Genomic DNA, 57671 nt, shown 5'->3' on the forward strand with positions numbered 1-57671 from the left:
CATCGTCCGAGCCACCGGCGAGAACATCTTCGTCAACAGCACTTACGACATCCCATCGACGCCGACCTGGTACACCCCGTCCATGGTGCTCGTCGGTGATGCCGCTCATGCCGCGTCACCCGCCGCGGGTCAGGGAGCTTCGATGGCGTTGGAAGACAGCGTGGTGCTCGCCAAGTGCCTGCGTGACATCCCGGATCGGGCCCAGGCGTTCGCCACCTACGAGAAGCTTCGTCGCGGCCGGGTCGAACGCCTTGTGGCGGCCAGCGCAGAGCAAGCGGCGACAGCTACACGTGACGGCGTCAAGCGCATCTTGAGTGATGTTGGTCAGCGCACCAAGCAAGGCAAGCCTTCCGAGAAACGCTCCTGGCTCTATGACCACCAAATCGACTGGGACACGCCTGTCACGCCAGAGCCGTAGCGGTCGTTGAACTGGCTTGTGGGCAAGGGAAATCTCGGATCTTCTGTGATGCGGCTGCTCGTCCTGATCACAATGGTGCTGGTGGGACTCCGGTGCAAAGCCCCACCAGCACCATCCAGGAGAGAGTGGCGCTCTCCTGCCTCGGTGCCAGCCAGCTCTACGTGATCTTCCTCGGTGCGGCTACGGCCGCCTCAGCATCGACGATGCCCCGTCCGTACAGCAGCGTGGGGACGCCGCGGAGCCCGAGAAGGAGAGGATTGCGTGCGGTCGTCAGCAACGCGTTCTCCACGTCGGCCAGGTCACGTCCCTGGGCGTACAGGAGTGCGGCCACGCCGGCGACGTGCGGCGCGGCCATCGAGGTCCCGGCGAAGGCGTCGTAGTCGGCCTGGCCGCAGGAGTCCGACCCGGTGCCCTGTGGCACGGTCGACCACACGTTGTCGTTGCAGTTGCGCAGCCCTGCCCCGCCCGGGGCGGCGACAACCTTGTTGTCCAGCTTGAAAGCCAGGTTGGAGTACCAGGCCTTGAGCTCGTTCCGGTCGGTTGCCGCGACGCACAACGCTCCCCTGTCGAAGGAAGGTGTGTCGCAGAGCGGCGCAGCCTCGTTGCCCGCAGCCGCAACAATGGCAACGCCCCTGTCGGAGGCATACGAGATCGCCTCCTGCACATCGGACAACACCCCGGTGAGAACGAGTGCCTGCACGCCGGGGAGCGCTCCGAGGCTCAGGTTGATGATCTCGGCACCGTGGTCGACGGACCAGCGGATGCCCTTGGCGATGTCGTCGAAGCTGCCGGTTCCGTCTTCGAGCACCTTCACCGGCATGACCTTGGCGTCGGGGGCCACGCCCGCAACACCCGTCCGGTTGTTCGTCCTTGCCGCCGCGATCCCGGCGACGTGTGTGCCGTGCACGTCCGACGGCTGGCCGACACCGTCCACGCCCTTCCAGTCACCGTCCCCGCACGGCGCGGGACGCTTGCCGCACCCGACGAAGGTGGCGCCGGCAACGAGCTTCGTGCGCAGGTCGGGGTGCGTGAGGTCCACCCCCGTGTCGACGACGGCGATGACCACACCGGCCCCGGTGCTGGTTTCCCAGGCACGCTCGGCACGAATCTGGTCGAGGCCCCATTGGCGGTCGGACAGCGGGTCACTGGTGCTGGCCGCGGCGGCGGGGGTGATCAGGAGCAGGGCGGCGAGAGCCGCTCCGAAGGGTAGGGCGTGTCGCATAGGTCCTCCCGAAGGGCGAGGCAGCCGGCGGCCCCACAGCTGTTCGGCGCGGGCCGGCGGGCGTTACCGGTCGCAACGACGACGGTGGCGGAAAGTTGTCGCGACAGCACTACGGAGCGTCCATAAAGCCCTACTGATAGGACTATATGGACCAACATAATCTAGTCCGTACAGGTCAATATGATGACTTGCCGCAAGCAAGATGCAGCAATGGATACCTCGAACAGGGACCTCCTGTTCAGGCGCATTCACGCCCGAAGCGCACCGCCCGAACGCCTCCACACGTTGGCCGCGGGGAGGAGCTGCGCAAGGAGCCGCCGCGGCGACCTGGAACGCGGGGACGGAGCAGGCTCGAGGCAACCAGGTGGCGTCGGTCGTCCGGTCGCCCTCAACGCGAACGGTCGCGGCGGCCCTGCGGCCGCGACCACCTGTGCGAGAAGCAGCCCCCGCACGATTGGCGATCACCTCCACGCGTGCGTGAGCGATGGGATGCCGATGTCGCCGCCGGGTTGGCCAGGCCACGAGTCGTGAACGGCCCGGTGGTGCCGGTCCCTGACCGTGGCCTGGCCGTTCCCGCCGCCGCGTCGATCGTGGCACTGATCCTCACCCGAATACGGCAGATCTTCTTCGCCCCCATCATTCTGTCCGTAATTGTGGGCGGCCGTTCGCGACGAAACCAGTCACCGCCGGACCGACGCTGAGAAGCTCCTTACGCAGCGCACCGACGAGTCGACGACATTTTTGGTGAGCTTGTCCGCCGGCCGAATGCAAAACGAGAGCCGCAGGTTGTTCTACCCCGCCGGTGACGGAGCAAGCGGCGCCGGGCACATGGGCGACTTCGTGTCTCGCGACGTGAGGCAGTAGCACCCTGGTCCGCGGAGTCCGGCACTGTGCCCCGAGCCGAAGAACCCCTCGGGCCGGATCCCGTGGTATCCAACGCTCATCCGCGGTCCCATCGCCGGACCCACGCCCGACCGATACGCGGCCTCAGCGCGACAATCTTCGAGAACGCCCCCGGACAGACCACGTTCTTGTCGAGCGAGCGCAGCGCCGGACAGATCCCGCGCCGAACCTAGCGGCTCATGAGGGGCATCCGAAGACAATCAAGCTGGTGGGCACCTTGTTGCGAGGTGATGACGTTCGCACGGACGCTAAAACCGGCCGCCGGTGTCGGTCATGCGGAGGATCTCGTTGACGATCAGCTCGGGCTCGCTGTGGTTGATGAGGTGACCCGAGCGCCGCGCTTCGACCAGCCGTCCGTTCGGAAGGGTGGCAGCGGTCTGCTGATGGGCGGCGTACACCGCCGCCCGGATGCCTCTGCCCAGTCGGATTGGTTTCGTGCCGGTAATGACGCTGACCTCGAGGTCACCGAGTGCGGGTGGTCGCTCCCGCAGGCGGCGCAGCTCGTCGGTGCAGGGTGCCAGCTCGGCGAGCAGGGTTCGTGCTCCCCGCACTGTGAAGTCCTCCCGGCGGAGGTCAGCGGCCACGTCGGCGGGCTGCGCACGGCCCGCCGGACCGCCCAGCAGCCGGTAGAGCCCGAGCCGGGCCAGCACCGGCAGGAGCATCCGGATCGCTACGTGCCTCCTCTCCGTTGCGGGAGTGAAGAACCGGTCGCAGTGCTCGTCGCTCTGGTCCACGAGCACCAGGCCCCGGATGCGCGCGGGGTCGGCCGCTGCGGCGACGCGAACGATGGGCCCGCCCCAGCTCTGCCCGACGAGGATGAACGGACCCGGTCCCAGCGCCCCCAGCAGCGCGTTGAGGTCACCGGCGAGCCGGTCGAGCGTGCGCGGCTGCGGATCCTCGTCGCTGCGCCCGGTCCCGGCCCGGTCATACACGACGGCCCGCACCCGCTCGGCGACAAGCGGCTGAACGAGCCCCCAGGTCGATCGTGAGAACCCCATCCCAGACTCGAACACCACGGTCGGCTCACCGGTTCCGCGCTCCATGTGGTGCAGCCGCCGACCGTCCTCGGTCGTGGCGAACGCGCTCGACCCGAACGAGTGCGCACCACCCTGACCATTCGCCGCTGTCCGCCCGATCAATGCGCCCGACCTTCCTTTCAGTACCCGCGGAACATGCGGTTCTCCTTCGGTACGCCCGCCTCGGCCCAACGCCGGAGCCCCACGGGCAGCGTTGATTCGCCGACCGCCCAGCCGGGAAACAGCTCGGATGGCAACGGCAGTCCTGGGCTTCCACCAACGCGGCGCGGCACCGGGAAGAAGCAAAACGGTGAGAAAACCACGCCTACGCCGTCAATGCGCCACGCTGTGCGCCTGGCAGGCGGGGTGGCTGCTGGATATGCGCGGTTGAGGAGCTGAACCCAACAGCGGCGCGGGACCATTGTGGACGATCGCGGACATGGTTGCCCGATCCGAGGTCGACACGGCGTTGGGATCCCGTTCGGCACTTCCGTCTCCCAGGCGGGTCAGGCGGCGCAGCAGGAGAGTTTGGTGACGTCGCTGGTGTAGGTCTGGGCGGCCAGTTTGAGTCCTTCGGCCATGGTCAGGTAGGGGGCCCAGGTGTGGGCGAGCTGGTCGACGGTGAGGCCGGCGGCCAGCGCGTAGCCGGCGGCGGTGATGATGTCCCCGGCGCCCTCGGCGATGGTGTGGACGCCCAGCAGTGTGCCGGTTCCGGCCTCGGCGACGATCTTGATCAGGCCGTGGGTGTCCCGGTTGACCAGGGCTCGGGGCACGTAGGCCAGGGGTAGGGTGCGGCAGTCACAGCGGATGCCGGCGGCAACGACTTGGGCGTCGGTCATCCCCACGGACGCGATCGCGGGTGTGGTGAAGGTGACCCGGGGCAGCGCGGTGTAGTCCAGGGTGCGCGTCGCGCCGTCGAGTGCGTTGGCGGCGACCAGGGTGCCGTGTGCGGCGGCCACATAGACGTACTGCGGGTGTCCGGTGACGTCGCCGGCGGCCCAGATGTGGGGGTGGGTGGTGCGGAGGTACTCATCGACCACGACCTCGCCTCGGGGTCCTGTCTTCACGCCCACGCTGTCGAGGTTGAGGCCAGCGGTGGTGGGGCGGCGTCCGGTGGCCACCAGCAGCTGTTCTCCCCGCAGGTCGAGGGGCTGGCCGCAGCGGGTGGCGGTCAGGGTGTAGCCGGTTTCGTCCCGGCGGACCCCGGTGACGGTGGTGGCGGTGTGCACGGCGATGCCCTCGTCGGCGAAGACCTGCTCGATCACCTCACTGATCTCGGGTTCCTCGAGCGGCGCCAGCCGGTCGAGCACCTCGACCATCCTCACCTGGACGCCGAGCCGGGCGAAGAGTTGGGCCTGTTCCAGGCCGATGGCGTTGCCGCCGAGCACGATCATCGACCCCGGGAGGGAGTCGAGCTCCATCGCGGTGGTCGACGTCAGGTAGCCGGCCTCGGCCAACCCCTCGATCGGTGGCGCCCACGGGGTCGAGCCGGTCGCGATCAGGTAGTGCTCGGCCTCCACCCGGACGGTCCCCTCACCAGGAGTGTCCACCTCCAGCAGCGGGCTCCCGCAGTGGGCGACGAAGTGCGCGGTGCCGGGCAGGACCTGCCAGCCGTACTCGACGGCCAGGTCCACGTATTTCTCCGCCCGCAACGTCGTCACCAGGTCATCCTTGCCGGCCAGCAGTGCCGCCGCATCCACCCCGTCGGCGCTCGTGGTGACCCCCGGGAACTGGGCCGGGCCGACGGCGGCCACATGCCGGGCCTCGGCCGCGGCCAGCAGCGCCTTACTGGGCACGCACCCGGTGTTCACGCAGGTCCCGCCCACAGTGCCGCGCTCGATCATGATCACGGTCCTGCCCCTGCGACGGGCGGCGATGGCCGCCGCGAACGCCGCGCCGCCGGAACCGATGACCGCCAGGTCGTACCGCATGACACGCCTCCCCGTCCCCTTTGTATCCGCTTATGCGAATGTACCTATGCTATACAGGTCACATCCGCCTAGGCAGATGACTCGAAAGGGTGAGAGGAGACCCCCGGTGGACACGACCTCCCGCACGGGTGGCAAGGACTGTTGCGCCCTCCCGGTCGCGCTGCTGCCCACCGACCCCGAGGGCGTCGCGGTGCTGGCCAGGTTCTTCCGCGCGCTGGGGGATCCGGCCCGGCTGCGGCTGCTGGAGTTCCTGCTGGCCGGCGAGTGCTCGGTGAGCGAGTGCGTGCGACACCTCGGCCTGGCACAGAGCCGAGTGTCCTCCCACCTGGCCTGCCTGGCCGACTGCGGCTACGTGCAGGCCCGCCGCGAGGGCCGATTCTCCTACTACCGGGTAACTGACCCGCGGGTCGCCGAACTGGTGCACCTGGCCCGCGCCTTGGCCGCCGACAACGCCGCCGCCCTGGCGGCGTGCATGCGCATCGACACCCCCGCCGGGGAGGTGTCGACGTGAGTGCCCGACCGCCAGATCGGCGTTCGGTCACCGTGGGCCTGGTCGTCGCGGGCCTGATGGTGGCCTGCTGCGCACTCCCCGCGTTGATCGCGGCCGGGGCACTCGGCGCCCTCGGTGCGGTCGTGGGCAACCCGTTCCTCGTGGGTGCCGCTGTGGTGCTGGCCGCGCTGGCCGTGGGCCGGGCGTTGTGGCGCCACCACCGCCAGGATCGCGGCAACACCTGCGGCCCGCCCGCTGACCGCCGGCCCTGGTAACCCCGACACACAGCGCTCTGACAGGGACGGCACCCCCTCGCAGACACGAGCGGACTGTTGCACCCCGTCGACTGCACCCTCCGAGACTGCCGACAGCCGGTGATGAACCACACAAACCACTGCCCCACAAGGAAACGATGTCATGACGGAGATGCACGACCTCGCCGCACTCTCGGGTGGCGGCACTGCCGACCGTCAGGCCACCCTCCCTGCACCGCTCCGAGAACTCCACCAGCGAGTACTCCGCCACTTCCTTGTCACCGGTGCCGCTCCCACGATGGCATGCCTGCGCGAGGCCGCCGGATTCCTCGGCCTCGATGTCGGCGATGCGGTCACGACACTCGCCAACGCGGATTTGGTGCACACCGACGATCACCAAATCACGGTGGCCTACCCGTTCTCCGGCACCCCCACGCCCCACGTCGTTGCCGTGAACGGATGCTCGACAGTGCACGCCATGTGCGCCATCGACGCCCTTGGCGTGCCACCGATGACCGGCCGGGACGGGACGATCACCTCAGCCGACGTATACACCGGCGCCCGGGTCCACGTCGAACACCATGCGGGACAGTGGTACTTCACGCCCGAGGACGTCGCGATCCTCATGGCCCAGACCGGCCAGGACGGGCCGAGCTCATGCTGCACCTGCCCACACATCAACTTCCACATCAGCCCCCTCACTGCCACCGCCTACCTCGCCGCCCGACCAGATCTCCACGGCGTCGCCCTCGACCAACGGCGGGCAATCGCGCTCGCCACACACCTGTTTGGCCCGCTCCTGCGGCAGTGACGAGCCGAAGTAGACGACAGACATCGGGAGAGAAACGGGAGCCGACGCGACGCTACCGTCCCGTCCTGGCGATGACCTCGCCCTGATCGTCCAAATAGGACTGCGCGCCACAGATCATGGGATCGCAGCCGATCTCGAACTGGGCGACCATGTCGCAGTCCCCGCAGACCAGCAGCGCGGTCCGCGCGAGGTCATCCGGCGCGCTCGCCGGGAGCAGCGCGCTGATCTACCGGATATGGCTGCCTCGTCGGCGGCCTGGTCCACCCGGAGCTGGAAGCAGGACAGTTCAGCCAACGCATACCCGATGCCGTAGGTGATGACACTGCGGAGCAATGCAACCGCCCACGGCTCGGCAACCCCACCGTCGCGCATCACAACCTCCTCAGAGATCAACGGATCCCGGCCTCGATCGCTCACGCAGGTTGTTCGTGCCTGTCGTTCTCGCTGTGCTCATCCGCTGCTGACGGGGGTCGTCGGCCCGCTTCCCGCTCCGGCCCGGGCGGGCAACGCGAAGAGCATCGCGACCGCGCAGGCGAGGAGGGCCAGCCCGCCAATCTGGAAAGCCAACGCATAGCCGGTCACCAGTGCCGGCGCGTTCTCGCTCCCCGCGCTGCGCGAAGCGGCCGCCGTCGAGAGCACGGCCAGTCCCAGCGCTCCGCCCATGGTCCGTGAGGTGTTGATCAGTCCCGAGACCAGCCCTGTTTCACCGGGGGCCGCGCCCGCCGTAGCCACCGCGGCCAGCGGTGTGAGAGCCAGGCCCGAGCCGAACGCCATCAGGACTCCCGGGCCCAGAACCGTGGCGAGGTAGCCGCCAGCGGTATGCATGCCACCACTCTCCCAGAGAAAGCCGACACCGCTGACGGCGGTCCCGGCCATCGTGAGGTACCTGGCGCCCACCGCATGCATCAGCCGGGGGGCAAGCTTGGAGCCGAGAATGATGCTCATCGACTGCGAGAGGAAACCCAGGCCCGCCTCGAGTGGGGTGTAGCGAAGGACGTTCTGCATGTACAGGGACATGAAATACCACATGGCCACCATCGCGCCGCCGCAGACGAGCATCGCGACGTTCGCCACCGAAACCAACCGCCGCCTGAACAGCCGCAGCGGAACCAGCGGTGCCGCCGTGCGGGCCTCTACCGCCACGAAGACGCCGAGCAGTGCGAGCCCGCCCAGCAACGGCAGTAGCGAGCCCACAGCCGCCCATCCCAGCGACTCGGTCCGTACGATCCCGTAAGCCAGCGTCCCCAACCCAACCGTGACCAGCAGCGCGCCCGGCACGTCCAACCGCCCACGCGCCGCCCGGTCGCTTTCCCCGCTTTCAGCAACCCACACCACGGTGGCGATCAGCACGAGCACACCGATGGGCACGTTGATGAGCAGCACCCAGCGCCAGGACAGCAGATCGGTCAGTACCCCACCGAAGAGTCCGCCGGCCGCTCCTCCTCCCGCGCCCACCGCCGTCCAAGTGCCAACTGCGCGGGTACGGGCCGCGCCGTGGGGAAAGGAAGTCGTCAACATCGTCAGCGTGGCCGGGGCGAGCACCGCGGCCCCGATCCCCTGGACCGCACGCGCCCCCAACAGCTGCCAGGGCTCCTGCGCGAGCCCACCCGCCAGGCTGGCGGCAGCGAACAGGCCCAGACCGACCAGGAACATCCGCCTACGCCCGAACAGATCGGCGGTCCGGCCTCCCAACAGCAGGAAGCCCGCGAAGGTCAGGGCGTAGAGGTTCGCCACCCATTGCAGCCCCACCTCACTCAGCCCCAGGTCCGTCCGCATCGACGGCAGCGCCACATTGACCACCGAGACGTCGAGTACGACCAGGAACTGTCCCCCGCACGCCGCGAGCGCCACCGCCCACAGATGCGGTGTGCCCCACCTGCTACCAGGCATGTCGGATTCAACAGAGGAAGTGGTCATACAACTGCCAATCTTCATTCGGGACCTCAGTGGGCCAGATGACGGGAGGACGTCTTCTTGGACCCATGGCTGGCCGTTCGGTACCCATGAGGTCACAGGGCTTCGTGTAGCGCTGTTCGCCGCAACAGCCGCAGTCGGCTGTGCAGGACAGGTCAGCCGGCGGTAAGGGTGCTGGCAAACAAAGACAACAGGTGGTCCCAATGCCGTTCGAGCCGGGAGGGACTGAACGCTGCCGTGTCGGACATGGTGAAGCCGTGCGCTGTGCCCGGGTAGGACTCTGACGTATAGCGGACACCGGCCGCGTCCAAGTCCTCGTTCGGCCCGCCAATGCCTCGGAAGTCATGGAGTCATCGTGTTCAGCGTGTCCGAAGTAGAACTCGGCAGCCAGGTACGGGGCGAGCCGGTGCGGGCTGGCGCGCGTCTCGGTGACGAGCGGGCCGGGGTGGAAGCAGGCGGTTGCGGCCACCTGGTCGAAGCGGGCTGCCGCCGTACGCACAGCCAGGACACCGCCCACGCAGTAGCCGGTCACCCCGACCGGGCCGGGGCGAGCCTCGGACTTCGCGGCGAGGAAATCCAGACAGGCACCGGCATCGCGGACCACGCGCTCCACGGCAAAGGCGTAGTGCTGCGTAACGACCTCACCTTCGACTTGCACGAAGTCGAGTGTGTCGCCGTTGTCCTTCCACACAACCGAGAACGCCCCGGAGGGTACCGGATCTACGAGATTGAAGATCCTCGCCGGAAAACGGCCGGCCGTCGTCGACCACGGGAACGACTATGGTGTGGTCCATTTGCACTGACATGACCCGACCGTAAAACCTCCAGCATGCTAGAGGTCAAGCCTCATGGTTCGGTCTCATACGGTCGGTCAGGCGAGTTGAGTGTCTGCCAACCACCGACAACCGACGCAGCGCCCCCGCCAGGACCACACCCGCGGGTGTAAGCGATGAACGAGCCAAACGAAGGGCGCTCGAGGGTTGACGACTCAAGGAGTCTGCTCCGTCACGTCAGGTGGAAGGATCAGCAAGTCGGGAAGGACTGTCACTCGAGTTGGTCCCCCGAGAACGAGGTCATCCAGATCTCGCTCGAGTGGATCTCCCCTCCGGTCGGCGAGTAGACCTATCGCTGAGGGACCGGTGCCGCGGAGTTTCTCAAGCACGAGTCGTTGGCGCTGGTCGCGCCGTCGCTTGCCGATCGTGGAGCTGAACCACGCCGTGACGTCGCGGCAGGTCAGTTCACCCGAAACCGGCAAATCGACCGATGTTCCAGCAGTTTTGGGTGATCAACTAAACATTCCTCAAAGCCTCGGATAAGCCGGCTTGCGTGCGATGCTGAGGACATCGTTGGATGACGTTGGGTACGCAACTGGGGAAGGGAACCTCCATGGCGCACGCCTGCGGCGGGTCGCTCGCCGACTACGCACCACGGGACGTGCTGCGCACCGCCTCCGGACCCGGCGCGTTGACCGGGGTGCAGGCGCTGGTCCGGCTCCTGGTCGAGCAACGCCGCGCGGACCGGGACCGGGGCTGGCGGACCGCGGGACTGGTCTCCGGGTACCGCGGCTCTCCCCTGGGCGGGCTCGACCTGTTGCTGGAGCGGAACAGCGACCTGTTGGCCGAGCACAACATTCGTTTCGTCCCCGGCGTCAACGAGGAGCTGGGCGCGACCGTTGTCTCCGGCTCCCAGCTGGCTACCCAGCTCCCCGACCCGCGGTACGAGGGCGTCTTCGGCTTGTGGTACGGCAAGGCACCGGGCGTGGATCGTTCAATGGACGCGTTCAAGCACGGCAACTGGATGGGCACCACCGAGCGGGGTGGAGTACTCGTGGTCGCCGGTGACGACCCGGCGTGCAAGTCGTCCACGCTGCCGTCGAACTCGACCATGGCGCTCGCCGAGGCGGCCATGCCGGTACTCGCCCCTGTGGATGTCGCCGATGTCCTGCGCTTGGGCCGGTTCGGTTTCGAGATGTCCCGGTTCAGCGGGGCCTGGGTCGGTTTCCCGGTGGTCACCAACATCGCCGACGCCTACGAGATCGTCGGTCTCGGCACCCCGGTGGACGTCATGACCCCGGAGTTCGAGTGGGGCGGCACGCTTTGGAAGCCGACGAACCACCCCGGGGTCACCATCGCCGAGGCGGTCGCCCTGGAGCCGGAGGTGCTGGAAGGCCGGCTGGCGGCTGCGGCCGCCTTCACCCGCGCCAATCGGTTGGACTTGGTCGAAGGGGCGAAGGCCGACGCGCGGCTCGGCCTGGTCGCCGCGGGCCACACCTACGCGCAGCTGCGCGCCGCGCTCGACCGGGTCGGCCTCACCGAGGAGGTCCTGCACCGACGGGGAGTCCGGTTGTTACGGCTAAGTCTGGTGTATCCGGTCGACCGCGCGGTGGTGCGCGAGTTCGCGGCCGGTCTTTCGGAGCTGGTGGTCGTCGAGGACAAGCGCTCCTTCGTGGAGAGCCAGTTCAAGGACGTGCTGTACGACCTTTCCGACCGCCCCCGGGTCTACGGCAAGCACGGACCGGATGGTGCGGCACTCGTCCCGGTGCACGGTGGGCTCGATGCCGACCGACTCGCCGCCGTGCTCGGCCCCTTCCTTGCGGAGCGGCTGGGTTGTGAGCACGTCGACCTGCGCTCATCCGGTCCGGGGCCACGACGCATCTCGCTCTCCCTGACTCCGGTCAACCGCACCCCCTACTTCTGTTCCGGCTGTCCCCACAACCGGTCGACCAGCGTTCCGGAGGGTTCACTTGCGGGGGCGGGCATCGGGTGCCACATCATGACCACGTTCATGGGCCGCAGCCTCGGTGTGACGCAAATGGGCGGTGAGGGTGCCAATTGGGTCGGTGCAGCTTCCTTTACCGACGTCGACCATTTCTTCCAGAACCTCGGCGACGGCACCTTCTTCCACTCCGGCCAGCTGGCCATCCGCCAGGCTATCGCCGCGAAAACCAACATCACGTTCAAGCTGCTCTACAACAGCGCGGTGGCGATGACCGGCGGGCAGCACGCTGACGGGTCAGTCGACCCAGTGGCCATTTCCTGGATGCTGCACGCGGAGGGGGTCGCGCGCACCGTCGTCGTCACCGAGGATCCGGCAAAGTACCCCCGGACGACGACCCGGTGGGCACCCGGTGTCCGGGTCCGGCACCGGGACGATCTTGACGACGTACAGCGGGAGCTGCGCGGCGTTCCCGGTGTGACGATGTTGCTCTACGACCAAGCGTGCGCCGCCGAGAATCGCCGCAAGCGCAAGCGGGGCCAGGCACCGGAACCCAGACAGTGGGTGTTTATCAACGAGTCCGTCTGCGAGGGCTGCGGTGACTGCGGCCAGAAGTCGAACTGTCTGAGCGTGGAACCGGTCGCGACCGAGTTCGGACGGAAGACGCAGATCGATCAGACCTCCTGTAACAAGGACTTCTCCTGTCTGCTGGGCGACTGCCCGTCCTTTCTCACCGTCGTCCCCGGTTCCGGAGCCGAGCGGAACGTGCGGCGCGAGGAGCTGCCCGGCGACCTTCCGGAGCCGATGGCAACGCCGGCCCAGGCAAACGTGGTGATGGTTGGCATCGGTGGGACCGGTGTCGTCACCACGAACCAGATCCTGGCTACCGCAGCCCTGCTCGACGGGTTGGACGCCCGCGCGCTGGACCAGACCGGTCTGAGCCAGAAGGCCGGCGCTGTCGTGTCCCATCTCAGGATCAGCCCCGAGCCGGACCACCGACCCGGCTTGGTGGATGCCGGTGGTGCCGATGTCTACCTCGCATTCGACGCGGTGGCCGCGACGACCGAAGCCAACCTGTCCCGCTGCGCCGGTAATCGCACCATTGCCGTGGTGTCCACCAGCGAGGTGCCCACCGGACGGATGATTGTCGACCCCACCGCGACGTATCCCAAGCGGAACGACCTGCTGGCGTCGGTACACGAGCGCACGCGCGACCTGGTGGCGGTGGACGCCCTCGCACTGTCCGAACGACTGTTTGGTGCCACCACGGCGGCGAACTTCCTCGTCGTCGGTGCCGCATACCAGAAGGGGCTCCTTCCCCTGCGAGCAGCGACGATCGAACGTGCCATCGAGCTGAACGGCGTCGGCGTCGTTACTACCATCCAGGCGTTTCGCGCGGGGCGGAAGGCCGTCCTGGAGCCAGGCTGGCCGGTCGAGACGCGGCGGCCTGCGCCCATACCGACCGGCCGGGTGACCCGGTCCGCCGCCGCGCTCGTCAAGGCGACCGGAGTCACCGGGGAGTTGCGCCGCCTGCTGGAGATTCGGGTCGCCGATCTGGCCGCGTACCAGGACCTCGCCTACGCCCGCCGGTACCTGGACGTGGTGACCCGCGTCCTGGCCGCCGAACGCGACCTCGGTGGGCACATCCTTACCGAGACCGTGGCGCGCAACCTCCATAGGCTCATGGCCTACAAGGACGAGTACGAGGTGGCCAGGCTCCACCTCAGCCCCGAGCTCGGCCGACAGGTGCAAGATCGGTTCGGCACCGGTGCCCGCATCCGGTATCTCCTACATCCTCCGGTTCTTCGTGCGTTTGGAATACGACGCAAGATCGCCCTCGGTCGAACCGCGCGTCCGGTCTTCGCCGTCTTGCGTGCCCTGCGACGGCTCCGCGGCACGCCGTTCGACCCCTTCGGCTACGCGCGGCTCCGGCGGATCGAACGCGAGCTGGTCACCGACTACCTCGGCGTCATCGACCGTCTGGTGGCCATAGTGTCCAAGGAGAACCGCGATCTGGCGGTCGAGATCGCCGGTCTGCCCGACCTCGTGCGCGGCTACGAGGACATCAAGCTCGTCTCGGTGGAGACCTACCGGACCAGGATGCGCGACCTCCTGACCCGGCTGGATTCCGTCCAGCCCACGCCCACGTAATTCGGTCTCCCCACCGGAGGAACGAGCACGATCCAAAAGAATAGAAAGTGGATGGAAGGGGTCGACCTCCCACCTTTTCCACACACCGGACCTGCTAACCCCGATTCAGGTTCGGGTCCGCACAACCGAGAACACGGAAACCGCAGTGTCAGCGAACTCTCCCGAATTCTCCGTCGATTTCAGCAGGGCGCAGCATTGCCGCGCCCCGAAATTGACCCCCGGACCGGGAAGACATTCGCTGGGAAGTACCGGACGGACCGCGCCGAGCGCGGTGTCCGCTGGTACGGACCACATTGCCAGAACCAGGCGAAGGTGGATTCGTCAATGGAAGCCGTCCTGACCGCGTCGGAGACCGACCTTGCCCCGTTCGCCCGTATCTCCACCGAGGTGCGCCACGCGAACCGGGTCAGCGACAACGACCTCGTCGACCTCGCCGCCGGCCGGGTCCTCGCCATCGTCGTCGAGGATTACTGTCCGCCGGAGCTGTGCCGGGAGGCGGCCCGGAAGTTGATCAACGACCACCGGTACGGCGAGTACGACAACGTGCCCGGGGTCCACAAGTGGGGCCTCAACACGTACGAGGGCCTGTCCAGTGCCGAGCGCGAGCAGCGCTACTTCGCCGAAGCGGTGCCCGCCATCCAGGCACTTCGCGACAGCTGGTCCCCGCACCTCTCCCCGATCGACCGACTGCGTCTGGAGCTGCAGGAGGCGTGGCCGGCCGGCGCCAACATGGGCTTTTTCAAGGGCCACAAGCTATTTGTCGGCCAAGCTCGGGTGTTCCCGAGCGGCGGCAACGGCGCGATCCCGCACCAGGACTTCCTCCCCTGGGAACTGCAGGACCTCAACGGTGTCACCGACGTGGGCGAGGTGCCCACGCTCGTCGGGCAGTTGACCGTCAACCTCTACCTCCAGACCCCGGCGAGCGGGGGCGAGCTGGAGCTATGGGCCCACGGCTACGACCACGACGAGTACGACGCACTACGGGCGAGTGCGGACAGTTACGGCCTGAACCGCGAGCTGGTGCCCGCCCCTGACGCGGTCCTGCGGCCGATCGCCGGCATGCTGATCATGTTCCACGCCTCCCGGGTGCACGCCGTCCGCCCCGCACAGGGCGTCGACCGCGTGGCGCTGAGCAGCTTCATCGGGGTCCACGCCCTGGACCAGCCACTCACCTACTGGAGCTGAGTGCCCGCCGACGCGCGGCGGCAGCGGAGGCAGAGCAAGAGAAGGTGACAACAAAGGTGAGCTCTCCCATCACGTCCCAGGCCACCACACGGACCCGGCTGGCGAACACTGGCGCCTGGCAACCGGGCGATCCCGTCGGCCATCGTCGTCTCGCGGAGGTGTTCACCGAACAGTCTCCGCTCCAGCTGGTGTCCGGGGAGCTGTTCGCCCCGGTCACCGTCGCCTACGAGGCGTGGGGCGCGCTCAACGCGGACGCCTCCAACGCGATCCTCGTGCTGCCCCCGCTGACGATGGGCACCGACGCCGCGAGTCATCCGGACGACCCGACGTCCTCCCCGGGGTGGTGGGAATACCTGATCGGACCGGGCCGGGCCCTGGACACCGACCGGTTCTTCGTGGTCTGCCCCAACACCTTCGGCAGCTGCCAGGGTACGACCGGCCCGGCCAGCCTCGACCCGAGCGGCCGGCCGTGGGGATCGCGCTTTCCCCGAATCGATGTGATCGACCAGGTCACCGTGGAAGCCGCGCTCGCCGACGCGCTCGGCATCCGGCGCTGGGTCTCGGTGATCGGCATGTCTATCGGAGGGGCACGGGCCCTGGAATGGGCCGTGTCCCGCCCGGACCGGATGGGCAGCGTCGTCCTCATCGCCTCGACCGCCGCCACCCGACTCCAGCAGTGGGGTCTGCTCACCCTCCAGATCGAACTGATCCGGGAGCACCCGGGATTCCACGGGGGCGACTACTACGAGCTTCCCGAGGGGAACGGGCCGCGGGCCAGCATCGCGATGGCGCGCGCATTCGGGCACCTCGGTTATGCGACGGAACGGTACTTCCAGGACCGTTTCGCCGAGACGGCCTGGGACGCCGACCCCGAGCAGGCACGGACGGAGTTCGAGGGCTACCTCTTCGCCCAAGGCCAGAAGGTCGCGGAACGCTTCGACGCCAACAGCTACGCAGTCCTGTGTGACGCCGCCCGCACCCACAACGTGGGTCGCGGCCGGAGCGGGATCTCCGCCGCCCTGAAGCGGGTGACCTGCCCCGCCCACGTCGTCGGCTTCGACACCGACACCGCCATGCCGCTGGAGGCCCAGCGCGAGCTGGTGACCACGATCCCAAAGGCCGAACTCACCGTCGTCGAGACCACCAACGGTCACTACTCGGTCTTCTACGAGCAGCAGCGACTGGACCCGGTACTCCGCAGGGCCGCTCGGGATGCCGAGTCGGGGGAGTGAGGCATGCGGCAGACCGCCGACAACGGGACGCTGCTGGTCGTCCTCACCGGTGCCTTCATGGGCATCCTCGACTTCTTCATCGTCAACGTCACAATTCCCTCCATCGAGGGTGATCTCGGTGCCACCACCGGCCAAATCCAGCTCGTCGTCGCCGGCTACGCCCTCGCCTACGCGCTCGGCCTGGTCACCGGCGGGAGGCTGGGCGACCTGCAGGGCCACCGCCGCGTGTTCGTCATCGGACTGACCGCCTTCACCGTGACCTCGCTGGCCTGCGGTCTGGCCACCTCAGCCTGGCTGCTGGTGGCCTTCCGCGTCCTGCAGGGCGCGTCCGCGGCCCTACTGACCCCCCAGGTCCTGTCCATCCTCAACATCAACTTCACCGGGCCGGCCCGCGCCCGCGCCTTCGCCGCCTACGGCGCCACCCTCGGTCTGGCCGCGGCGTGCGGCCAGCTCATAGGTGGGTTGTTGGTGGCCTGGAACCCTTGGGGGTGGGGCTGGCGCACCTGCTTCCTGATCAACCTGCCGATCGGCCTAGCCGCTCTGGTGGCCGTCCGGTTCCTGGTACCGAAGTCCCGGTCAAGCCTCGTCCGCCGGCTGGACCTACCCGGTGTCGCGCTGGCCACCCTGAGTCTGGGTGCCCTCATCGTCCCACTGGTACTGGGCCGGGAAACTCACTGGCCGACATGGGCATGGATGTGCCTGGCGCTCTCGCTTCCCGCGCTCACCGTGTTTGTGCGTTACGAACAGGGCCTTGCCCGCCGCGGCGGCTCCCCGCTGATCGAGACCTCCCTCTTCACCGATCGCAACTTCGTTACCGGGCTGGTCATCGTGCTGGCCTTCTACGCCAGTCTCGCCTCGTTCTTCCTGGTCCTGTCTGTCTTCCTGCAAAACGGCGCGCACCTGACCGCCCTCGCCGCGGGCACCGCGTTCACCCCGCTCGGCGTGGGTTTCGTCGCCACCTCCAGCCTCAGCGCCCGCATCGGCGCCGCCCTCGGCCGCCAGGCCCTGACCCTGGGCGCCGCCATCATGGCCGTCAGCTACGCAGTCCTATGGTCAGCAACCACGGACCCCAACCAGCTCAACTGGCTCCTGCTCGGTACGGGCCTGTTCCTCAACGGCCTCGGCGAGGGGGTCGTGATGACTCTCCTCATCTCCACCGTCCTCACCGGTGTCCGGCCCGACCACGCCGGCAGCGGCTCCGGCATTCTCACCACCACCCAACAGTTCTCCAGCGCCCTAGGCGTCGCCCTCATCGGTCTCATCTTCTACGGCGTCCTCGGCCCATCCAACTACCCCGCCGACCATGCCAACGCCTTCCACGCCAGTCTCCTCTACACCACCGGTCTCCTCCTCCTAGTGACGCTTCTGGTCCAACTCCTCCCCACACGCCGCAGCGCCCACCACATGACCTCCACTCCCGAAAAGGCATCAACGTAGACGAACCGACGGGCGGAGTCTCCTCGGTGGTGGGAGTGGTCTTCCCCGCAGACCGAGGGCTTGGTGCGGCGGGTTGAGTGCGGCGGTGGTGTGGTCGGGGGTCTGTCAAATCAACGGCTCTGTCTTACTTTCGGCTCTGTCTCACCGAAAGTGAGACAGAGCCGTTCATCCAAGCGGCACAAGTTGAGGGGGTACATCGAGTGCGTTCGCTGTCCGGATGATTCCTTCCTGCTGCTACGGCAATGGTCGCGACTGCCGCGGTGTTCGACGGCACCGCCTCGGGAGCCGACGGGACGACCAGCAGCGGGGCGATCGCGGACTTCGAGAAAAAGAAGATCAACCTTGCGCAGGGGTGGAGTGAGACGCAGGCGTGCGTGGTGTTCTCGCCGAATGATGTGCGCTGCTATGCGGATCCAGGTTCGCACCCAGCGCTGCGGTCCGCGCGCGTCCAATCAGGCCCGGGTATCGGTGGCTTTGCTGGTGAGCCAGCAACTCCTCATACACGGGCGCTTCCAACGTTCCCGAAGTCAGCGCGTGACACGCTCCCCACAGCAAGACCCCGATCACGAAGTTCGGGTACGACGGCGCGACCGACCACAGCACCACGTGCCGCACCGCAGCAACGCGCCAAGCGCGAGCAGTTGTCGCCGCGAGGCCATGTCGGCCCACGCGCCCGCCGGGACTTCCAGTACCAGCGCTGCGGCGGTCAACAGCAGGAACAACGAGGAGACAGCGCCGGCGCCCAGGCCGGTGTCGGCGAACAGTAACGTCGCTACCGGCACCAGCGGAATGAAGTCATTGAGCACGACGAAGGCGTACAGCCGGATGTGGAGCCCATTCGGCGGATGAGAATCCGATGTCGTCACGTCGCCGCCAGCTTCCGCGATGGTCATCTCACCGGAGAGCACGCTCAACACAACCCGGATCTTGTCCTCCACCGGGAACACCGGGGGACGGCTCATCGTCAAACCTCCTGCTCAGGACCCTACATAACCCCTGAGCCACAAAGTCTGACGCGGGAGACAAACTCAATCAGCGCCAGAGCCGAAAACTTGACGGTCCCGGACAATGCTGCCTTCTTGTCCAGGCGATGATGGAGGTCTGCTGCTGCTGAAGCCGCCAGGCGCCTACACCGTGCAGGGCGACAGTCAGCTTCTGCTTGACGCCTTAACGAAGGAGAGGCAGAACCATCCGGTGCCCGCGGCCCCAGCGTTACGACCCGACCTTGTGGGGGTGGTGGCGGTAGGCCGTTTCCACCAGAGGCAGGTAGCCCTTGAGTTGACCGACGCGGTTGGGGTGGTAGGACTCCTGGATGGGCACGGCGAGTGAGTGAATGTAGGGGTTGGTGGAGCAGACCCCATGCCCGGCGAAGGCGTCTCGCGCGTCCGTGTAGTGGAACCCGGCGGCCTCAGCGCGGTGCTTGATGGTGTCGTTGAGCAGATCCGCCGCGTCATTCAGTGCGGCTCGGGTGTCGGCGCGGAGGAGTTCCTCGCAGTCGGAGAGCTCGAAGAGCCGGGGATAACCGAGTACGACGACCCTGGCTGCGGGGGCACGTTCCGCGATCTCCTGATAGGTCACGTCGAGCCGGTCCGGCAGCGTGGTGCGGGCGAACTTCTTCGCCCTGTCAATGGCGGTTTGGCACATCTGCTCGTGGCCCAGGATGCAGTTGACGAGCACACCGGGGAATCCGGCGTCATTGCCCCCGATCGTGATCGTGACGAAGGTGGTGCTCGTGCTCAGCGCGTCCATCTGCGTGGAGCGCACGGTCGCCGTGCTGGCACGTTCGCAGGCGACGAACGTGAACGAATCGACCCTGTGACGTTGCCGCCAGAGTTCGGGGTAGGCCATCTTGCTGCGTCTGCAGTCGCCGCTGGCGGGATCGTACTCACCCGCGCCCGTCCCGGCCGAGTACGAGTCACCCAAGGCCACGTAGTGGATCGGAGCCCGTGCCGCGGCAGTGCCGCTGGTCAGCGAAATACCCAGGAGGATGAAGACGAGGGCGCCCAGCACGGTGGTGCGACGACGCATGGTAACTCCCGTTCGGCCGACTGTGATGATGATCAGGCATACCACGGTGAACGAACTATGGGGAGGGATCGGCAGGAATTTGTGGATCACCAGCTTTGCGGGGCGACTGTGCCGCGGTCGCCGCTGTCGTCGGGCCGCGCGGCCGTCGCGGGTGAAGATGGCGGCGCCGTCGCCCCACGGCGAGGAGTTGATCAGGCTGATCGCTTCCTCGTAGGTCCAGGCACGGGCCACACACAGCACCGGGCCGACCTCGCCGGCATGGGACTCCCCGAAATGAGGTGCTTCGAGACGGATGCCGCATCCTCACGACGGCAGGTTGTGGGGTGTGATCACCTGGATCTGGGAAGGGGCGGGTGGTGGGGTTGTGGGCAGTGCGCGGTGGGTCTGCATCACCACTTGGCAGGCGTGGCGCATGTCGGTGTGGAGGTCGTGATGCAGGACCGCGGAAATCCGGCCTTGGCGGAGCAACTGGATGTTGTCGACGTCGAGGTCGTGGGCGATGTACACCGCGCATTCCCGGCCGGCTGCGGCGAATGCGTCCAGTGTTGCGACGTTCCCGCCGCCGATGGAGTAGACAGCGTTGATGGTCAGGTCGTTGGACAGGCAGTCGTCGACGCGGTCACGAAGGGTTGCGTCAAGCCCGTCGGTGTCGCTGATTTCCACCACTGATCGGGAGAGCCGCCATGAGCGCATCGCGGCACGGAAGCCCATCTCCCGTTCCTCCTCGCCGCGGAAGAAGCCGCGGCTTACCGTGACTAGCACGCTCCCCGGCCGATCACCGAGCCACTGCTGGATGAGATAGGCGGCGGTGGCCCCGGCCGCTCGGTTGTCGATGCCGACATAGGCCGCCCGGCGACTTGTGGGCAGGTCGGTCACCAGGGCCACCACCGGGATTCCCGTCGTGGTCAGCCGATCGACAGCGGCCACCATCTCGGGGACGTCGGGGGCCTTGAGCAGTACACCCTGGGATCCTCGACGAGCGATCGTGTCCAGGGTGTCGAGCAGGTCGTCGACCGGCCAGGACTCACGCAGGTGGAACCGGACCCGGATGACCACGGGCCGCAGCAGCGGTAGCTCTGCCTCCAAGGCGCCGCGGACCGCGTCGGAGAACCGCTGCGGGGCGTGCATCACGACGTCGATGAGGAAGGTGCGGCCAGTCAGCCGGAGTTGGGTCTCCTGGCGTTCCAGATCGGTGAGGGCCTGTTCGACGGCCCGGACGGCGCGGGCGCTCACGCCGGGGCGCCGGTGCAGGACCCGGTCGACGGTTGCCTCGCTCAGCCCGGCCTGGCTGGCGATGTCCCGGATTCGGAAGCGCCCGGTCATCCCGTCCCCGTGAGGTCTTCTTGAGGGATTTATGGGGTGGAGTGAGGTGTTCGAGCCTGCGAGCATAAGGCCACTCCCGCCCGATGGGAACCGCAGTGCGAAAGGACCTGCCGTGACCGTCTTGCCGACCTCGACCCGGGTGTGGCTGTCCGAGGACGACTGCCGCCTGGAGGACCTGCTCGCGATCATTGGCGCGACCACCAACATGGACGACTATCCGCACGCCCGTGCGGTGGAGCAGGGGGTGCTCGTCTACGACAGCGCGATGCTGCCCCGTAGCTCCGATCGAACTCGCCGGGAGATACAGGCCGAGTGGGTGCGCGCGTTGACCGATGGTCCCGGAGTCATCGTCTGCCACGGAGCCTTCGACGATCACGATGTGGTCGACCGCGCCACCGACGCGTTCGCGGCGATGATCGCCGATCAACGCACCGGAGGTGGCACCTCCGGTGACCACTTCGCCAGGCCGGGCGCCAACGACCGGGTGTGGAATGCGCTGGAGAAGCTCGCGCTCCACGATCCCGCCACCTTCGTCGACTATTACGCCAACGACGTACTCGCTCTGGTGTGCGCCGCCTGGCTCGGCCCCGGGTACCAGGTGACCTCACAGATCAACGTCGTCAACCCCGGTGGTCAGGGCCAGACGGTGCACCGTGACTACCACCTCGGGTTCCAGAGCAACGACGTCGCCGCGCAGTATCCGGCGCACACGCACGTCCTGTCCCCGGTGCTCACGTTACAAGGGGCGGTGGCCCACTGTGACATGCCGATCGAGTCCGGCCCCACGCTGTACCTGCCGCATTCCCAGAAGTACGAGCTGGGGTACCTCGCCTGGCGGCGGCCGGAGTTCCGCGAGTACTTCCAGACCCATCATGTCCAGCTTCCGCTGGCCAAGGGCGACGCGGTGTTCTTCAACCCGGCCCTCTATCACGCTGCGGGCAGCAATCATTCCCAGGACATCCGGCGCATGGCCAACCTGCTGCAGGTCTCCTCGGCCTTCGGACGCGCGATGGAGAGCGTCGACCGCACCCGGATGTGCCGGGCGTTGTATCCGGTCCTGCTCGAACGCAGGATCGCGGGGTGGGTCGAACCATTGCTGGACAACGCGGTGGCCGCCGCGGCCGAGGGCTATTCCTTCCCCACCAATCTCGGCCACGACCAGCCTCTGGGCGGGTTGGCCTCACAAACCCAGGCCGACCTGGTTCGGCAAGCGCTCCGGGAGGGATGGGATCCCAGCCGGTTCGAGGCCGGGTTGGACGCGCACGCCCAACGGCGACTTGCCTGACGACAGGGAGAAAGCATGCGTACCTGTCGGTAGGAGGTGCCAGTGAACCGTGACGTGCGTCCCAAGCAGGCGGTGCCCGGACTGCCCCGTCCAAAGGTATCCCCTACCGGCGGGTGAACACCCACACGGGGAAGAACTTCTGACGCGTCGGTGCCCCTCGCAGCGATCTCAGCCACGTCCAGAATGGACGTGAGGCCGTCGCCACCAACAGCAGCTTGTCGTGGGTGTAGGTCCCGTCGTGCGCCACCACGACCAAGGACGTGCCCGTGCGCGAGAAACAGCGCGGTTTAAGAGGTTCCGATGACACCCGCACCGATCACAGCGACCTGACTGATTGTTCGGCCCCGGTGTTGCTGTGGTGACATAAGGTTGTTCCCTCTCTCGTGGAGATGGTCGGTTTATCCGAGGCGGGGTAGGTATATTTGGTTGACGATCTGGTACTTGCCCGATTCGGTCACCTTCATCACGACGTAGCGGTGCTTGTCGGCAATGAACCACTACCCTGTCATGCGGTTGGGAACATTCAGCGGCCACTAGACCGTTTCTGTGAAATCTCGCCCGCAGACCCCGCCACCATCCCGTGGCGGGGTCCGGGCGGGGAGCCGTCGGTGCGGCATCACTACTTCTTGCGGTTGCCGAGGATGGCTTCGGCCAGACGGACGCCGGCGTCGTAGACCTCGGTGCCCTCCGCAACGTCGAGTTCGAGGTCGAACACCGTACAGATCCGTGCGGTCATCCAGTAGTAGCCGACCAATCCCACGATCTCGACGAGCTGACGATCGTCCACGTGACGGCGGGCGGCCTCAAAGATCGAGTCGGGAACCGTTGGCCCGTCGACGACCGCGACGGCGAAGGCCAGCACGGCCTGGTCTGTCTCGTCGAAACACGGCGCGGTCAGCTCGCCGCGATCCAACGCCGCGATCTGCTCGTCGGTGGCGCCTGCCGCCTTGGCCGTCGCCACGTGTTGCACCCACTCGTACTCGCAACTCGCCCGTCGGGCGGTGGCGAGCGTGACCAGTTCCCGACGTAGACGTGAGAGCCGCAGGCCCGCGAACTGCGCGGCCCCCAACTCGATGACCGGCCGAATCGTGGCCTCCGAATACGCCCACATGGTGAACAAGTTGAGCCTCAGCCCCTTCGAGGCGAGGTTCTCAAGATCCGGGGGCAGTGTCTCCGGATACGGGATGCGCGCCATGTCATACTCCTTCCACTGGGACATAATCTCGTTTGATCGATTTCGAAGTGCGCTAGTCGACGGGTCCGTATACGCGTAGGGCGTTGTTTCGGAAGACCTTGCGCAGGACGTCATCGCCCCGGGGTCCGAGAACGTCGACCAGCATGCCCGCAAGCGTGGGCACTGTCGCGTTCGGTTTGTCCATGGGGTAGTTCGATCCGAACATCAGACGGTCGGCTCCGAAAGCGTCCGTCACATGGTCGATCAGGGGACGCCAGAGTTCCTGGAGGATTTTGGGACCACCGATGTTGCCTTCCGATTCGTGGCCGTAGCCGAGTTGCGGAAACGCGAAACCCGAACACTTCACGACCACGTTCGGATGCTCGGCCAGCGCCCAGATGTGGTCCCGCCACTCACTGGCGATGCCGGCTCGCTGGGCCACGGTCCATCCCGTCCGTGATCCCATGGGCCCGAAGAGTCCGATCGGGGTTCCGCAGTGGGTCAGCACGATGGTTGCCTCCGGATACTCGCCAGCTAGCCGCGCGACGTCGCCGAGCTGGTTCGAGTAGACGGTGGCCTCGAAGGACAGGCCGCGTTCCACCAGCGCGGAAAACCCTGCGAGAAAATCCCGACTCGTCAGCAGTCCAGGTGCGTTGAACCAGCTCTTGACCTTCCGGTCGGGGTGCCACGCCGCGTTCAGGCGCACGGACCTGACCTTGGGGGTTACCGCGAGGTGGGCGTCGAGCAGAGTTCCGCATTCCGGTTTCCTCGGGTCCGCCTGTGCCACGATGGCGGCCAGGTTCGGTAGGCCGTTCCTGCCGAACGGGAGGGAGGTCAGCCACCTCGTCTCGTCGGCCGCCGCCAGTGGACCCTTGCCCTGCCATCCCGCCTCGACGTGCACGATGGAGGTGACCGGCGCACCCGCTGCCGCAGCGACGCCCTCGGCGTCAGCGGCGTACTGTTCGGTGAGGTACGGTTGCGCAACATGTTTTGGAGTGAGAATGAGCTCCCTGTCGCGTTGCGTCGCCAGCGTGCTGAAAAGTTTTTCGACAAGATGGGGTGCCATTTGGTAGGGCCTCGCGAGAACGCTGGCTTCTCGCGGGGTCCGTAGTGGATCCCATTGATGGACGTGGGTATCGACCACACCATCGACAATACCCTTGAGACTGTGTACCATTTCGCCTCCCGAAAACCGACCGGATATCAGCGGGGCGTTGTCGTTGTTCCGAAGGTTGTGCGTGAGAACCTGACCCCGTACTGGCCCCCGAGTGCGAGCGGATCCGCTTCTGGAACGAATGTGCGACCACACCTTTTCGGGTGACGCAGATCGCGAACGCGGATCCACAACCGGGTGGTTTCCGGCGCAGGGGTGGAGGTGATTGTCCGGACGATGTTCCTGTCGTGGTGTGCGGCGCTCCGTGCTGCGGCGATCATGTCGTCGACGACATCGATCCTGGCCCTGTCTGGCACCGTCCGCGGCCGGTCGCCAAGTCGGGCTGGCCTTCCAGTATCGCCTCGGATCGCCCCGTGAGCATCTGCTGAGGGCACCCTGTCGGGTGAGGCGTCCCCTGAATCTTGGGCGATGCTGAAGGCGTTGGTCTCACCGATGGCCATGGCAATTCCTTGATTTCGCGACCCTGGTTTTTGGTGGGTGCGCACTGGTCGTTTGGACGGGCCTGGTGGCGCGGGTGGAGCCGGGCTGGATTGCGTGGTGGTGGCTGCCGAGGTGGAGGAGGGTCTTGATGGCGTCGGACAGTTCGCTCGACGCGTGGGTCGACGTGGAGGCCGACCGCCACGCCACATAGCCGTCTGGCCGGATGAGGACGGCTCCGTCCGGCGCGAGACCGTAGAGGTCGCAGAACCGTCCGTCGCGGTCCTGCAGGCCTTCGCTCCCGATGCGGTAGCGCGCAATCGGGACGTCCAACCGGTTTGCGACCTCGTCGGCCGCGGCGATCCAGCCATGACCGTGTTCGGCGGCCAACAGCGTCAGACTCGTGCCGATGAGGTCAAGTGTTGACAGCGGAGATTGCGGATTGCCGAGCCAGAGATGTGGTGCTCGGCATCCCGGTGTCGCGCTGGGCACGTAGCCCGAGTAGGGGTCGTCGGCCTGCGGGGCGGCCGAGCCGTCGGGGACGATGGCCCCGGAGTCGTAGACGGTTCCGAACTCGATCCCGAGCTGGTTGCCCCAGCGACGTACAGTCGTCGCGACATCGACCGGATCTGCTTCGGTGCCGTGACCCGCCAACATGCTTGCTCGGATCTTTTCGATCGAGTAATAGTTGTCCAGTGATTGCTCCACGGCCCAGCGTGCCGGATTCTTGCGCTCGGTTTCGTAGGTGTGAACGAGCGGCTCGCCGGCATGTCCGTCGAGGACGTAGGCGAGTTTCCATACCACGTTGTGCATGCCCTGGATGCCGGTGTTCACTCCAAGCCCGCCGGTCGGGGGGAGCTGGTGAGCGGCATCGCCACACAGGACAACTTTGCCGCGGGTGAACTGCTCGGCCACGGTGGCATTCATCCGCCAGCGCGTCGTCGCCAGGATCTCGACCTCCAGATCGGCGACTCCGGTACCCTGACGTATCCACTCGGTAAGGCGTTCGTTCGAAAAGTTCGCGAGGTCCCAGTCGTCCGGTGACACCGCGATCTGACAGAGCCAGCGATTGTCGAAGCACAGCGGCTGGAACGCACCGGTTGCCACCTCACTGGAAACGAGATAGAAGTTGGCCGGCCGGTTGGCGAGAGAGGACTCGAGGCCGGCCCGGAAGTAACAATTGATGAAGTGCGCGACTCCACGTCGCCCCGCACGCCTGATGTGTAGTGCCCGCCGGATGAAGCTGTCCGAACCGTCGGCAGCGATCAGTGCGGCACCCTCAAGGGTGGTGTTTTCGCCGGTGGCAACGTCGGTCGTGGCGACGGCCACGTCCGTGGCATCCGGTTCCCCGCCGCGCAGCAGCGCCTCGACACGGTTCCCGAACCGCAGGGTGATATGCGGATCGGCAACCGCCGCGTCGAACAACACCGGCTCGAACCGGTCTTGTGAGGACATCACGGGTTCGGTCGGGGTGATCTGACTGCCCGGCCCGGCGAAGCCTCGTGTGGGAAAGCTGACACGTTCGTTGCCGACGACCGAGTCGAGCAAGCGGATGGAGTTCTTCCATTCCGGTGCGCAGTCGAGTCCTCGAAGTCGGCCCGCAACCTGGTTGCCCCATCCGCGTGCGATCTCCAGCGTGCGTGAGTTCAGGAAACGTGTCTTGGGATGATCCGAGGTGCCAGGACGCTGCTCGATGACGACGGACCGGACTCCGAAACGAGCAAGCTCAAGAGCTGTGGCGAGCCCAACGGGTCCGCCCCCGGCGATCAGCACAGGGCGTGTCGACGCCTCACCGGTCCCACCAGCTGAAGGGCGACTCTGTGCGGTCATAACGCCTCCGAGTTTCTTTACGTTACGGTGCGTAACTTTAATAAGCGCAGCGTATGGGTGTGATAGCGTTCGTCACGTGCCGGAGCGAACATCATCAGCGTCGACCGCGACGAAGCGTCGCCCCGGCCGCCCTCGCAGTGACTGGGCACGGTCCGCCGTAATGGAGGCGACCTGGGAACTGGTCCAGCAGTCACCGGTGAGCGACGTCACGATCCAGGCGATCTCGAAGCGCTCGGGAGTGAGCAAGCCGACGATCTACCGCTGGTGGCCGAACCGGAACGCCGTGGTCATCGACTCCGTCTTCGCCAGGGTCGCGGACGAGATGACGTTTGACGAAACCGGGTCAGCAGTCGAGACACTGAGCGACCAGTTCAGACGTGCTCTTTCCCTGCTACGTAGCCGTCCGGGCCGGATCCTGGCCGAAATTCTGGCCGAAGGCCAGTCCGATCCGACAGCGCTGGCCAGCTTCAATGAGTTGTTTCTCCAGGTTCGTCGCGCCGAGGCTCGTACGCTGATCGAACGTGGTATCGCTACGGGTGAATTCGATCCACGTCTCGATGTCGACGTCGCGATCGACATGATCTACGGGCCCTTGTACTTCCGGCTGTTGGCGCGGCATCTCCCGCTGACTGACGCCGGTGACAGCATTCTGTACTGGGTGCTGTCAGGGTTGCGGCCACGTCGTGACCCTCCTTCGTCGTGAGCACGGCCAGCGCTGCGGTGCGACGACCGGGAACTGGTGAGCTCCTGACTTCAACGCGTCCTGCCTAGCCAGAAACCGCTCCAACAGTCGGGCGCGGTACTGGATCCGTTGTCGAGACGCAACTGCACGAGGCGACATTGCGCCGACGACTCCACCCCCGGACGCCCCGATCGGGCGCGAGCGGGTGTGTCCTCCACCGCTGCTGCCTGTTCCGGCTAGAGCCCGTGGCGGCGGGCGGTGACCCGTTCCATGGCGCGCCGTGGCAGCAGCCGTCGCAGGGTGAGGGCCAAGGGTGCCTCGCGGGCGACGGCGTAGAAGGGCTTCGGGTCCTGCGCCTCGATGGCCTTGACGATGGTCCGGGCGACCCTGACTGGAGGGACGCCGCGGGCTTCGGCGGAGTCGATGGCGTTCGCGACGCGACGACAGCGCTCGGTGTAGGGCGATCCCGCGGTGAGGGTGCGGTCCCGGCGGGCGCTGATCCCGGTGTTGACCGATCCTGGTTCGATCACGGTACAGGTCACACCGAACGGCTCGACCTCGGTACGGAGTGCGAGTCCGAATCCCTTGAGCGCCGCCTTGGACGCCACGTAGCTGGAGCGGAAGGCGACCGGGAAGCTGGCCTGCATCGAGCCGACCATCACCACCCGCCCGTAACCGCGTTCCCGCATTCCCGGCAGCACCAGTTGGGTGAGCTGAACCGGGCCGAACACGTTGGTCGCGAACTGTAGTTCCAGGGCTTGCCGCGGGACGTCCTCCAACGGGCCGACCTGACTCTGTCCGGCGTTGTTGACCAGCACGTCGACCGGCCCGGCGAGTTCCGCGCAGCGCGCGACGCTGTCCGGGTCGCCAAGGTCGAGCGGGAGGTAGTGCACTCCCGGCACCCGCTCGGTCTCGGGCAGCGACTCGGGGTTCCGGCACGTGCCCAACACGCGGTACCCGCGCTCGGCCAGCAGCCGGGCCGTCTCCCGGCCAATCCCCGACGAGGCCCCGGTGACCAGGGCAGTTCGCGTTTCTGAGTGACTCACGTCTCATCACCACCCCTCAAACGAATACACCTCTGTATCTGATACGACACTGTATCTACAGCCCTACCGAGACTGCAAGCACAACCCCGACAACCCGAAGCAACCAGGGCAGACATCACTCAATAGAGGGAGCATGGCCACCTTGCGATCGGATACAGAGGTGTATCGGATACGTTCATGTATGTCACGTTCGTGCGGTGCGAGGACGCCGTGCCGATCAGGGAGACGCCGATGTCGAAGAGTCCGACGAAGCGACGTCCGCAGACGTTGGCCAACCTTCTGGACGCGGCCTTGGAGGTGTTCGCGGAGCGCAGCTTCTACGGTGCGTCCATTGAGGACATATGTGACCGTGCTGGCTACACACGTGGTGCGTTCTACTCCAACTTCAGTAGCAAGGAAGAGCTGTTCCTGGCACTGTTCGACCGGCACAACCAGCAGGTACTGGACGAGCTGGAAGAGGTGGTGACCCGCGCGGAACACGCCGCGGACCCCGCCGAGGTGGTGGCGAAGTGGACCAGCGGGCGAGATGCCGCCGAGCGTCGGTGGTATCTGGTGTCGGCCGAGTTCTCGCTGTTCGCCGCGCGTAACCCGGACACGGCCGCCCGGCTGGCCCAGCATGCGGCTCAGGTGCGTGCCAGGATCGTGCGGCTGCTGGAGGTGTTGTTCGAACGGAGGGGCGCGCGGTCCCAGGTCGACCTGGACCTGGTGGCGCGGCTTGCCGTGGCCATCCGTGAAGGCGGCATTCTGCAGTCGCCGGCGGAACCGGAGGAGCTGCCCGCGGGTGAGCTGGAACGACGGTTCCTTCCCTTGATCCTGCGCGTCATCGCGGCCGAGCATCAAGGAAAACCGAAGTGACTCAGGGCAACAACCACGAAGCCCATGGTCGTCCTCGGTGGTCCCGCGACGAGCAAATGCCGCGGTGGCGGGACGGACACCCAGATGCTGTGTACCACGAAGACGGTCGGTCCGGAGCATGCTGGCGCCGAACGCGCCTCGGCGTACCGAATCCATCCGCATGGCGGGAGCAGATGGGGACGAACTCCAAACCGCACGTCACCACGCCCACGACAGGCCCGAATACCTACACGTGAGGAACAACGCGCTCCAAGCCTACTCCAGCAGGGAAAACGGCCAACGCCTCACACACGATCACCGACACCCAACGCCCAGATGACCATCCCCCTGACCTGCACAAACACAGCATCAGAGGGACCCGATCACCACGTGGAGGTTGGAGGAGCTTACTCGAACACTGGCGACCGTGATGGGGGTCCGGGGGCGTGTCCCCGGTTGGGGTGTGGGGGCTCGGCCCCCACAAAACACAACGGGCGACGCGGCTTGCGCTCTCCGCAGGCACACGTCGCCCAGTCGCCCGTGGAGCTGACGGGATTCGAACCCGTGACCCCCACACTGCCAGAATTGTCCACAAAGGACACTAACCTGAAACCCCTGCCCTGAAGTATAACCGGCTCCGTTTGCCATCGTTGAGTGTAGTTCAGCGAAGTTCAATGCGCACCCTCGCTCCAGACTTGCTCCACCTGCTGCGGTGTGAAGGCGCGCGAACCCGGTGCCGCAGCAGGGATACTCCCTACGAACTCCGGGTGGAGCCCAGGGGGTGATCGATCTTCCTGCCGAGGCAGCGATCTACTCCAGCGACGGTGTGTGACTCGCCCCCTACGCGCTCACCGGCATCGGGCTCGTCCTCGTCGGCACCGCTCACCCAGCTCGACCAGGCGCTACCGGACAGCGCGAATGCGCTGTCGTTGCGCGCTCACAGCGCCGCATTGGCGCACACGTCCACAGTGTCGTTTCTGTGCTGTTGACCTGTGCAAGCTCATGACAAGTGGGAGACAAGGCACCGCTTCTAACGTACTTGGTACGAGGGCGTCAGGCCATAGCAGTGACTGACGTTCTCGCTGCTACCACAACACGGAGGAGAACAAGATGCGCAAGAACTACGAGCGCCCGACCGTTCGCAAGACCGGCACGTTCACCAAGGACACCGGCTACTTCCTGGGCCGGCACCGCGACGGCTTCAACGCGCTGCGCACCCACAACTGACGGTGCGGTAGTTGATGGCAAGGGGCTTGGGCGACGTTCAAACCATCGTTGCTCAAGCCCCTTGCCCCATAACGTGACCGGCTGGTAGTCCTTCCCCGGAGAGTCCAGATGCGCGCATTCCCCCAACCAACATCCGGTGATTCCTGGTTCGTGGTGTTTCCGGACCACCCCGATGTCACGGACCTGTGGGAGCGGTTGCGGCCGCACATCTCCTGCGTGCAGCACCATGCGAGCGGCCGACCGTGGATTGTCGGCGAGTGGGCCGAGAAGGAAATGAGTGTCGGAGCCGCTGGCGACACACGGCTCGCCGTGCTCGGGGAGCATCGGGTGTCGCCGGGTCGGCTGGCCCGCCTGGCGCGTCGGGTTTCCGCGCCCGGCGACCTAGACGCGTTCGCCCGGTCCGAGCCCGGCTCGTTCCATCTCGTCGCCTCGGTGGACGGGCTGGTGCGGGTGCAGTCCCCCGTGCTACGCCTGCGGCGGGTGGTGCGGGGCGCCACGCCGGCCGGTCAGGTCCTGGCGGCGTCCCGGGCCGACGTGTTGGCGTGGCTACTCGATCGGGACGTCGACCCAGCCAGGGTGGCGTTGCGGTTGCTCGACGGAGGAATCCCCTACCCGATAGACGCGCTGCCGTTGTTCACGGGCCTGGAGATCGTGGCTCTGGGCCATTATCTCGTCATCTCCCCGGCCGGTGCCGCCCGCGAGGTGCGTTGGTGGTGGCCACCCGAGCCCAGCCGCCCACTCCGGGAAGGCGCGTTGCTGCTGCGCGACGCCTTGGTCGAGGCGGTCCATCTCCGTGCCGCACACCTGAGCAACGCCAGCTGCGACCTCGGCGGCGTCGACTCGACCGCGGTGTGCAGCCTGCTGGCTGGTGAGCGGCTCCCGGTGCGGGCATGGACGGTCGCCAGTCCGGACCCATTCGACGAGGACCTGAGCTACGCGGGAAAGACCAGTGCCGCGCTGGGGATCGAACACGAGGTCATCGGTGCGGGGGAGATGCCGGTGGTCTACGACGGGCTCGGCGACGGTGCCCCGGTCGTGGACGAGCCCAGCCTGCTGATGATCGAGGAGAGCCGGTGCCACGCCCTGTTCGCGGCCGTCGCGTCCCGCGGTTCGCAAGCGCACTTCGGCGGCTACGGCGGCGACGAGCTGCTCCACGGGGAGCCGGCCTGGTTCCGGCACTACCTTCGTACCAATCCGGGCCTGGCCATCCGCAACATCCGTGGCTCGCGTGCCAACGGACGGTGGCCCTGGCGCGCGACCCTGCGCCAGCTCCTCGACCGCCGACCCTACGGGCAGTGGCTCCGGGGTTTCGCGCACGCCTTGGACCAGGGCCCGGCCGACGAGCACGAGCCGGTCCTGGACTGGAGCTACCCCGCCCGGTTCGCGCCCTGGACGACCGCGGAAGCGGTACAGGCCGCACGGGACCTGGTCCTGCGGGCCGCGGCAGACGCCGAACCGTTGGCGCCGAGCCACGGGATGCACCGCGAGCTGGCCATGATGGCCTCCTGCTCGCGGCTGCTCAGCCACCAACACGCGTTGGCCGCACGACATGACCTGACCCTGCACGCTGTGTTCTACGACATGCGGGTGATCGAGGCTGGTCTGTCCGTCCGCCCGCAGGAACGGATCTCCCGCTGGCAGTACAAGCCGTTGCTCGCCGAGGCCATGCGGGGCACGGTGCCCGAGGTGTCGCTGCACCGGGCCACCAAGGCCGAGGGCTCAGCCGTGGAGTACCAGGGAATCTGGCGGAACCGCCAGGCCCTGCTGGACTACTTCAACCGCCCGGTGCTCGCCGAACTCGGTCTACTCGACCGCAACCGGTTCCGCGACCTCCTCGAACGCACCCCGCCTACCGATCCGGTCTTCGCCACCCAGCTCGGTCCGACCGTGGCCGCCGAGGTGTGGCTCCGCCAGCACCACCACAGCCCCTGAACGCCGGGAGAACGCCATGAAGCTCGTCGACGACGTCGTCATCACCGAGACCGACTACGGCTACGTCCTGCTCAACGTGGTTGAGGGAACCTACTTCAACGTCAACCCGACGGGGACGGTGGTGTTGCGTGCCCTACTCGAGGGCGGCGCCGCCGCCGAGGCGGCCGACCGCCTCACCCAGGAGTTCGACGTCACCCCGGAGGAGGCGGCGCGCGACGTCGCAGACCTCATCGCCGAGTTCCGTCGGGAACGGCTCCTCGCCCCCTAGAGCCAGCAGACCCCTGATGAGGAGGTGCGCTCGCGGTGACCACCCCCGAAGCGATTCCCTATGCGCCGAAACAGGTCCCGCCCGCCCGGCGATGGATAGTGTTCGCCGTGTCCATGGCCGGTAAGGCGCTGGCCCGGCTCAACCCCCGTTCCGTGCAGCGGGTGCTCTCGACGGTGCGGCGTGGCGCGCGACCGGCCCGCTGCCAGGAAGTCGAGGAGATCCGGCGCACCCTGCTCCTAGTGAGCCTCGCCTGCGCGGCCCGGGAGGGCTGCCTGCGCCGCTCGATCACCGTGGCGCTGCTGTGCCGGCTGCGCGGCAGCTGGCCGACCTGGCACGTGGGGGTCCGCGCGGTTCCCCCCTTTGCCGCCCATGCCTGGGTCGAGGCGGAGGGGATCCCGGTTGGGGAGCACGTGCCGGCCAGCTACCTCCGTCCCCTGCTGTCGGTGCCGCCGACCCGCGGCACCGCGGGCTGACCACGATGGTGCGGCCGGACCGGGGCGGGCTCGGCCAGCTGGTTCCGCTGCTGCGGGGACACCGGCGCTGGGTGGCGGGCGCGATCGCGTTGGCGCTACTCGGCTCTCTGGTGGGCCTGGCCCAGCCCTTGGTCGTGCGAGAGGTGGTGGACCAGGCCGGCGCCGGCGTGATCGAGGTGAGCGCGCTTGGGGTGCTGGCGCTGCTCTTCGCCGGCCAAGCGGCGTTGGGTGCGGTGGGCCGGTTCGTCCTCCACCGCACCGGGGAGGGCGTCGTCCTCGGTATCCGGCTGCGGCTCGTCCGCCGGCTCCTCGAGGGTCGGATGGAGGTCTACCACCGACACCGAGTCGGTGACCTCATCTCCCGGGCCGGTGCGGACGGCAACGCGGTGCGGGCGCTGGTCGCGGGCGGGGCGAGCGACCTGTTCACCGGCCTGCTCGGCCTCGTCGGGACGATCGCGGTGATGGTCTGGCTGGATTGGACGCTGCTTCTCGTCGTGGCCGGGATGATTCTGGTGTCCGCGCTCGCGTTGCGCGGGGTGTTCACCGGCCTGGAAACCACGTCCCTGCAAACGCAACAGTCGCTCGGCGAGATGAGCTCGGATCTCGAACGCGCGTTGGGTGCCATCCGCACCGTCCGGGCCTACCGGGCCACCGAGCGGGAATGCGCGCGGATCGGAAGCCGGGCGCGCGCCGCCTACACCAGCGGTGTACGCATGGCGCGTTACCGCGCGCTGTCGGTACCAGCCATGGAATTGGCCGTCAACGGCTCGTTCCTCGTCGTACTGCTGGTGGGCGGTGTCCGGACCGCCGCCGGCTCGAGCACGGTCGCCGACATGGTCGCCTTCCTGCTCTACATGACTTACCTCACCGTGCCCATCAGCTCCATCTTCGAGGCGCTCACGACCATCCGGGAAGGCACCGGCGCGTTGCTGCGCGTGGGCGAGACCCTCCAGTTTCCACTGGAGGAGACCAGCGTCCGCCAGGCTCCACGCCAACCGGTCCCGGCCGTTGGCCGGACCGGAGCGCTGCTGGAACTACAGGACGTGCACTTTCGCCACGGGGCGGAACCCGTCCTGCGAGGTGTCTCGTTCGAGGTGCCGCGCCGCGGCTACACGGCGCTCGTCGGGCCGTCGGGCGCGGGGAAATCCACCCTGTTCGCGCTCATCATGCGGTTCTACGAGCCATCCCGGGGACATATCCGGTTCGACGGTCGGGACGTGCGTACGATGTCGATCAATGACTACCGGTCCCGGCTTGCCCTCGTGGACCAGGACGCCCCCGTGTTGTACGGAACGCTGCTGGAGAATCTCCGCTACGGCAACGAACACGCGACCGACACCGAGCTGTGGCGTGCATTGCGGACCGTGCGGCTGGACCGATTCGTTGAGCACCTACCGGACGGGCTGGACACCATGCTCGGTGAACGGGGTGCCACGCTGTCGGGTGGGCAGCGCCAACGGGTTGCCATCGCACGTGCCCTGCTGACCAAGCCCGAGCTGTTGCTGCTGGACGAGCCAACGTCTGCGCTCGATGCGGACACGGAGGCTGCGGTGACCGCCGCACTGCGGGCCCTCGCCCGGGACCGGGCGGTCCTGGTCATCGCGCATCGCGCGTCGACGATCGAGGTTGCCGACCACGTGATCCTGCTCGACGACGGACAGATTCGGCCGCGGTTCGTGCCGGCAGGTCAGCATGAACCGGCCCCCGACGGCCCGGTGGTACCGGAGACGCGACCCACCGGCTAGCCCGAAACGATGCGTTCGCGGGTTGGCCGCCCGACGGAGCGGGCGGCCAACCCGGCGCGGTCAGACTACTGCCAACTGCAGCGCGGGATCATCCCGCAGGATGCGGTCGTGCAGCTCGGCCAACCCGCGGGCGGGTTCCAGGCCGTGCGTGCTGACTATCGACTCCCGGGCCGACCGGTAGATGGCCAGGGCTTCGACTGTCCGTCCGCTGCGGTGGAGAGCGAGCATGAGCTGGGCTGTGGTCCGGGTCCGTCCCGGGTGATGACCGACCAGCGAGGTCAGCTCCGGAATCAGCTCCTGATGGCCGCCGGAGGAGAGCATCAGCTCGTTGCGGGCCTCCAGCACGTGGAGCCGCAACTCCTCCAGTGGGCGGACCAGCAGCTCCCGGGAGCGTTCCGGAGTCAGGTCGGCCAGCGCCGAGGTACCCCGCCACAGCGCCAATGCCCGATCGTACCGCTCGATCGCGCGGTCGCCGTTTCGCGCCGCGGCTTCGGCGGCGAGGCGCCGGAACTCGTGCGCGTCCACCTGGTCAGGGCTGCCACGCAGGACGTACGACCGTCCCATCGTGCGCAGTTCCACATCGGTGGTGGGAATGCGGCGGAGCTGGCTCCTGATTCGCGACACGTGTGCCTGCACGTTGCCCGCCGCTGACTCCGGTACGTCGTCTCCCCACAGGACATGCGCGATCGAGCCGATCTGGACCGGCTTGTTCATGTGCAGCACCAGCGTCGCAAAGACCAGCCGGCGTTGGTTCGGTCCAAGCTCGGCCTCGCCCCGGTCCGACAGGAATCGAAAAGAGCCCAGGACCTCGAACCGCATCGATTTCCCCCATTTCCTCGTGTACGGGAGGCACCGTCACACGGATACCCGCTCCGCAAACCGCCTCCCACCGGGTGACCACGCCGTCCGGGCGTGTTCACCAGTGGGTTTACCCGCGTGCGGGTTGTCCGGCGTCGGGTATTGGACGCCGGACAACAGGAACCGGATAATGGCACGAGAGGGGGTGACGCCGGTGCCGAGGCCGGAGCGGTCGTTGGATGCCGACGCGACAGCATTGACACGGTTCGCGGCTGACCTTCGGTTGTTACGGCAGAAGGCGGGTACTCCGACCTATCGTGAGCTGAGCCACCGGGTGCACTATTCGGCGACCACGCTGTGCGATGCCGCGGGCGGCAAGAAACTCCCGAGCCTGGCGGTCGCGCTTGCGTACGTCCGAGCCTGCGGCGGCGACGAAGGCGAATGGGAGCAACGCTGGCGCGCGGTCGCCGCCGAGTCGAATACCAACGGCGCTTCGGCGGAAGCCACCGCGACCGAATCGCCCTACGTCGGCCTCGCCGCCTTCGGGACAGCCGACGCGGATCGTTTCTTCGGCCGGGAGTGCCTGGTCGACAACCTGACGTGCCAGCTGCGCAGCGGTCGTTTCCTCGCCCTGTTCGGGGCGTCCGGGGCCGGAAAATCCTCGCTGCTGCGCGCCGGGTTGATCCCGCAGCTCCAGGACGCCGGGTGGGAACACCTGCTGCTGACCCCCGGTGCCCACCCGCTGGAAAACTGCGCAGCACAGTTGGCCCGGCTCACCGGCAACACGGCACACCAGCTCTACCTCGATCTCGACCGAGACGAGCGGGCACTGCACCGGGTTGTGCTCCAAGCGCTGACCGATCGGCCACAGAGCGTCGACCTCGTGCTGATCGTCGACCAGTTCGAGGAGCTGTTCACCCTCTGCCGCGATGACGCCGAGCGCGACCGCTTCGTGGCCATGCTGCTGGCCGCGGCGGAGGCCGCGAACAGCCGCGCCCGGGTCGTGCTCGGCGTCCGCGCCGACTTCTACGGTCGGTGCGCCCTGCACCCCGGTCTGGCCCGGGCCGTCAACGCCGGCCAGCTGCTCCTGGGGCCGATGAGCACCGACGAGCTGCGCCGCGCCATCACCCAACCCGCGGCCCGGTCCGGCTGTACCGTCGAGGGCGCGCTGCTGGCCCAGCTGGTCGCGGAGGCCGCGGGGCGGCCCGGCGTGCTGCCCCTGCTCTCGCACGCGCTGCGGGAGACGTGGGCGCGCAGACGCGGAACCGCCCTGACCCTGACTGGATACCAGGCGACCGGCGGCATCCCACACGCGCTCGCACTGACCGCTGAGCGGGCCTACCAAGACCTGACCGAACACCAGCGGGAGATCGCCAGATCTTTGTTCCTCCGCGCCGTGGCCCCGGGCGAGGGCACCGAGGACACCAAACGGCGGATCGGTCTCGACGAGCTGGACACCGAGGACCCGGACACCGCGGCCGTGGTCGAGGCCCTGGCTGCCACCCGGCTGCTGACCGTGGACACCGACACGGTCGAGCTGTCCCACGAGGCCCTGATCACCAGTTGGCCGCGGCTTCGGAGGTGGGTGGAGACCAACCGGGAGGGACTGCGCGTCCACCGCAGGCTTACCGAGGCGGCACAGTCCTGGGCCGCGACCGGGCAAGATGCCGCCCTGCTCCACCGGGGTAGCCGACTGGCCGCTGCCCAGGAGTGGGCCCGGGACAACCCGACCGCCGTAACCGCCCTGGAGCGGGCGTTCCTCGACGCCAGCCGGGACGTCGAACAGCAGCGGGGCCGACGCCGGCGCCTGCTCACCGTGCTCGGGGTCCTCCTGGTCCTCCTGGCAGTGGCGACCAGTGTCGTGGCCGTTCACCAGCGGCGGATGGTGGAGGCCCAGCACCGGCAGGCCCAGTCGCGCGCCCTGGCCGCCAAGGCGATGGCCATCCTGGGGGTGCAGCCGGAGGCGGCGGTGCGGCTGGCTACCCGGGCCTTCCGGCTCTCCCCCACCCGCGAGGCACGCAGCGCGCTGCTCACCGCCGACTCCGGGCCGTTCGCCGCTCGGCTCGTGGGGCACACCGACCGGGTCACCGGCGTCGTGTTCAGTCCCGACGGCAACCAGGTCGCCACGAGCAGCAGGGATCGCACCGTGCGACTGTGGGACCGTGGTCACCGCCGGGAGGTCGCACGGTTCCAGGGACACACCGACGCCGTGCAGGACGTGGCCTTCAGCCCGGACGGGACCCTGCTGGCGAGCGTGGGTGACGACGGGACCGCCCGACTGTGGTCCGCGACCGAACGGCGCGAGGTTACGGTGCTGGGCACGGGCCTCGGCCAGGTGTACCGGGTCAGGTTCAGCCCGGACGGGCGGCTGGTCGCCGGCGCGGGACAGACTGGCGTGGTGCACCTGTGGGACGTGGGCAGCGGGGCGCGGGTCACCGACGTACCCACTGGATCCACGGGTGTGAATGACCTGGCGTTCAGCCCGGACGGGCGCACCCTCGTCACCGCCGGTGCCGACGGCAAGGTCCGCCTGTGGGACGTCGAAACCCGGACCGAGACAGCGGCCATCGCCGCCCACGGCAATGGGGCCACCAGCGTCACCTTCTCCCCCGACGGCCATCTGCTGGCCACGACCGGCTTCGACTGGACGATCCGGCTGTGGGACGTCGACACGCGGCAGGAGCGGACGACAATCGCCACGGACTTCGGGGGTGTACCCAGGATCGCGTTCAGCCCGGACGGCCAAGTGCTGGCCACGGCGGGCGGTGGCGGTGGGAAGGGCATCAACCTCTGGGAGATCAGCAGCAGGCGGAAGATCACGAGCCTCTCGAGTGACGCACTGACCTCCGCGATCGCCGTCAGCCCCGACGGAGCGACCGTGGCCGGCGACTCCGGGGACTACAGCGTGCGGCTGTGGCACACCCGGGGAACCGCGCTGCGGTCCAGCCCGTTCGCAGCCTTCACTGGCGTCGCGTTCAGCCCGGACGGCGAGATCCTCGCCACCGGGCGGACCGACGGCACACTCCGACTCTGGGACGTGCCCGCCCGACGCGAGATCGGCGTCTTGACAGGCTCGGACCGGCCCCTAGGTGGCGTCGCGTTCAGCCCCGACGGAACGACCGTGGCGGCCGGCGTCCAGGACGGAACGGTACAGCTGTGGGACGTGGTCAATCGCACCGAGATCGTTACACTCCGCGGGCACGGTGGACCCGTCGTGGCGGGCGTGGCGTTCAGCCCCGACGGCTCGCTCCTGGCAACCACGAGCACCGACGGGACCCTGAAGCTGTGGGACGTCGCCCGCCGCGTCGAAGTCGCCACCATCCCCAGTCCCACCACCCACTTCACCGAAGTGAAGTTCGCGCCGGACGGGCGGACGGTGGCCACCGCCGGGGAGGACGGTGTGGTGCGGCTGTGGGACGTCGACACGCATCGCGAGCTCGCCATCCTCCACGGGCACACCGCCCCCATCCTCGGCATGGAGTTCCGGCCGGACGGGCGGGTCCTGGCGACCGCTGGCGCCGACCAGACCGTGCGGACCTGGGATCTGGTCGAGCACCGGGAGCTGGCCACGCTCACCGGCCACACCGGACCGGTCGAGGGCCTGGCGTTCAGCCCAGACGGCCGCACGGTCGCCTCCACCGGTTACGACCGGACGGTGCGGTTGTGGGACACGGTCAACCAGACCGAGATCGCCACTCTCAGCGGACACACCGACCTCGTCGTCGGCGCGGAATTCGATCCGGACGGTACGGTCCTGGCCACCACCGGCCTCGATGGCACCACGCGGTTGTGGCGGCTCGACGCGGACCAGTCGGCCGTCCGGCTGTGCCGCCTGGCCGGTGACAACCTCACCGACGACGAGTGGCGGCGGCTCACCCCCGACGCCCAGCTCGACCCGGGCTGCCGGTCGGCGGACTGATCGTCCCCTTGTTCCACATCGACACCGAACACGGCATGTCATCCCCGTGGGAAAGGGAAAAACGCCTACGTAGGTGACAAGCGACTAACGTCGACCGTGCCAGGCCGCGCGGCGCGGATCTCGGTCGCGTACCACCCGGCAACGTTTCCGGGAGGAAAAGACCATGTCTGTGGACCAGCTTGGGTTCCGTTCTCCCTCAAGCCAGCTCATACCCGTTGTTCCCACTGCTCGTACCGGGGGCTGTCCGGTTGACCAGCGCCCCGCCACAGATGGCAACCTCGACGTGGCCAAGCCGAAGATTCGGACAGAGCCGCCATGTCCCGAATTGACCTTCAACGGGCAACGGCGCAGAGGCGACACAAAAACCGTAGAGCCCCCAGAACTCTTCAGCCCGGAGCGTGAACGACGTGACCACCCTTCTTCCTACTCTCTGTTGCAGGTCGAGCAAGCTGCAGCACGGACACGTGCTGAACGGGATCGCCCGATTGTGAACTGAACCGGCTTTCCTGCAGGGCAAAGGTTTTTTCGGATAGCCGCCGTGATCGCCCTCCCGCCGGGCCGCCCGTCGTTGGTATGATCCAGACGGCTTGTGGTTGCGCCTAGGGTTCCGCGACGGCCCTGCCTCTCCGCCATGACAACCAGGGTGCCGTTGGACTGGACCGAGCGGCGCCAGGGCCGAGGTCTCGGCCCCACACCTGATGGGACAAAAACCCCGAGGGCTTCCCTATCAGCCTGCCCGCCTTCCGGCCGGGCCGGACCCAGGGAGGTATTCTCCGTGGACCCCGTCAGGACCGTCAACCACGCATCCGCCGAACGGGCGGCCTGGTTATGACCAGCCTTGGCAGCGGTGCAGTGTTGGCCTCCGCAGGGATACTCGCCGGACTGGTCGGCACCGCAGGCGGCGTCACCTCCCTGATCTCCTACCCCGCCCTGCTCGCGGCGGGCCTTCCTGCTCTGTCAGCGAACGTGACCAACAATGTTGCGCTCGTCGCATGCTGGCCCGGTGCGGCCCTCGCATCCCAGCCTGAGCTGGCCGGGCAAGGACCGTGGTTGCGCCGCTGGCTGCCGCTCTCCGCGCTGGGCGGCGCGGCGGGCTCGATGCTGCTGCTGTCGACCCCTCCGGGCATCTTCGCCCGCGTCGTTCCGTTTCTGGTGGCCGTGGGCTCGTTGGCCCTGCTCGCCCAACCCTGGCTCGCCGCCCGGCACCAGAAGCACCGGCGCGGCCGTACGCAAGGAACGCGCGGCGTCGTCCTTCCGTTCGGGCTGATCGCCACGTCGGTGTACAACGGCTACTTCGGTGCCGGGTCCGGCGTGATGATCCTCGCCCTTCTCCTGATCACTGCCTCGCCCAGCCTGGCCACCGCCAACGCCTTGAAGAACATGCTCATCGGTTCCGCGGCGTTCATCTCCGCGACCACCTTCGCCGCCTTCGGGCCAGTGGACTGGGCGGCCGTCGCACCCCTTGGTGTGGGCATGTTCGTTGGCTCTACGCTCGGGCCCCGGATCGTGCGTTGTCTCCCCGCCACCCTGCTGCGCTGGCTGGTGGGCGTGATCGGCATCATCCTGGCGATCCGGCTGTGGATTGCCCCGAGCGGCTGATCCACAGCCGGATCGCGTCTTCTGGTGTGCCACCCACTGCGCAACCTGTCCGACCCGGTGCGCGCCGCGGTCGGTCGCGCCGGCCGGTGCCAAGACCCGCCGGCTTCGCCGAGCTGTCCCGGCGAGGGAGGCGCCGGAGCGAGCTCAACTCCCGTTGTGCGCACCGGAGCTCCCACTCGGCAGGGCGCGCAGCAGGAGCTGCGCTAGATGCTCGGCGCGTCGGATGTCCCGGACGCCGCTCTGGCCGATCTGGGTCCGGCACGAGAACCCGTTCGCCAGGACGGCCGTGCCGGGGGACGCCGCCCGCAGCGTGGGGAAAAGTCCGCGCTCTGCCGCGGCGCGGGAGACCTCCCAGTGGCCAGGCTCGTAACCGAAGTTCCCGGCCATGCCGCAGCAGCCAGTCCGTACGACGTCGACCGCCACCCCCAGCCGGGCGAGCACGTCGGTCTCGGGCCGGTGCCCGTGGCCCGCCTCTTGGTGGCAGTGCGGCTGGAGTACGGCCGATCCGTTGAGCCTGCCGAAGGGCCAGGGGCCCTGGTGTCCGGCCACCACCTCGGCCAGCGTGCGGACCTGGTTGGGCAAGCTCCGCACGGCGGCGGAGTCGGGCAGCAGCTGCGCCGCGGTCTCCCGAAGTGCCTGGGTGCAGGAGGGCTCGACACCAATGATGGTGCGACCCGCGCGCAGGTGGCCCTCCAGAGAGCGCACGGAGCGGGCGAGGACCTCGCGCGCCACCTTGAGCTGGCCGGTGGAGTACCAGGTGAGTCCGCAGCAGACGGGCCCGTCGGGGAGCGCCACGCGGTAACCCAGCGCCTCAAGGACCTGTGTGGCTGCCTGTGCGCCAGCCGGGTCGAGGAAGTTGCTGAACGTGTCGGGCCACAGCACGACGGTGCCGGACTCGGGGGCTGACGCGCGGGACCGCGTGCGGCGGGCGAACCACCGACGGAAGGTCTGCGGCGGAAGCGATATCAGGGGCCGGCGCGGCTCAAGACCGGCCACTACGCTCAGCCACCGGGACGGTGTCGGCCGGCTGGTCAGCCAGTTGAGCATACGAGGTGCCACGGAGGCGATCCGGGCGAGCACGGGTAGCCAGCCCAGTGTGTAGTGCGCGCGCGGCCGCAGCCGGAACCGGTAGTGGTGATGGAGGAACTCCGCCTTGTAGGTGGCCATGTCCACGTTGACGGAGCACTCGCTCTTGCATGCCTGGCAAGCGAGGCAGAGGTCGAGTGCGTCGCGTACCTGTTTGGAGCGCCAGCCGTCGGGGAGCGTCTCGCCGCGCAGCATCTCGCTGAGCACCCGCGCCCGACCCCGGGTGGAGTGCACCTCGTCCTTCGTCGCCTGGTACGAGGGACACATGGTGCCGGAGGCGTCGCGGCAGCTGCCGACTCCGCTGCATCGCTGCACGGCCCGGGCCAGCGAGTCCGAGTCGGCGTGCAGCCGCTGGACCAGTGGTAGCTCCAGGCGGTCGCGGCCGGGGCCTGGCCGGATGTCCGCGTCGAAGGGCACCGGGTTGACGATGATGCCCGGATTGAGTACCCCGGCGGGGTCCCAGATGTTCTTGAAGGCGGCGAAGGCACCGAGGAGCTCGGGGGAGTAGGTTCGCGCAAGCAGCTCCGACCGGGCCCTGCCGTCGCCGTGCTCGCCCGAGGCGCAGCCGCCGTGTGCCACCACGAGCTCCCCTGCCGCGGCGATGAAGTTCCGGTAGCTCGCCATACCGTGCTTGGACTCCAGGTCCCAGTCAATCCGCACGTGCAGGCAGCCTTCGCCGAAGTGTCCGGTGATGGTGCCGTTACAGCCGTGCTCGTCCATCAGGAAGTGCAGGTCCCGCAGATAGCTGGCGAGCCGCTTCGGTGGGACGGCGGAGTCCTCCCAGCCGGGCCAGGCGGCCCGTCCGTCGGCCATCCGGGTGGCGGTGCCGGCACCGTTGCGGCGGATAGCCCACAGTGCGGCAATCTGCCCGGGGTCGGTGGTGACCCGGCCGGGCACACCGGCCTGTCGGGCGAGCCGTCGGGCGTCCGAGACCGCGGCGGCATCGTTCGCACCCTGGACCTCGCAGTACAGCCAGGCCCTACCAGAGGGCAGCAGCTCGAGGCCCGGGGCGCGGCCGGGGCGCGATCGTAGTGCCTCGACCAGCGGAGCATCCAGGCCCTCCACCGTCAGTGCCCCGGCCTTGGCCAGCATGGGGGCGCACTCGGCGGCGGCGTAGACATCGGGGAAACCGAGCACCAGCAGGACACGGGCGGGCGGCACCCGAGTGAGCCGGAGTCGGGCGCCGAGCACAACCGCGCAGGTGCCCTCGCTGCCTACCAGGGAACGGGCGACATGGAAGCCCTTCTCGGGAAGCAGTGCGTCGAGGTTGTATCCCGATACTTGGCGGGTAAAACGGCCGAGTTCCGTGCGGAGCGCCGCGAGATACCGGTCGCGCAACTGCCGCAGCCGCAGGTCGATGTTGGCGTCTCCGCTGCCGCCGCGGGTGGCGCTGAGCACGCGGCCGTCGGCGAGCAGCAACTCGAGCCTGTCGGTGATGTCTGCCGTGGTGCCCCAAGCCACCGAGTGCGGGCCACACGCGTGGTTGCCCACCATGCCGCCCACGGTGCACCGGGAATAGGTGGACGGATCGGGGCCGACGGTCAGCCCGTGTGTGGCCGCGTGCTGGCGGAGCGCCCCGAGCACCACGCCGGGCTCGACGGTGGCCGTGGCGCCGTCCGGGTCCAGCTCGATGATCCGATTCATATGCCGGGAGAAGTCGAGAACCAGGCCGGTGCCGACAGCGTTTCCGGCTACGGATGTACCCCCACCGCGGCAGGTCACCGCGACGCCGTGCTCGGCGGCGATGCGCACGGCGGTGACCACCTCCGTCGTGTCCCGCGGCTCGAACACCGCCGCCGGCATGGCGCGGTAGATCGAGGCGTCGGAGGTGTAAGCGGCGCGGGTCGTCAGGTCGATGCGGGCCGTGGGCAGGCGGGAGCAAAGGTGACGGGCGAAGTCGTTCACGGGGTACACCCCCTCTCGAGCACGCCGTCCCGGCACAGCCACAGCGGTGGAGGGGCTAGCACTCGCAGCACGCCCACGACCGCGACGACGGCAGGCGGGGCGGGAGAGCCCGCCCCGCCGATGCTGCTGTCGACGCCCTGGAGCAGCATCACCTTCTGCCTCCGATCAGCAGCACTCCCTGCTCGGCCTTCAATCCGACCAACGGGGTCACCCTTTTTGGCAGGCGGTTGCGTCTGCCAGCGCGGAGCCCAGCCGGGTGAGCCCCTCGTCCAACTGCTCGGCCGGAAGGGCGAATGAGAGCCTGATGTGCCCCGGAGCCCCGAAGGCCGCGCCGTCCACCACGGTGATCCGGTGCTTGTCGCGGAGCCATCCGGTAAGGTCGCGGCGCGCCTGCTCGGGGGCGTGGTCGGCCAGCCAGCCGGTCAGGTTGGGAAAGAGGAAGATCCCGCCCCCTGGTTCGGGACAACTGACCCCGGGCAGCTCTGCCAATCGACGCCGGGCGAGCACCAGCTGGTCCGCGAGGACCTTGCCGATCCCGGCCTGGATGGCCTCGCCATCCCTCAGAATGTCAGCCGCGATCGACTGGACCGCCGTCGACGTCCCGCCGAGCAGGTGCGAGGCGACGGCGGCCACGCGACGAGTGAGGCCCCCCGCGGTGATCGCCCATCCGGCGCGCAGCCCGGCGAGCGCGTGGCTCTTGCTGAGGCCGTCCACCACGACGCAGTGGTCGGGCAGGTGCGGGAGGACGTCGAGGATCGAGGGGGCCGGATCCGCGGTACAGGCCACGCCTCGGTACACCTCGTCGCACAGCACGGTGATTCCGTGGCGCTCGGCCCACGCGGTGGCGGCGGCGAGGTCTTCCGCCGGGGTCACCGCACCGTCGGGGTTGCGTGGAGAGTTGACCACGAGTACTCGGGTGCGTGGTGTGCGGTGCGCCTCCAGGGTGTCGAGGTCGATGCGCCCATCACCCACCTGGGCTGGCAGTGCGACGATGCTTCCGCCGGACCGCTTCACCAGTTCCGGGTAGCTCGCCCAGTACGGGGTGGGCAGCAGCACCTCGCCGCCGTCGTTGAGAAGGGTGGCCAGCACGGCGTAGATGGCGAGCCGCGCCCCGGGCGCGACCAGCACCTGTGTTGGGTCGACTTGGCCGCCGGCCGCGGCAACCCGACCGGCGACCGCTTCGCGCAGGTCCGCGGTGCCGGTGGGGGCCTGGTATGTCTGGTCAGCGCGCAGCGGTGCGCGTGCGGCGCCGCTCTGCGGATGGACCGGGATGCGGACGTCACCCGTAGAGAGCACCACCAGGCCGCTGTCTTGGTGCACTGCTGCGGTGGGGGACATGGCGGTCACTTGCGCACCGCCTCATCGCACAGCAGGCCGACCGTTGGCGTCCGGCCTGCCAGCCGGTCCCGAACGAGCTCGGCGACCCGGCGCCGGCTGCTCGCCTCGGCATCCTCGGACAAGAAGGCGCGATGGCTGGTCACCACGGTGGCCGGATGCTCGAGCACCGGCTGCCAGCGCGAGTCGTCATGCGGGTTCTCGGGGAAGAAGACATCGAGTCCCGCGCCCGCGATCCAGCCCTCGTTGAGCGCCTTGCCGAGGGCGACCGGGTCGATCAGCTTGCCGCGTGCCGCGTTGAGCAGGTACGCGTCCGGCCGCATCAGGCGCAGTTGGTCGGCGCCGATCATCTGTTCGGTCTCCTGATTCAGCGGACAGTGCAATGTCACCGTGTGCGACCGTTGGAGCAGTTCCGCCAAAGTGTCGACCGCCTTGGCGCGGTAACCCTCGGGGAGATCACGCCCAACGTGTGGGTCGTAGACGAGGACCTGGCCGTAGAACGCGCTGAGCTTGGCCGCGACAGCCCGACCGATCCGTCCAAAGCCAACAATGCCGAGCGTGCGGCGGCTGATGCGGTTCGGGGTGCCGCCTGCGTAGATGGCGAAGGAGCCACTTTTCAGCGTCTGGTGCTGTGGAATCAGCCGTCGCTCCAAAGCGAGCCCCAACGACGCGGTGTGTGCGGCCACTTCGTCCACGCAGTAGTCCGGCACGTGGTAGCCGAACAAGCCGCGCTCAGTGAGCAGCGGGACGTTCAGATTGTCAATGCCGACGCCCTGCCGGACGATACCGCGCAGCTGATCGCCGGCGGCGTCGAGCAGCTCGGGCGTGACCTGGCAGCGGTAGACGACGAGAATCTCGCTGCCCGCGACCCGCTCCAGCAACTCGGGGCAGTCGATCCGGTAGCGCCCGTCGGCGTGCGGGCCGAAACGCAGGTCCACGTCCCCGCCCAACACCTCGTGCTCCACCGTGGCCCGACCTGCGTCGAACCTCCCGTCCGCGACCAGCCACGGCGGATCGGTGTAGGTGACAGTATGTGCGTTCATCGTCGAGCCTCTATCTCTGTGTTTCTTCTGCCTGTTCTTCTTGGCCGACTCGCGGCGGCAGTCGGCCCGGCCGGTGTCCGGCCTTGGTTACCTGGCGTCGTACGAACGGGCGAGGACCGCCCGCGGACCCCTTGCTTCAGGAGCTGAGCGCTGCCAGCGCGTCCTCGACCGTGACGACCCGCGGGTTGTTGCCGGCCCGGCCGGAGTCCAGGGCCGCGTCCAGGATTGGTGCCCACTCGCGCGGGGCCAGCCGTAGGTCGGCCAGTGACTGCGGATAGCCGCCGAGTCCCAGCAGTCGTTCCAGCAGCGGCTCGATCGGGCCGCCGGTCTCCCGAACCGAGCGCTCCTGAACGTCGGAGACCAGGCCGCTCAGTCGTTCGGGGCCGTCGGGATGCCGGCAGTCGTCAGCCTCGGCCGCCTCGTTGTAGCCGAGAAGCCAGCGCAGATGTAGGGCCACGGCCACCCCGTGGGTGATGCCGAGACGCGCGGTCAGGCTGTAGGAGAGCGCGTGCGCGGCGGTGGTCCTGGTCTGGTTGATGGCCGCGCCCGAGAGCGCCGCACCGACGGCGAGCCGCCCGCGGATCTGCGGGTCGGCGAAGGAACCATGCTCCGCCACCGCGCCCAGCGCTGGGAACAGGTCCTGAAGAGCGCCCTGGGCAAGCTGCCGGGAGCCAGCCGTGGCAGCAGCGGCCCAGTACGACTCGATGGCCTGGCTCAGCGCGTCGAGACCGCTCGCCACAGCGCTCGGGCTGGGCAGCGACGCCGTCAGATCGGGGTCGACCAAGGCGACGTCGGACCGCAGCGCCGGATGGTCAAGGGAATATTTCTGCTCGCCTATGTACACCGTCGCGAAACTGGTCAGTTCGCTGCCAGATCCCGAGGTGGTCGGTACGAGCACGAGCGCACAGTCCTCGCGCATGCCGAGCAGCGCCGGATCGCGCAGGCAGTCGTACGTAACGGCCGGCTGCCGGTACAACGCCGCCGCCGACTTGGCCACGTCCAGGGAGCTACCCCCGCCGATGCCGACGACGGCATCGGGGCGGAACTCCCGAGCCGCCGCCACCGCCGCCTCGACCGTGGCGAGGTCTGGGTTGGGGCGAACCCCGCCGAACCGCCTTACGGCTAGGCGGCCCTCCAGCGCGACCACCGCGGCTTCGGCCCCGCAGCGACGGAACGCACCGCCACCGTGGACCACCAGGACGCGGCGCGCACCGAGCGCGTCGAGCACCTCGGGCAGCCGGCCAAGAGCACCGGGGCTGGCGAAGGCAGCCGGGTGCCCGGGCAGCCTGCGCAGGTCGGCCGAGGCCAATCCGGGCAGCACATCGGGTGTCTGCACCGGGTCGCATGCCGCGGCCATCACGCACCCCCTGCGCAGCTGGCGGGATTGCCGAGCGCGACCGGCTCGACGCCGTACCACTCGTCGTCGGTCGCCACCGCGGATGTCATATGATCCCCTCCGCGCGCCACGGCGCCGAGGCACCCAAGACAGCCGTGAACCGCCGGTGGATGTCGCCTGCGCTCACTGCGGAGGTGGCACGGGGCGGGGCCGCGTCCACACTCGGCGCAGTCCGGACCGCCAACAGATGCGGCCCGGGTTCTTGGGCGATGCGGACGACGGCCGCCTTGAGTTCGGACTCCGTGCGACATAGCTCGTGGGTGCGGTACCCCGTGGCGCGGCCGAGGGATGCGAAGTCCACCCGCGTGGACCGGGTCGGCTGGGCGCCGGTCGACTCGTAGACGCCGTTGTCGAGGATGACGTGGACGAGGTTCGCGGGCGCCGAGGCACCGATGGTGGACATCGAACCCAGGTGCATCAGGGCACCACCGTCACCATCGAACACCACGACGTGCTTCTGTTCGGGCCGGGCGAGGGCGATGCCGAGGCCGAAGGCCATGGCGTGCCCCATCGAGCCCTGCATGTAGAAGTTGCGGTCCGCATCCCCCAGCGCGAAGAGTTCCCGCGCGGTGTACCCGGTGGTGGCCACCGTCCGCGCGTCCGGCAGCCCCTCGAGCACCAACCGCATGACGTCCCTGCGCTGCAAGCGCTCCTCGGCGGCCAAGTCGGGCGGCAAACAGGGTTTGGCCGAGCCAATCGCGCCCTTCTGCACCAGGACGAACGCCGGCCGGCCCTGGGCGAGCTCGGCCATGGCGGGCGTCAGCACCTCGTCCAAGACCGTGCTGGTCTCCCGCAGCGTCCAGTGCCGCACGCCCATTGCGTCCAGCATTGGGTGCGTGGACGTTCCCATGACAGCGTGCTGCGGCTCGTCCTGCCCGGGATCGGGCCACCCGCGCAGCGTCATGAAGACCAACACCGGGATGTCGTACGGAATCAGGAGCGAGGTGAGCGGGTTGATGAGGTTGCCGAATCCGGAGTTCTGCGCCAAAACCGCGCCGCGCCGTCCGGAGGCCGCGGCACCGGCCGCGATCGCCAGGGCCGCGCCTTCGTTGGCTGCCGGTACGTATCGGTTCTGCTCGGTGAGCTGGGCGATGGGGCCGGTGAAGTACGAACAGGGCACGCCTGTCACGAAATCCACGCCGTGCGCGGCCAGGCTCGCGGTGAAGTCCTCTGGTGTGATCATGAGTCGAGCGCGGTCCACTCCTGAAGCTTCTGCAGCCGGAAGACTTCAGCCATCGGTGCGATCTCGTCCTCCACCGGGGTGGAGGTGCCCTTCTCCCGGATCAGCTTCAGGGTGCTGCTCACCGCCTGCACCGTCGCGCGCAACGCCTGGTTGGCATAGATGATGACGGAAACACCCGCGCGGTGGGCGTCCTCTGCGTGCCAGTCCGGATAGGTGGTCGGCACGATGACCACGGGAACCCGGCCGTCCCAGGCGGCCAGGAACTCCTGCACCTCCGAGGGGGCCTTGGCCTTGGAGTGCACCAGAACGGCGTCAGCGCCCGCATCCGCGTACATCTTGCAGCGTCGCAGCGCCTCGTCGGTGCCCATTCCGGCGATCAGAGCTTCGGTGCGGGCGATCAAATAGAACTCGGGACTCTCCTGGACAGACTTGGCGACCTGGAGCTTGCTGCAGAAGGCATCCGCGTCCAGGAGCAACTGCCCCCGGTCCACGAAGCTGTTCATCTTCGGAAAGTGCTTGTCCTCGATGCAGACAGCGGTGATGCCCATCCGCTCGTATTCACGCACCATGTGCGCGACATTCATGTTCCCGCCAAAACCGGTGTCCACATCTGCAACCACTGGAATGCTGCAAGATGCCTGGATCTGGGCCGCTGCGGCGAGGTAGTCAGTCATCGTCAGCAAGCTCGCGTCCGGCAGGCAGCGCGCCGCCGAAATCTCCAGGCTCGACGCCCATACGGCGTCGAATCCGGTCTCCTGCACGAGCGCGGCCCCCAGTGGGCTGTGCGCACCCGCGAGGCGGACCAGTCCTCCTCGGTTCATCACCTGGCGGAACGACGGGGAACAGGTAGAGCTACTGAGCATGGGGTCAATCTCCGGTTATGACTGCGTACTTTGGGCGGACGCGTTCGCGCGTCAGTACCACTGGCGGTCTTCATTGAGCAGCCGCTCGAGACTTCCGGGGTGCATCGAACCGAGCGCCACCCGCGCCTCGACGCCGATGCGGCCGGCGATGCGCAGGGCCAGCAAGCGAGCGGCGGACGCCTGTGCGGCCGGTGCGCTGTCGACTGTGAAGGACGTGGGGATGAACGGCATGACATAGGCCGAGTCGCCCGGGGCAAGCCGTGCCTCGTAACGCTTGCCCAGGTACTCCCACCGCATCGTCATCGGCGTCTCGCCGACGTTGTAGAGGTACTGGTGCTGATGCGTCGAGATCGCTGCGGCGTCGCTGTCCCGCAGCGGCTGGATTTCCAGGGCACGTGTGTACGGATGCAGCTTGTTTCCAGCCAACTGCCGCACCGAGTAATCAGCCTGCTGCGCCGATGGATATAGCCACCGACGGCTGTCAACGGCCCTGACCAGACTGATTCCTCCTGGCGAGTCCGGCGAGACCGGAAGCAGATCGCGAACCGAAACCCGCAGAGCCGCCGCAAGGGACTCGATTTCGGAATATGACGGAATCGCCGCACCTTCGACGAGCTCGGTGATGCGATCCTGTGTGACTTTGGATCGTTGTGCCACTTCCGCCACGGAAAGCATGGCCGCATCGATGTGCGAACGCAGCAGTCGGATCTGCGTTGTCCACGGGTTCTCGTCCCAGGCGAACTTCCTGGCGGTGCTGGGTCCTAAAGCAGCGAGCTCATGCTGGGCGTCACCCATGAGCTCACCGCCATAGGTCAGGGCGAGAATATAGGCTGGCTCGCTGTCGTTACGAGCAGTGAAGGTATGCGGCGAGAACGGCAGACCCCAAATCGAGTCACCGGTTTCCATACGTAGCACATGGGACTCACCGTTCCATCGGTAGTAGTAGTTGACGGGGCCGACGAAATAGGTGAACTGGTAGAGAAGGTGCCCCTTGTTCCAGTGCACGTTGGGGTTGTTCGGATCATCGTCGTCGACCACCGACAACATCCTGATCCACTCGGGTCGGAAGGACGCGAGCCGAGACATGGCGGTGTCGCGGTACTCGTAATAGTCGATGTCTTCACGCTGGAACACCCGAGACGAGGACTTCGACGCCGCCACGTCGAGGACTATGACCCCCTCGGGGCAGTCGTTACGCACCGGCAACAGATCGCGTTCGTTCAGCGGCCAAACGGCGGCCGCCTTGCTGTGCACGGAACCCGGGATCTCGTGCCGTCCGGAAAAATACTCCTGGATCTGCTCCTCGGTGACGCCGAGCTCCTCGGCGCTCGCAGCCGTGTTGCGCTTCAGGTCGTTGGCAGCGCTGCGCAACAGCGCACCGGCGCGACGTCGGAAACCTTCGTCGTCGACTGAATGTACATTCACCTGAGTCCTCCCCTGCTCGCACTTGCGCTTTCAACGACTAATTCAAGTAGGGCACGGCGACCAACCTTCGATTCCTGGTGCGGATGCAGGATCACCTTGACATGACAAACATCGACAGCAGCAATGAGGCGGTGCTGGAACAGGCACGCTATGCCCCGGGCCGGACGTTTGTCCCGCGATCGATCTCCAACATAAGACAGGCCGAAAGCGATGGTGTCAATGATCTTGAAGAGTGACACATACCACAGCCCGAGAATGGGGGTTAGACTGGACTTGGCAATACGCGCTCGCGTACAGATGAGAGTCGCCGAGCCGGGGGAAGGTTGTCCGATTAATGGTTTTCGGGTCGTGTGGCACGTTCTACTGGGAGGGACGTCCGTTATTCGGTGAGAGGCAAGTGTGCGTGAGCCGTCCGTTATTCGGTGGGAGACAAGTTTGTGGAGGTGGGCGACGCCGGGCATGGTCTGGTGCGCGCCATCTCTCTTTGGGTGGCGGTCGTGGAAAGTCTGGGGACAAAGGCTCGGTCGATGTGGGTGGCTAGCCAACGGTGGGAGGCGTTGTGTTCTTCCAGGTGGGCAGCTCGCGGGCAATGCAACCGTGCGGCATGCCTAAACCGATGCCGATGGAGCCGCCCTCAGCGAATGTGGTGGCCGCCCCGGCGATGGCTTGGTGCCGGACTCCGGTCTGGCCCAGCGGTCGTTGCAGTTACCCGGCCGGGGCCGGTCCACCGCGCCATCAGCCCGGTGCCGGCATCTCGGTGACGACTTGGTGGTGAGGGGAGAGCCGGTAGCTCTTCGAGAGGGCCACCGCCGTCAGGGCACGGATAGAGACCGGGTGCTGTCCACGATGAAGATCGCCTTCCTCGCGGGTCCGGCGCACCATCATCTCGTGCCCAAGCGGGACTCACGAAACAACCTCCGGTTCCTCGGTATGCTCACGCAAAGGCGGACCGAACGTCCCGGCTGATAAGAGTAGATCGAAAATCGGCCAGCAAAATGTGGCAGCCGAAGCTGGCCGAGCAATGACATCGTCCTTTCGTTGGGAGCCCTACGATGCAGGTATCGCATCCGCACGTGCCCGTTGACGCGGGAACAGGTCACGTGATCGTCGTTCACCCGTGGCAGGACCGGTACGCTCACTACACGAGCTATTTGGACCATTCCGCCAGGCCGGTCACTTACGTGACGACCGAGGTCGGGCAGAAAGGGGTACCTGTGGAAGCGGCCGCGGTTGTCGTTCTCGGCGAGACGACGGACCAGGAAGCACTTGACAGCGCAGTATCCGATCTTGTGCGGAAGTTCGGCAACCCAGAGGGGATCGTAGCGCTGAAGGAGGCGGATCTTCCCGCTGTTTCGCGCCTCCGAGCTCAGTACGGGGCCCCCGGCGCTCGCCCTGAAGAGCTCTCGCGGTTTCTTGACAAGTACGAGATGCTACAGGCGGTCAGCGCTCTCGGCTTGCCGCTCCCTAAGTTCTCCTTGGCGCATTCAACCAACGAGGTTCTGGCGTTTGCCGAGGATGCTGGCTGGCCTCTGATCACCAAGAAGCTTTCCGGTAGTGCCAGTCAAGGAGTGTCTCAGCTCGACGGTCCGGAAGATCTGCATCGGGTACGTCTCGACGGCCCGATGGTGCTTCAGGAGTACCGGCAGCACCCCATCATTCATGTCGACGGTTTCTGCAGCGGCGATCGCCTGGGCCCGTGGCGGGCTTCTCGCTATATCGGCACGTGCCTGGCATTCACCACAGGTGACCCGTTGGGGTCCGTCGAGATCGACGACCCTGCGATCCTGGATGTTGTGGGACGTTTCACGGAAGACCTCCTGACCGGGCTTAGCAGTAAACCGCGTGTCTTTCACCTTGAGCTTTTCTTGTATCAGGACCGTGACGGTGGCTGGAAATGCGAGTTCTTGGAAGTGGGATCTCGCACAGGCGGTGCCGAGGTCTCCTTTGTGTGGCGTGACGTCCATGGGATTGACCTCATGGGTGCCGAGACGGCCCTCCAGATGGGGCACGTGCCAAGCCTGCGGGGGTTCCACCAGGACGAGCCCGTTGCTGGCTGGCTTCTGGCACCAGTCCCGATGAAGCGGCCTTGCCGGGTGGTTGAAGCGAGTTCCATGGTAGGTCCTGGGCAGGCCTATGCAGAAAAGGTGACGTCTGCAGGCGGAGTTATCCCGGCAGGCGGATCTTTTTATGAACACGTCGGAGGACGATTTCGTTTCTCTGGCAGCTCCAGCTCTGAGGTGGAGAAGGCCGTGCGCCGCACAATCGAAGGGTTCCATCTTGTATGCGAGCCGGCATAGCTCTGAAGCTCCAGAGCCCGCCACAGGAGGACCTCTGAGGACGCCCGGCTACGGGGAGGATAGAACGGAATGCATGGTGGTTCTCGCGTGGACGGCGCGGGAGAACAGATCGAAGTGTCCAACAGGTCGTGGCTGACCGGCTCCACGCGTCGCCTTCTCGTGGCCGGGGCAGTCGATTGGCTGGGTACCGGACTCCTCGTTGCGGCGTCTGCGGTGTATTTCACCCAGGTCGTTGGGATTCCGACTCGGCAGGTAGGTCTTGGCCTGACACTCGCTGGTGTCCTCGCGATGTCGGCGGCCGGGCTCGTGGGCATGCTGGCGGACCGATTCGGCGTGAAGCGGGTGCTGATCGGCCTCTACCTGGTGCGCGCCGGAGCAACGTTTGCCTACATGGCCGTCACTGGGTGGTTGGGATTGGTCGGCGCAGCAGTGTTTCGACTGCTCGGCGATCAGGCGACATCTCCCCTGGTCCAGTCTCTGGTCGCCGAGGTCACCGAGGACGGGAACACCAGGGTCCGGATCATGGCCTCCTACCGAGTCGTGGCCAACGTCGCGACGGCCGTCAGCACTCCCTTGGCCGGCTATGCCATTGCAATAGGTACGTACCAAGCATTTGCCTTCTTACTGATCGGCAACGCGTTCGCCTTCGTCGCTACCGCAGTCCTCCTGATGTGGATGCCTGCCGGAGTACGGCGACGGTCCCGCCCCACCGCAACGCCAAAGGCTGCTGTGATACGCGATGGAACCCTGCTCAGCCTGACTGGAGTCGACGGCTTGCTGGCCTTATGGCAGCCTGTCCTCTCGATCGCGATGCCCCTGTGGATCGTAGCAAGCACAGACGCCCCCAAGTTCATGGCCGGCGTACTCTTCGCACTAAACACGATCGGCTGCATCGTTTGCCAGGTCTCTGCAGCCCGGCTGACATCACGAATCAGACTGGCCACCCGATCCTATACGGCCGTGCCCCTACTGTTGTTGGCCTCCTGTGGCTTCTTCGCAGCATCAGGATCCAGCCACGGGGGAGCTACCATCGCCTTACTCGTGGCAGCGGTCGTCACGCTCACCGGCGCTGAACTACTTCAGACCAGTGCTTCCTGGACGCTGTCCTACGCTATCGCGCCAGATGAAAAGAGAAGCCAGTACCTGTCCGTATTCGGCCTGGGGCGAGCCGCCTCCAGAAACCTCATCGGTCCCCTGGTGTTGACAACTGTGGTCACTATGCCTCATGCACAGGGATGGTTCCTTCTGGCACTGGGATTCCTGCTCGTCACAGGAGTTACCTACGTGGTCGGGCGTAAGTGTACCCAGGTGCCCTCTCGAGCCTGATGCTGCCGTCCCGGAGCAGGGTGAGTAAGCCGTCATGGCGACCTCGAAGGCGTGCCAAGCCCCGGGGCCGGACGTGACGAGGGGCTGCTCGGGTTCGTCAGCGACCGTGCCGGTTCTGCCAGCATCGACGTTCTGGGGGCGTTCGACCAGGGGCTCTGTCTCGCTTTCGTGGTCGCGGGGCGTTGTCGATGACGCCACGTGTCCGTGCGCCAGGTGAGTGTTGCTGTCAGCGTGGTGTTTTCGCGGTTGTCGCCGCTGGTGGTCGATGATGTGATCGATGGGAGTGAACGGACCCTGGTGCGGGCGCGGACATCGGATGTTCCGGCCGCGTGCCCAGGGCCGTGGGGCGAAGTCCGCACGTGTGCACGGGTAGCACCAGCGGCGGGTGACGGATCTGCCATCGACGGCCGGCCCGTGACGGTGTGGGTGCGGGTTCGGCGGCTGGTATGCCCGACACTGAACTGCCACACCACCTTTCGGGAACAGGTGCCCGGCGTCCTGGAACGTTACCAGCGGCGCACCACGCACCCGACGGTCCAGGAGCGGTCGGTAGTGCGGGAACTGGCCGGACAGGCCGGGGCTCGGGTGCTCTCGGCGCTGTCGATCCAGTTGTCACGCCATAGCGCCCTCGTTTGCCTGCTGCGCACCCCCGCTCCCCCTGCGGTCGGATCGGTGCCGACGGTGTTGAGCGTGGACGACTTCGCGCTGCGTCGCCGCCACCGTCCGCCCCAGCGCGGCACCACTTGCTGACCACCGCACGTGGCTCGCGACCGCCCTGACCACGCGCCCGGCGCGCCGACTCGACAGGCTGTTGTAAGCCTCCACATGCGCCGACCACTCCGCCCGAGCCGACATCGCTCGCATTGACCCGGACCGTGGCGTTCCCCTCACTAATGACCAGATCATCGACGAGTTCATGGTCATCCTCACGCAACCTGACGATGTCTACCAGCGCTGCGACGACCACCAGCGCCGACTACTCAACCAAGCCCTCTTCCACCGCCTGTACCTCACCGACAGAGCCGTCACCGACCACGAACTGACGCCGCTGCTCCAACCCACAACCGGGCCGCGGCAAGACACCTTGCGGGATTAGAAACACAAAATAGCCCATGATCAAGGAAAACACAATCCGAGCCGAACGCGACTCTGATGTCCTACTCGGCGCAAACCCTGGTCAGGGGCACTTTTCGAATCTACTTGTGGAGCTGACTGGATTCGAACCCGTGACCCCCACACTGCCAGAATTGTCCACAAAGGACACTCCCCTGCGAAAACCGATAAACCGCAGGAAAATCCGGTTCCGTTCACCACTGTTCAATGCGGTTCAGCGACGTTCAGCATGCGCCTGTGCTCCAGCTTTGCTCCACCTGCCGTGGTGTGAAGCCTGTCGAGTAAGGCGAGCACGTACCAGTCTGCCCGCGCTTGCTGCCAGTGACGCGCGGCTGACTCGGGCGAATCCTCGTCGCCATGGCTGTTGGCAAAGTCTCGGTCATCCTCCTCTCAACCTGAGCCAGGGCGGGCGGTCGAAGCAATCAACGAGTAGCTGGTCGGAACCGAGACCTGTGACTTTCGGGCACGATGGCGGAGTGCGGCATGACACTGCGGTACGCCGTCTGCGCGCGATCGCCCACCGTTGCGAGCAAGGCACAACACCACTGTGATGCCGACCCCTCAGCCAAGACGCTGAAGATTTGGGAACGCTGGCTCGATAAAGTCGATCAAATATTCGCAAGAACATACAAGCTCACAGGCGATGACTACCTACTCCTTGAAGGAATTTTAGTGGAAGCAGCTCTCCAGTCCGGCTGGAGCTGACGCGCATCCTCTCTACGCGGTGAGCGCAGTCCGCCCAAACTGACGGATGCGCTTGGTAGGTAGGCCCCGGCTCGAGGGACGGTGGGTGGGTCGGCACGGCGACGAACCGACCCACCCACCTGGCTGCAGCCGCTCATAGGGACCGAACGGAGGCGCGCTTTCGCGGCGCAGCACGGACACCTCCACCTCAGCTCGACGTTGCCCGTGTTGGACTCGATCATCACCGCGTGGTCCACGCTACTGCTCGCCCTCGCCGGCTGCGCCGGAGTCGTCACGCTGTTCGTCCAAAACAAGGAAGGCCGCGACCACCTCTACACGGTCCTCAAGTACGTGGTCACCGGCGCCCCGGGCATGCTCGGCGCCGCCACCCCCTACACGAGCTCGGGTGGTGGCGGTCTCTGGCCAGCTCCACCACCTGAGGGCGCTCGTTGACTCGTCTATTTAGACCGTCAGCATCGCCTGCACCTACTGCCTCTTCAATCAGTGCTCCGGGGAGCGGCCGACGCCCTCCCCCAGCAACCCAGCCTCCGCCAAGCCTCCGCTTCACCCCGATGGTCGAAT

The 57671-nt window shown here is 67.3% G+C and carries 45 protein-coding genes and 2 pseudogenes (1 of these 47 only partly in view); 26 read left to right on the forward strand and 21 right to left on the reverse strand.

Features of this window, described 5'->3' with window-relative positions; genetic code table 11:
- Window positions 1-418, forward strand: the final stretch of a protein-coding gene (locus IEY55_RS05015) for an FAD-dependent oxidoreductase (protein ID WP_189054438.1). Its footprint begins 779 nt before the window's first position; 418 of the gene's 1197 nt are visible here — the last part of the coding sequence; its start codon lies off the left edge, out of view; the stop codon is at window positions 416-418.
- A 157-nt stretch (window positions 419-575) separates the two neighbouring features.
- On the opposite strand, the gene IEY55_RS05020 is transcribed toward IEY55_RS05015, so the two are convergent.
- The gene (locus IEY55_RS05020) at window positions 576-1640 is read right to left on the reverse strand and encodes a S8 family peptidase (protein WP_189054440.1); all 1065 of its coding nucleotides are present in this window, start codon (window positions 1638-1640) and stop codon (window positions 576-578) included.
- A gap of 473 nt (window positions 1641-2113) precedes the next feature.
- On the opposite strand from IEY55_RS05020, the gene IEY55_RS31870 reads away from it, so the two are divergent.
- Complete coding sequence (locus tag IEY55_RS31870) at window positions 2114-2341, forward strand: hypothetical protein (protein ID WP_229686066.1); 228 nt, start codon at window positions 2114-2116, stop codon at window positions 2339-2341.
- A 450-nt stretch (window positions 2342-2791) separates the two neighbouring features.
- Here the strand turns inward: IEY55_RS31870 and IEY55_RS05025 are convergent, their stop codons facing one another.
- Both IEY55_RS05025 and merA read right to left on the reverse strand, forming a co-directional pair.
- A complete protein-coding gene (locus IEY55_RS05025; RefSeq protein WP_229686067.1) occupies window positions 2792-3682 on the reverse strand; it encodes an alpha/beta fold hydrolase in 891 nt (296 codons plus the stop codon).
- 383 nt (window positions 3683-4065) lie between these two features.
- Window positions 4066-5490 carry a mercury(II) reductase gene (gene merA, locus IEY55_RS05030; RefSeq protein ID WP_189054442.1) on the reverse strand — a complete coding sequence of 475 codons (1425 nt, stop codon included), beginning with the start codon at window positions 5488-5490 and terminating at the stop codon, window positions 4066-4068.
- Between the two features lie 106 nt (window positions 5491-5596).
- On the opposite strand from merA, the gene IEY55_RS05035 reads away from it, so the two are divergent.
- From IEY55_RS05035 to merB, 3 genes are all read left to right on the forward strand, one after another.
- Window positions 5597-6001, forward strand: a complete 405-nt coding sequence (locus tag IEY55_RS05035) for an ArsR/SmtB family transcription factor (RefSeq protein WP_308424719.1) — start codon at window positions 5597-5599, stop codon at window positions 5999-6001.
- Window positions 5998-6255 carry a mercuric ion transporter MerT gene (merT, locus tag IEY55_RS05040; protein ID WP_189054445.1) on the forward strand — a complete coding sequence of 86 codons (258 nt, stop codon included), beginning with the start codon at window positions 5998-6000 and terminating at the stop codon, window positions 6253-6255. The genes IEY55_RS05035 and merT overlap by 4 nt, the downstream gene beginning before the upstream one ends.
- Before the next feature lie 142 nt (window positions 6256-6397).
- Window positions 6398-7045 (forward strand): organomercurial lyase, encoded by a 648-nt coding sequence (merB, locus tag IEY55_RS05045; RefSeq protein WP_189054447.1) that lies wholly within the window; start codon window positions 6398-6400, stop codon window positions 7043-7045.
- Between the two features lie 450 nt (window positions 7046-7495).
- Here merB and IEY55_RS05050 read toward each other — a convergent pair whose 3' ends face one another.
- The 3 genes and pseudogenes from IEY55_RS05050 to IEY55_RS32920 all read right to left on the reverse strand — a co-directional run.
- Window positions 7496-8935, reverse strand: a complete 1440-nt coding sequence (locus tag IEY55_RS05050) for an MFS transporter (RefSeq protein WP_229686068.1) — start codon at window positions 8933-8935, stop codon at window positions 7496-7498.
- Between the two features lie 179 nt (window positions 8936-9114).
- On the reverse strand, window positions 9115-9270 hold the full coding sequence (locus tag IEY55_RS32915) for a dienelactone hydrolase family protein (protein WP_373289965.1): 156 nt from the start codon (window positions 9268-9270) through the stop codon (window positions 9115-9117).
- Between the two features lie 80 nt (window positions 9271-9350).
- A pseudogene (locus tag IEY55_RS32920) lies at window positions 9351-9650 on the reverse strand (dienelactone hydrolase family protein); the annotation flags it as partial.
- A 659-nt stretch (window positions 9651-10309) separates the two neighbouring features.
- Between IEY55_RS32920 and IEY55_RS05060 the strand changes: the two are divergent.
- The 4 genes from IEY55_RS05060 (at window position 10310) to IEY55_RS05075 (ending at window position 17679) form a co-directional block, all read left to right on the forward strand.
- Window positions 10310-13825 (forward strand): indolepyruvate ferredoxin oxidoreductase family protein, encoded by a 3516-nt coding sequence (locus IEY55_RS05060; protein WP_229686069.1) that lies wholly within the window; start codon window positions 10310-10312, stop codon window positions 13823-13825.
- Between the two features lie 324 nt (window positions 13826-14149).
- Complete coding sequence (locus IEY55_RS05065; protein WP_189054451.1) at window positions 14150-15010, forward strand: 2OG-Fe(II) oxygenase; 861 nt, start codon at window positions 14150-14152, stop codon at window positions 15008-15010.
- A 56-nt stretch (window positions 15011-15066) separates the two neighbouring features.
- Window positions 15067-16242, forward strand: a complete 1176-nt coding sequence (gene metX, locus IEY55_RS05070) for a homoserine O-acetyltransferase MetX (protein WP_189054453.1) — start codon at window positions 15067-15069, stop codon at window positions 16240-16242.
- 3 nt (window positions 16243-16245) lie between these two features.
- A complete protein-coding gene (locus IEY55_RS05075) occupies window positions 16246-17679 on the forward strand; it encodes an MFS transporter (RefSeq protein WP_189054455.1) in 1434 nt (477 codons plus the stop codon).
- Window positions 17680-18242: 563 nt separating this feature from the next.
- Here the strand turns inward: IEY55_RS05075 and IEY55_RS05080 are convergent.
- The 3 genes from IEY55_RS05080 to IEY55_RS05090 all read right to left on the reverse strand — a co-directional run bounded on the left by IEY55_RS05080 (window position 18243) and on the right by IEY55_RS05090 (window position 21030).
- A complete protein-coding gene (locus tag IEY55_RS05080; RefSeq protein WP_189054456.1) occupies window positions 18243-18641 on the reverse strand; it encodes a hypothetical protein in 399 nt (132 codons plus the stop codon).
- 250 nt (window positions 18642-18891) lie between these two features.
- Window positions 18892-19947, reverse strand: coding sequence for an SGNH/GDSL hydrolase family protein (locus IEY55_RS05085; protein WP_189054458.1), 1056 nt, complete (start codon window positions 19945-19947; stop codon window positions 18892-18894).
- Between the two features lie 63 nt (window positions 19948-20010).
- Window positions 20011-21030 carry a LacI family DNA-binding transcriptional regulator gene (locus IEY55_RS05090; protein WP_189054460.1) on the reverse strand — a complete coding sequence of 340 codons (1020 nt, stop codon included), beginning with the start codon at window positions 21028-21030 and terminating at the stop codon, window positions 20011-20013.
- Between the two features lie 112 nt (window positions 21031-21142).
- Here IEY55_RS05090 and IEY55_RS05095 point away from each other — a divergent pair, with 112 nt between their 5' ends.
- Window positions 21143-22315, forward strand: a complete 1173-nt coding sequence (locus IEY55_RS05095; RefSeq protein WP_229686070.1) for a phytanoyl-CoA dioxygenase family protein — start codon at window positions 21143-21145, stop codon at window positions 22313-22315.
- 619 nt (window positions 22316-22934) lie between these two features.
- Here the strand turns inward: IEY55_RS05095 and IEY55_RS05100 are convergent.
- The 3 genes from IEY55_RS05100 to IEY55_RS05110 all read right to left on the reverse strand — a co-directional run bounded on the left by IEY55_RS05100 (window position 22935) and on the right by IEY55_RS05110 (window position 26853).
- A complete protein-coding gene (locus IEY55_RS05100; protein ID WP_189054464.1) occupies window positions 22935-23510 on the reverse strand; it encodes a carboxymuconolactone decarboxylase family protein in 576 nt (191 codons plus the stop codon).
- Window positions 23511-23562: 52 nt separating this feature from the next.
- The gene (locus tag IEY55_RS05105; RefSeq protein WP_373289966.1) at window positions 23563-24555 is read right to left on the reverse strand and encodes an amidohydrolase family protein; all 993 of its coding nucleotides are present in this window, start codon (window positions 24553-24555) and stop codon (window positions 23563-23565) included.
- 534 nt (window positions 24556-25089) lie between these two features.
- Window positions 25090-26853, reverse strand: coding sequence for an FAD-dependent monooxygenase (locus tag IEY55_RS05110; RefSeq protein ID WP_189054468.1), 1764 nt, complete (start codon window positions 26851-26853; stop codon window positions 25090-25092).
- A gap of 217 nt (window positions 26854-27070) precedes the next feature.
- Between IEY55_RS05110 and IEY55_RS05115 the strand changes: the two genes are divergently transcribed.
- Window positions 27071-27613 carry a TetR/AcrR family transcriptional regulator gene (locus tag IEY55_RS05115; protein WP_189054470.1) on the forward strand — a complete coding sequence of 181 codons (543 nt, stop codon included), beginning with the start codon at window positions 27071-27073 and terminating at the stop codon, window positions 27611-27613.
- A gap of 215 nt (window positions 27614-27828) precedes the next feature.
- Here the strand turns inward: IEY55_RS05115 and IEY55_RS05120 are convergent, their stop codons facing one another.
- Window positions 27829-28638, reverse strand: coding sequence for an SDR family oxidoreductase (locus IEY55_RS05120; protein ID WP_189054471.1), 810 nt, complete (start codon window positions 28636-28638; stop codon window positions 27829-27831).
- A 231-nt stretch (window positions 28639-28869) separates the two neighbouring features.
- Here IEY55_RS05120 and IEY55_RS05125 point away from each other — a divergent pair, with 231 nt between their 5' ends.
- The 6 genes from IEY55_RS05125 to IEY55_RS05145 all read left to right on the forward strand — a co-directional run bounded on the left by IEY55_RS05125 (window position 28870) and on the right by IEY55_RS05145 (window position 35117).
- Window positions 28870-29493 carry a TetR/AcrR family transcriptional regulator gene (locus IEY55_RS05125; protein ID WP_189054473.1) on the forward strand — a complete coding sequence of 208 codons (624 nt, stop codon included), beginning with the start codon at window positions 28870-28872 and terminating at the stop codon, window positions 29491-29493.
- Window positions 29494-30582: 1089 nt separating this feature from the next.
- A complete protein-coding gene (locus tag IEY55_RS31875; protein ID WP_229686071.1) occupies window positions 30583-30699 on the forward strand; it encodes a keywimysin-related RiPP in 117 nt (38 codons plus the stop codon).
- 108 nt (window positions 30700-30807) lie between these two features.
- Window positions 30808-32631 carry an asparagine synthase-related protein gene (locus IEY55_RS05130; RefSeq protein ID WP_189054475.1) on the forward strand — a complete coding sequence of 608 codons (1824 nt, stop codon included), beginning with the start codon at window positions 30808-30810 and terminating at the stop codon, window positions 32629-32631.
- A gap of 16 nt (window positions 32632-32647) precedes the next feature.
- The gene (locus tag IEY55_RS05135; protein ID WP_189054477.1) at window positions 32648-32899 is read left to right on the forward strand and encodes a lasso peptide biosynthesis PqqD family chaperone; all 252 of its coding nucleotides are present in this window, start codon (window positions 32648-32650) and stop codon (window positions 32897-32899) included.
- Window positions 32900-32934: 35 nt separating this feature from the next.
- Window positions 32935-33372: a lasso peptide biosynthesis B2 protein gene (locus IEY55_RS05140; RefSeq protein ID WP_189054479.1), complete on the forward strand. Its 438-nt coding sequence runs from the start codon at window positions 32935-32937 to the stop codon at window positions 33370-33372.
- Window positions 33373-33377: 5 nt separating this feature from the next.
- Window positions 33378-35117: an ABC transporter ATP-binding protein gene (locus IEY55_RS05145; RefSeq protein WP_189054481.1), complete on the forward strand. Its 1740-nt coding sequence runs from the start codon at window positions 33378-33380 to the stop codon at window positions 35115-35117.
- Between the two features lie 60 nt (window positions 35118-35177).
- Here the strand turns inward: IEY55_RS05145 and IEY55_RS05150 are convergent, their stop codons facing one another.
- Entirely contained in the window at window positions 35178-35936 is a 759-nt protein-coding gene (locus IEY55_RS05150) for an AfsR/SARP family transcriptional regulator (protein WP_189054483.1), read from the reverse strand.
- Window positions 35937-36105: 169 nt separating this feature from the next.
- Between IEY55_RS05150 and IEY55_RS05155 the strand changes: the two genes are divergently transcribed.
- Both IEY55_RS05155 and IEY55_RS05160 read left to right on the forward strand, forming a co-directional pair.
- Window positions 36106-39834, forward strand: coding sequence for a WD40 repeat domain-containing protein (locus tag IEY55_RS05155; RefSeq protein WP_189054485.1), 3729 nt, complete (start codon window positions 36106-36108; stop codon window positions 39832-39834).
- Window positions 39835-40686: 852 nt separating this feature from the next.
- Window positions 40687-41433, forward strand: coding sequence for a sulfite exporter TauE/SafE family protein (locus IEY55_RS05160; RefSeq protein ID WP_229686072.1), 747 nt, complete (start codon window positions 40687-40689; stop codon window positions 41431-41433).
- Window positions 41434-41577: 144 nt separating this feature from the next.
- Here IEY55_RS05160 and IEY55_RS05165 read toward each other — a convergent pair whose 3' ends face one another.
- The 7 genes from IEY55_RS05165 to IEY55_RS05195 all read right to left on the reverse strand — a co-directional run bounded on the left by IEY55_RS05165 (window position 41578) and on the right by IEY55_RS05195 (window position 51669).
- Window positions 41578-44424, reverse strand: coding sequence for an FAD-binding and (Fe-S)-binding domain-containing protein (locus IEY55_RS05165; RefSeq protein WP_189054488.1), 2847 nt, complete (start codon window positions 44422-44424; stop codon window positions 41578-41580).
- Between the two features lie 207 nt (window positions 44425-44631).
- Window positions 44632-45762 (reverse strand): pyridoxal phosphate-dependent aminotransferase, encoded by a 1131-nt coding sequence (locus IEY55_RS05170; RefSeq protein WP_189054837.1) that lies wholly within the window; start codon window positions 45760-45762, stop codon window positions 44632-44634.
- A gap of 5 nt (window positions 45763-45767) precedes the next feature.
- Window positions 45768-46802, reverse strand: coding sequence for a C-terminal binding protein (locus IEY55_RS05175; protein WP_189054490.1), 1035 nt, complete (start codon window positions 46800-46802; stop codon window positions 45768-45770).
- Between the two features lie 136 nt (window positions 46803-46938).
- A complete protein-coding gene (locus IEY55_RS05180; RefSeq protein WP_189054492.1) occupies window positions 46939-48159 on the reverse strand; it encodes a phosphonoacetaldehyde reductase in 1221 nt (406 codons plus the stop codon).
- Between the two features lie 85 nt (window positions 48160-48244).
- The gene (aepY, locus tag IEY55_RS05185; protein WP_189054494.1) at window positions 48245-49381 is read right to left on the reverse strand and encodes a phosphonopyruvate decarboxylase; all 1137 of its coding nucleotides are present in this window, start codon (window positions 49379-49381) and stop codon (window positions 48245-48247) included.
- Complete coding sequence (locus tag IEY55_RS05190; RefSeq protein WP_308424722.1) at window positions 49378-50244, reverse strand: isocitrate lyase/phosphoenolpyruvate mutase family protein; 867 nt, start codon at window positions 50242-50244, stop codon at window positions 49378-49380. The genes aepY and IEY55_RS05190 overlap by 4 nt, the downstream gene beginning before the upstream one ends.
- Before the next feature lie 51 nt (window positions 50245-50295).
- Window positions 50296-51669, reverse strand: a complete 1374-nt coding sequence (locus IEY55_RS05195) for a helix-turn-helix domain-containing protein (RefSeq protein ID WP_189054496.1) — start codon at window positions 51667-51669, stop codon at window positions 50296-50298.
- Window positions 51670-51770: 101 nt separating this feature from the next.
- Here IEY55_RS05195 and IEY55_RS32490 point away from each other — a divergent pair, with 101 nt between their 5' ends.
- The 7 genes and pseudogenes from IEY55_RS32490 (at window position 51771) to IEY55_RS05225 (ending at window position 57542) form a co-directional block, all read left to right on the forward strand.
- Window positions 51771-51905 carry a hypothetical protein gene (locus IEY55_RS32490; protein ID WP_268239278.1) on the forward strand — a complete coding sequence of 45 codons (135 nt, stop codon included), beginning with the start codon at window positions 51771-51773 and terminating at the stop codon, window positions 51903-51905.
- Window positions 51906-52721: 816 nt separating this feature from the next.
- Entirely contained in the window at window positions 52722-53966 is a 1245-nt protein-coding gene (locus tag IEY55_RS05200) for an ATP-grasp domain-containing protein (protein WP_189054497.1), read from the forward strand.
- An 87-nt stretch (window positions 53967-54053) separates the two neighbouring features.
- Entirely contained in the window at window positions 54054-55292 is a 1239-nt protein-coding gene (locus tag IEY55_RS05205; protein WP_189054499.1) for an MFS transporter, read from the forward strand.
- 198 nt (window positions 55293-55490) lie between these two features.
- Window positions 55491-56015, forward strand: a pseudogene (locus IEY55_RS31880) (transposase family protein); the annotation flags it as partial.
- A 193-nt stretch (window positions 56016-56208) separates the two neighbouring features.
- A complete protein-coding gene (locus IEY55_RS05215) occupies window positions 56209-56388 on the forward strand; it encodes a hypothetical protein (RefSeq protein WP_189054503.1) in 180 nt (59 codons plus the stop codon).
- A gap of 500 nt (window positions 56389-56888) precedes the next feature.
- Entirely contained in the window at window positions 56889-57110 is a 222-nt protein-coding gene (locus tag IEY55_RS05220; RefSeq protein ID WP_189054505.1) for a hypothetical protein, read from the forward strand.
- A 207-nt stretch (window positions 57111-57317) separates the two neighbouring features.
- Window positions 57318-57542 (forward strand): hypothetical protein, encoded by a 225-nt coding sequence (locus IEY55_RS05225; protein ID WP_229686073.1) that lies wholly within the window; start codon window positions 57318-57320, stop codon window positions 57540-57542.
- The last annotated feature ends 129 nt before the right edge of the window (window positions 57543-57671 follow it).

The organism is Longimycelium tulufanense (genome assembly GCF_014645795.1).
GTDB classification, from domain to species: Bacteria; Actinomycetota; Actinomycetes; order Mycobacteriales; family Pseudonocardiaceae; genus Longimycelium; species Longimycelium tulufanense.

Bases quoted from the DNA above. Each gene is read 5' to 3' on its own strand.
- IEY55_RS05020 (WP_189054440.1), bottom strand. From the start codon at position 1,640: ATGCGACACGCCCTACCCTTCGGAGCGGCTCTCGCCGCCCTGCTCCTG.
- merA (WP_189054442.1), bottom strand. From the start codon at position 5,490: ATGCGGTACGACCTGGCGGTCATCGGTTCCGGCGGCGCGGCGTTCGCG.
- merB (WP_189054447.1), top strand. From the start codon at position 6,398: ATGACGGAGATGCACGACCTCGCCGCACTCTCGGGTGGCGGCACTGCC.
- IEY55_RS05050 (WP_229686068.1), bottom strand. From the start codon at position 8,935: ATGCCTGGTAGCAGGTGGGGCACACCGCATCTGTGGGCGGTGGCGCTC.
- IEY55_RS05060 (WP_229686069.1), top strand. From the start codon at position 10,310: ATGACGTTGGGTACGCAACTGGGGAAGGGAACCTCCATGGCGCACGCC.
- IEY55_RS05065 (WP_189054451.1), top strand. From the start codon at position 14,150: ATGGAAGCCGTCCTGACCGCGTCGGAGACCGACCTTGCCCCGTTCGCC.
- IEY55_RS05075 (WP_189054455.1), top strand. From the start codon at position 16,246: ATGCGGCAGACCGCCGACAACGGGACGCTGCTGGTCGTCCTCACCGGT.
- IEY55_RS05080 (WP_189054456.1), bottom strand. From the start codon at position 18,641: ATGAGCCGTCCCCCGGTGTTCCCGGTGGAGGACAAGATCCGGGTTGTG.
- IEY55_RS05090 (WP_189054460.1), bottom strand. From the start codon at position 21,030: ATGACCGGGCGCTTCCGAATCCGGGACATCGCCAGCCAGGCCGGGCTG.
- IEY55_RS05100 (WP_189054464.1), bottom strand. From the start codon at position 23,510: ATGGCGCGCATCCCGTATCCGGAGACACTGCCCCCGGATCTTGAGAAC.
- IEY55_RS05105 (WP_373289966.1), bottom strand. From the start codon at position 24,555: ATGGCACCCCATCTTGTCGAAAAACTTTTCAGCACGCTGGCGACGCAA.
- IEY55_RS05115 (WP_189054470.1), top strand. From the start codon at position 27,071: ATGGAGGCGACCTGGGAACTGGTCCAGCAGTCACCGGTGAGCGACGTC.
- IEY55_RS05125 (WP_189054473.1), top strand. From the start codon at position 28,870: ATGTCGAAGAGTCCGACGAAGCGACGTCCGCAGACGTTGGCCAACCTT.
- IEY55_RS31875 (WP_229686071.1), top strand. From the start codon at position 30,583: ATGCGCAAGAACTACGAGCGCCCGACCGTTCGCAAGACCGGCACGTTC.
- IEY55_RS05130 (WP_189054475.1), top strand. From the start codon at position 30,808: ATGCGCGCATTCCCCCAACCAACATCCGGTGATTCCTGGTTCGTGGTG.
- IEY55_RS05135 (WP_189054477.1), top strand. From the start codon at position 32,648: ATGAAGCTCGTCGACGACGTCGTCATCACCGAGACCGACTACGGCTAC.
- IEY55_RS05145 (WP_189054481.1), top strand. From the start codon at position 33,378: ATGGTGCGGCCGGACCGGGGCGGGCTCGGCCAGCTGGTTCCGCTGCTG.
- IEY55_RS05150 (WP_189054483.1), bottom strand. From the start codon at position 35,936: ATGCGGTTCGAGGTCCTGGGCTCTTTTCGATTCCTGTCGGACCGGGGC.
- IEY55_RS05155 (WP_189054485.1), top strand. From the start codon at position 36,106: ATGGCACGAGAGGGGGTGACGCCGGTGCCGAGGCCGGAGCGGTCGTTG.
- IEY55_RS05170 (WP_189054837.1), bottom strand. From the start codon at position 45,762: ATGTCCCCCACCGCAGCAGTGCACCAAGACAGCGGCCTGGTGGTGCTC.
- IEY55_RS05175 (WP_189054490.1), bottom strand. From the start codon at position 46,802: ATGAACGCACATACTGTCACCTACACCGATCCGCCGTGGCTGGTCGCG.
- IEY55_RS05180 (WP_189054492.1), bottom strand. From the start codon at position 48,159: ATGGCCGCGGCATGCGACCCGGTGCAGACACCCGATGTGCTGCCCGGA.
- aepY (WP_189054494.1), bottom strand. From the start codon at position 49,381: ATGATCACACCAGAGGACTTCACCGCGAGCCTGGCCGCGCACGGCGTG.
- IEY55_RS05190 (WP_308424722.1), bottom strand. From the start codon at position 50,244: ATGCTCAGTAGCTCTACCTGTTCCCCGTCGTTCCGCCAGGTGATGAAC.
- IEY55_RS32490 (WP_268239278.1), top strand. From the start codon at position 51,771: ATGACAAACATCGACAGCAGCAATGAGGCGGTGCTGGAACAGGCACGC.
- IEY55_RS05200 (WP_189054497.1), top strand. From the start codon at position 52,722: ATGCAGGTATCGCATCCGCACGTGCCCGTTGACGCGGGAACAGGTCAC.
- IEY55_RS05215 (WP_189054503.1), top strand. From the start codon at position 56,209: ATGGTCATCCTCACGCAACCTGACGATGTCTACCAGCGCTGCGACGAC.
- IEY55_RS05220 (WP_189054505.1), top strand. From the start codon at position 56,889: ATGACACTGCGGTACGCCGTCTGCGCGCGATCGCCCACCGTTGCGAGC.